Below are 57,671 nucleotides of genomic sequence, written 5' to 3'. Positions count from 1 at the left end.
CGAGGGCGTCGAAACAGAGGCGGATCGGCAAACCCTGCACAAGCTTGGCTGCCGAACCGCTCAGGGCTTCCTCTTCTCCAAGGCTGTGCCTTTGATGCAAGCACTGGAAATGGCAGTCAAACAGCACGCGAACCAGTTGTGACCGCTCCCGCCGCGCCGGCTGTCGCGGCCGTGCGCTGCCGAATTTGGCTACAGAGACTTGCCTGCTCGAAACACGTGGCAGTGGGCGTTGTGCATCAGCCGGCGAACAGTTCCTTGTAGCCGGTCGTCACCATCCAGTTCGCACGGTCGATATGGCTGCGAAGAGCTTTGCGGGCGCGGACCGGGTCAATGGACGGGTCGATGCCGAGAATGCGCTCGGCCATCTCCTTTTCGCTGGCATTGTCGGCGCAGGCATCCAGGATCCGCAGGTAGATTGTGAAATGCTCCCTGTCGTAGCTCGTGAGGTTCTCCGACCAGGGGACTTCATCGCTCAAAGTTGAGCTTCGAGTCTCATCTGTTCCCATTGGTCCATTCATGCCTGCGAACCTCGCCTGTGAGCGCACGCAGTATATCCCAAAATGGGATAATCCGAAACCGGGATTAGTCGCTGATCCGGTCTTTACCCGACCGGTTCGCCTCCATGCCCAAATCCCTTCGATCGCCCCGCCACCAGCGGTTTCTGGCCCAGCTGGTTTCGCTGCGCAAGGCCAAAGGCCTGACCCAGGAGCAGCTGGCTGACAAGCTTGGTCGTCCCCAATCCTTCGTGGCCAAGTACGAGGGCGCAGAGCGGCGTCTCGACGTCATCGAGTTTCTCGACATAACTGCGGCCATTGACGCTGATCCGTGCGAGATTCTGTCCAGCCTCCGGTCCTAGCGGGCGCGCCGCATCTATCATGATCCGGACAGGAATATTGTCTAGGACAATGCCTCAATTTGTTGAAAGGCGAGCGCTGGTTTTCGGAGGAAGCCGCGCGCACGGCGGCGGTGCCTTTGGGTTCTCGACGTAACTGCGCCGCCTGACCATGTGCGAAAAAACTTGGCGCGCGCCCGCGCGCCTGACGACGCGCACCAGGTGCTCGTGAACCGAGCCCGCTTTTCTTCGGCAAGCTCAGGCGGTCTCGGCCATTCGGCTTGGCCCCTTGGCGTGGGCAGCCCTTCGGGCTGTGACGGCCGCCGCCCTTGCGGGCGGCGCGGTTTGTCTGTTGGCCTTTCCCGGTGGCGCGGGGCGGGCGGCACTCCCTTCTAGACCCGCTGCGGCAGCCCGCAACCCTTCGCGTGCCGCTCAGGGTCCTCCTCTTCGTTCCGGTCCTTCGGATGCGGTCCGCCTACTGGGCGGGCCCTTCCGGTCGCGACTCGCCGCCCACCCCGCTTCCGGGGAAAGGCGCGGCGATTGGTGAGCGGAGGATAACACATGCGTGCAAACAGCAAGCGTACCACCAGCGGAGAGGCTGGCGCAGGCAAGGGCAGGCGCCCGGGCGCCAGCCTCTATCAGGAGATCACCGACCGCATCATTGCCGAGCTGGAGCACGGTACCGTGCCATGGGTCAAGCCATGGGGCAGCGCAAAAGCAGGCCTCGGCCTGCCGAGGAATGCGTCCACGGGGCGCAGCTATTCCGGCATCAATATCCTCATCCTGTGGGGCGCCGTCATCGAGCGCAGCTATCCCAGCCAGAATTGGCTGACCTTCCGGCAGGCGCTTGCCCTGGGCGGCAATGTCAGGAAAGGCGAGCGCGGCACGACCATCGTGCATGCCGACCGCTTTGTCCCCAAGGACGAGAAGGAGCGCGCACGCCACGAGGGCGATGCACCACAGGCCGTGCCTTTTCTGAAGCGCTTTACCGCCTTTAATGTCGCGCAGTGCGACAATCTTCCGGAACACCTCCATGCCCCCGCCGAGCCGCTGCCTCAGTGCGAGATCGTGCCGCAGGCCGAAACGCTGATTCGCGCCAGTGGTGCGGATTTCAGGGTCGGCGGCGATCGCGCTTTCTACATGCCGGGCAGCGACCACATTCAGGTGCCGCCGCAGCCGGCGTTCCATCAGCAGATCGACTATTACCGGACCTGCTTTCACGAGCTTGGCCACTGGACCGGCCACCCGACGCGGCTTGCTCGCGACCTCTCCGGCTCCTTCGGCTCCAAGGCTTACGCGCGTGAAGAATTGGTCGCCGAAATCACTGCCGCCTTCGTCTGCAGCAATCTCTGCATCGAGCCGACCGTGCGTCACGCCGATTACATCGGCTCATGGCTGAAGGTGCTGCGCGAGGACAACCGCGCCATTTTCCGTGCCGCCAGCCTCGCTTCGAAGGCCGCCGATTTCCTGCTTGGCCTTCAGGCCGATGCGGAAGGCGAGGCGCAAGAAGGGACTGCGGCATGACGATGCCCGATGCTCAACTGGCCACGACCGAGCCGACGCCGGATAGCGAGGAGATGCCCATTCACGACGGCGCCCGGGACTCACCCGCCCCGATGCAGAACTATGCCGATCTGCATCGCCAAGGTGCGCCCCGGGTCGCAGCGCGCAGCCAACGAGACGGTGACTGCCATCCTTGCCGGCTGCAAGGCTGACGCCGCATTCGGCAAATGCGGCACAAGCTATTGGCCTGCCCGGTGGTGGCCAGCGGCAATCGCGACCCCTTGCTGCCGCCGGCATGTTCGCGCGCAAGGTGGGCGCTCGGCGACGATAATCTCGTGCGCGTCGTGGGCATATGGTGGCAACCGGACGATGCCTTTCGATCGCTTGCGCGACGAGGAAATCGCCGATTCGATGCTCACCGAGATCGGCTTCAAGCATGTCGCCGACAGCAATTTCGCCTGGAAGGTCGAGTCCCAAACCGAGACTACCCTGGCGTCGAGAATGGCCGCTTCAGGTTGAGACCTGGCTGCCGCGCTGGGTGAAATTCCCGGCCGAAAGCTACACCAGCCGCGAGGCTTCCTATTCGCCGATCTGTGCGCAAGGAAGCAGTCGCTGTTCGTGCGCGAATAGTCGATCACGGCCCGAGCGGCGTTTTCTCGAGTACTGCCGCTGAGGACGCGCGCGCCGCTCCGGGCCGCGCCGGCTCCGATTGAGTCTTGCCGAGCCAGTGCCGCGTGCGATAAATTCCAACGCCAATTCGCCCCCATTTCGGCAGCCCCGCACCGCCCCGGATTGCTTGCTGAGGCGCCAGGCGCATGGCGCCAATTGTACATCCGATTGCCGAGAGAGCCCGCGCCGCCGGCCCCCCGCATATTGCCGCCTGCTCGTTGTGCCCCCGATCGCGCAACCTGTCTCCATTGTGTCTCAGGGACCATTCCCCTGCGCCTGGCTTGACGACCTATGGGCGGATCCGGCCGGCCCGAAACCCTCGCCGGCAGCTTTTTTCCCCGCCGCCTGCGGCGGCTTCCTCGCGCCGCTTCGCTTCAAAAAAACTCCCCGCTCGGGTCCTCCGCTATCGCTGCGGCCGTGCCGGTTCCGGCGGTCCGGACGCGCCCATCACGGTCCGCCATCGCAGGGGAATGGTCCCCTGCGAGCACCAAGAGGAGACTGAAAATGACCGCAATCGGATACGTCACCAAACAGGAAAACGGCGGCTACAAGGGCCAGCTCAAGACGCTCAGCGTCCGCGCCGACATCGACATCGTGCCCAATCAGGCAAAGAGCGCCGACACCCATCCGGACTACCGGGTGCTGACGCAAGGGGTCGAAGTGGGTGCGGCCTGGATCCGCACCGGCGAGACCTCCGGCAAGGACTATGTGAGCCTGTCGATTGCGGCCCCCGAGTTTGGCCCGCGCAAGCTCTACGCCAATCTGGGCCGCGCCGCCGGCCAGGATGACGACGACACTTACGCCATCATCTGGAACCCGGTCGACTGACCGGCCGACCCGCAAAGCCCTGCGCCGCCAACCGGCGCAGGGCCTCTCTCAGGACCCGTGAGGCCGCCGAAGGGGCGGCGAAAACTCGCCCCCCACTCTTCGCCCGTCCCCAAAACGATCTCGCTCGCCGATCCTCGCCTCGCTTGCCCGTAACGAACCGAGGATCATCATGGACGACGAAAACGAACGCGCAGCCCGCGCCAAGAAGGGCAGTCCGTTTCTCAACACCGCGCAGGCGGCCTTCTATATCGGGCTGTCCCAGCGCACGCTGGAGAAGATGCGCCTCAAAGGCGGTGGCCCACAATTCCGCAAGCACGGCCGCTATGTCCGCTATCACATCGACGAACTCGACGACTGGTCGAAGGGGCACGCGCAGGAGACCGCGCCCGAGGATGGCGCGCACGAATCCGGCTCGGCCGGTGAGGGAGGCCGCTCATGAGCCGGCGTCCCACCATCCGTCTGATCGGCAGCCATCTGCGGCGCATTCGAGCCCGCAAGACGATCGTCGTTGCCACAATCGGACTTGGCCTGATCGGCTTCGCCGCCTTCGGCAAACCATCGCCCTGGCTGGTCTGGAACGCCTCGGCGAGTGCGCCGGTGGGCCTCTATCGCGCCGCATCCGGATCGCCCGCTCGTGGTGATCTCGTACTCGTCCACCCGCCAAGACCGGTCGCCGATCTCGCCGCCGAACGCTTCTATCTGCCCAGCAACGTGCCGCTGATCAAGCGCCTTGCGGCGCTGCCCGGCGAGCATGTCTGCACCTTTGGCAACGCCATCATCATCGGCGGCGAGATAGCCGCGCGCCGGCTTGCAACCGACACGCAGCACCGTCCGCTGCCTTGGTGGAATGCATGCCGAAAACTCGCCGCCGACGAGGTTTTCCTGCTCGGCAGCGATAAAGATCGCTCGTTCGACAGCCGCTATTTCGGGCCGGTGCCGGCCGAAAACATCATCGGGAGGCTCGTGCCGCTATGGACCGAGTGACCCTCCTTATGCTGAGCATGGCGTGTCTCGCACCATGCTCCTGTTCCGCCGCGACCAACACGAAGCCGGTCGTCATCTCCCATAGTCCGCAGCTTGCAAGATGGCAGCCCTTCGTAGCCGAAGCAAGCCGGCGTTTCAGCATTCCACAGACCTGGATTTATGCCGTCATGGATGCCGAAAGCCGGGGGCAGACGACGCTCAAGGGGCGGCCGGTCACGTCGAGCGCCGGCGCCATTGGCCTCATGCAGGTGATGCCAGGCACCTACGAGGAGTTGCGCGCAGAGCTTGGCCTGGGAGCCGCCCCGCACGACCCTCGCGACAACATTCTGGCAGGCACTGCCTATCTGCGCGCCATGTATGACCGCTTCGGATTTCCAGGCCTGTTTGCAGCCTATAACGCCGGGCCGGAGCGCTACGAGCAGCATTTGCAGCGCGGGCGACCGCTGCCTAGCGAGACGGTTTCGTATCTGGAAGAGATCAAGGCGGCGGGCATTTCGGCCGCCGATATGGACGCGCTCACCGGCAAATCCCGTTCCAAAAGCGCGCCGGGAATCCCGTCCGGGCAGTCGCTGTTTTTTCTCCGAAACGGTGTTTCCGTGACCGGCCCGAATGGCCAACTCCTGGTGCCGCTCGGATCGGAGCGAGCAAGGTCAGGCCGGCCGGATCGCAGGTGAGGGCAGCGGCTACCGTGGTTAGGGCGGGGGCCAGGGAGGCAGGTGCGCGGAAGGCAAGATAAAGGCAGCGCCTCCTGGAGGCGGCGAAGTGTTTGTCTGCACATCCTTTTCCCAGGAGGTTGCCTCCGGGTCCAGGAGGGTCTGGCGGGCAAGCTTCTGATTTTGCTGCTGGTTCATCGGAGGCCGCATGCAGGATGACGAATTCACGCCGAAGCTCGGCAAAATTGGGTCGCGCGGCTCGAAGGCGGGCAAACGCTACGCTGGCCAGGTGCAGGCCGCGATCAACCGAGCAGGCGGCAGGAGCGGACGCGGCAGCCGCTTCATCGGAAGCCGGGTGGGGCGCGGCGGGGCCGCTGCCACAGTTCTTAGAGCGCGCGACCGCCACGCGGCGTTTCGGCAGCGGCGCGCAGTCGTCAAGGCACGCATCGTCAAGCTGGCCGGCAAGGGAGTCGACGGGGCTCGTGCGCACCTCCGCTACCTCCAGCGCGACGGCGTCACCCGAGAAGGCGAGCGTGGCGAGCTCTACGCTGCCGACAATGACCACGCGGACGGCAGGGCCTTTCTCGATCGCGCGAACGGTGACCGTCATCAGTTCCGCTTCATCGTCGCCCCTGAAGACGGTATCGAGTATGATCACCTGAAGCCGCTCACCCGGCGCCTCATGGCGCAAATGGAAGAAGACCTCGGCACCAGGCTAGACTGGGTGGCCGTCGACCATTTCAACACCGGCCATCCTCACACCCACATCATCGTGCGCGGCAGGGACAATCACGGCGAAAACCTCGTCATAGCGCGGGACTACATCTCCTCTGGCTTGCGCGAGCGCGCAGCCGAACTGGTTAGCCTCGACCTTGGCCCGCGCACCGACCGCGAGATCGAGCAGCGCTTGCGCCACGAGATGGAGCAGGAACGCTTCACCAGCATCGACCGGCAGCTGATTCGCATGCGCGACGATGAGGGGTGTGTCTCATCGGCCAGCCGAGACACCTTTCGCCAGACGCTGCACCAGGGCCGCCTGCGCAAGCTCGAGCGGATGGGCCTCGCCGAGGAGATGCCTGCGGGTCGCTGGCGCCTGGAGGATGAGCTCGAAGCCACGCTACGCCGCATCGGTGCGCGCGGCGACATCGTCAAGACCATCCATCGCGAGCTGACCGGCAAGGGGCTCGTCCGCAGTGCCGCCGACCATCTTATCCACGATCGATGCGACGGGTCGGCTCAAACCGTGGTCGGACGTGTCGTCGGGCGCGGGCTGGCCGACGAAATCACTGACCGCCATTACCTCGTCGTCGACGGCGTGGACGGCAAAAGCCACTATTTTGATATCGGCAAAGGCGAGGCCACCCAACCGACACCAGAGGGCTGCATAGTGCGGGTCAAGCCGAGGGACACCGGGCCAAGAAAAGTCGACCGCACAATTGCCGGCATCGCCACGGTCAACGACGGGCGCTACAGCATCGATATACATCTCAAGCATGACCCCTCGGCCACTGAACGCTTTGCCGAAACGCACGTGCGGCGACTGGAGGCGATCCGCCGTGCGACCGGTGGCGTCGAGCGCGAGCCGGACGGCACATGGACAGTCGCGCCCGACCATCTCAACCGCGTCGCGGATTACGAGCGTCAGCGAGCGAGGGCCCAGCCTGTTGTCGTCGACAAGCTCTCATCAATGCCGCTGGAGAGCCAAGTAGGCTTCGACGGCGCCACCTGGATCGACCAGGAGCTGGTATCAGCCCACCCTGAGTCCTTGCGCGACTCTGGCTTCGGTCGCGAAGTACGTCAGGTCCAGGCCCGCCGACAGCAGTGGCTGATCGCGCAAGGTCTTGCCCATGATGCGCAGGATCGGGTCATCTATCGCGCCAACATGCTTTCAATGCTGCGCCAACGAGAGCTGAACCGTGTTGCCAGTCAGCTCTCGGACGAACTCGGGCTCTCGTATTCTGAAGCGCAGCATGGCAATCGAATAGACGGAACGCTGCGCTGCTGCGTCGAGCTCGCCGGCGGAAAATACGGTGTCATCGAGAAATCGCGCGAGTTCACGCTGGTGCCTTGGCGGCCGGTGCTTGAGCATCATATCGGCAAGGAGGTGTCTGGCGTGGTGCGCGCCGAGGGGATTTCCTGGACGATCGGACGCCAGAGGAGCGGGCCCGGCGTTTCGTGAACTGGCTATAATTTATTTGTCCGCGTTGAAACACATACTCAGCCCAGACGGAGTTCCTCCGCCTGCTGCTTGCTCGCAGCATTCATTTGGCGGAGAGTCAGTGTTCTGCATTTTGTAGTTCGCTCTGTCAAAAAGCGCTGGGAATATGCATCATGTTCTGCGTTGACACGGAAGGCGCGCCGACAGGTGCTGCGGATCGGCTCCCGATGGGCTGCCAGCTAGAAAGGTGGGCTGACTCGTGACAGCGCAAGGGGCTCTGGCGGCCGCGGTACGGCGACGCGAGTTCTGGCATCGAGGATGAAGCCGCACTTCCCGATCTTATTCTACTCGCAGGACCGGCAGACGCGGCGGTCGCCCGTGCGAGCATGCTGTTGGCCCTGGCGTGAACTGGCAGTCCGTCCCGGGGGGACTTTGTAAGGGAGAAAACTAGGCGGAAAAGGCGCGCGGCCCGTCTCCCCAGCAACCCGCCTTGCGGATCCTCCTCTGCCCGCTTCGCGGACGGGGATACCCTCCGCCCCCTTGCTATTCGTTGCCCGCCGCTATGCAAAGGACAGGCGACCTGAATCCGTGCTCAAGCCGATCTGGCGGCAGAGAGGGGAGTGTCGGGCGGAACATGGGATCCGTGATGGACATAATTGCCACGCGAATCCTCATGCTCGCCTAACCGGCCGGAACGATTTGCAATAGCTCGTTCCGTGTCCAAGCCCAGACAAGTCTTGGTTTTCTCACGGGCGCGATACAAAAGGCACAGGCTGGACTTGGCTGCCGGGGGCGGGGCTTGTCGACCGCTCGATTGAAAGTGAGATGCGAGGCGGAGAATCACCCATGTGCAGAGCGGCAAGGCGCTCGCCTATGTCCCTGTCATTCACCGTTAGTCGATGGTTTAGACGAAGATAGTCCGTCCATGTCGGCGTGCGGAATGTCTCGGTCCAAAGCGTCGACTTCTGAAGGTCTCGCTGGAGGGTCCAGTCCCGCGCACCGGCGCGGCTCTGAACGCGCCGCCTTTCGCGCATGCAGCTCAGAAATTCATCGATACTCTCCTCGAGTATCGAGTACTCCACCTTGATCACGATCGGACCGCTCCTGGGCTTCAAAGGGAGGGCCAGTTCTGGTGGCCTGAAGTCGACGGCCGCTTGATCCGATTCCTCCCATAGCCGCACCGGCAATAGCTTTCCCACAGCCGCGACCAGCAACAGTGCCGCTGCAGCACCTTCCAAAGCCCACGTCAGCGAATAGTACTGCGCGACAGCACCCCAGATCCAGCTACCCGCTGCCATGCCGCCGTAGGTCAGGGCGTAATAAATGGACAGGGTGCGACCAACGACCCACCTTGGGCTTGCCAACTGCACACACACGTCGGTTCCGGTCCAGGTGACAACCCAACCAGCGCCACCGATTGCAAGCGCGATCGCCGCCACAGCCACCGACGATGTGAGGGCCATCAAAAGGCAGCACGTTGCGCAAGCAACGGATGCGAGCGTGATCAATCGGTTCTGGGACGTGATGCGTCTCAAGTAGCTGCTGCCAATGCCGGCGATGAAGGCGCCTGTGCCGAAGCCGGCCAATAGCACGCCGTACACAATTGGCCCTCCCGCCAGCTGGTCGCGAACCAGGAGGGGGAGCAAAGCAAGGATCGAGATGCTTGATAGCCCGAACAGGGTTGCACGCACGATCGCCACTCTGATCTCTGAGGATATCGCCGTGAATCGCATGCCATCATGAATGGCCGTAGTCATCCGCTCGCGCGGAAGAGGCGAAGAGCGAACTTGCCACTGTGAGCGCAAAACAGCGCTCAACGGGACCAGGTCACTTAGCGCAGCGAGGGCGAAAGCCGTAAGGGGGCCCAGCAAAGCTAAGATTACACCGCCCAGCGCCGGTCCTATGCTCCGAACCACGTTGTACCCCACCGACATCAGCGTCACTGCAGCGGGTATGTCGCGCTTTTCCAGGATATCGCCGACCGAGGCGTGCCAGGCTGGATCGTTCAAGGCAAAGCCGCATCCGGCCAAGAAACTCAGTCCCAGGATTAGCCATGGACTAGCAAAGCCCAGTCCCACAGAGAGTGCCAGCGCCGTGGATGCCAGTGCGATCAGGCAGTGTCCGGCAAGCATCACGCCACGGCGGCTGAAGCTGTCTGCAATGGCTCCAGCAAGGATCGACAAGAAGAACGCGGGCAGTGTCGATGCAGCCTGTACGAGCGCAACCATCAGATCGGAGGCTGAAATCGTGGCCATGAGCCAGCTTATAGCCACGCTCTGCACCAGCCAGCCAAGGCTGGATATCTGCGTGGCTGTCCAGATAGAACGAAAGACCGGGTTGTGAAGAGGGATCAGTGTGTTTGCCGCAAAGCGCGGAGGATCTTGACGCCGCATCACTTCTCACCTCCACTGAGTGTCGTTCTTCCGCTCATTTGCTTGCAGCGGTGCGCTCTGTGCACTGACTGCGTCACAACGAAGTTCCGAGATCGCGCTCGCAACAAGGACAATGTGGCATCCACGGTGCTGATGCGCGTTGAGGTACCAACCTGGCCGTTAGCTGATGGGTCCCGCAGCCCGCTTGGTGCGGTCAGTTCTGCCCTGCGACTCTTGGCTTTGGACGGTGCTAGCGCCCCGATGGCCGGCTTGTCAAACTGCCGTAGTGCCAGCACATCCATCCCATCTGTTGACCGCGATCTCCGACGAGGTTGAGCAGCAGTAGGTCAACGGCAAATCTGGGTATTTCCGCTTCCGGTCGAGCGCGTGGCCATCGTCCAGAAACCCGAAGACGTTCATCACCCATGCGACCACGCGCCCGAGACGATGCGACACGGCGATAGCGGTTCACCAGAGGACGTGCGTTCTACTCAGCAGGAACATTGTTCTGCCGATCGTCGGCTGCGCCAGCCGCCACATAAAGCGGCGCCAGAGTTCTTGCACCCGTCATTGGACTCCCGCTTTGAAGGTTTCGCCTAGGGCCTGCATCAGGTCATCGATAATGTCCTGAGGATGTTCAAGCCCTACAGAAATTCGCAGCAATCCGCCTGGCGCTTTGGACTTCGCACCTTCAACGGATGCGCGATGCTCAATCAGAGAATGCGTCCCGCCAAGGCTTGTCGCCCGGACAACAATCTTCAGGCGGCCGGCCACGGCCATTGCAGCATCGGCTCCGCCCTCGACGATAAAAGATAGCATCGCTCCGTAATGGCTCATTTGCCGCGTAGCAAGATCGTGTCCCGGATCAGTTTGCAGACCAGGAAAGAGCACTTTTTCGACGCGGGGATGAGACGCCAGGGCCTCGGCCACTTTCTGGGCGCCTTCGCAATGGGCGCGCATGCGGACCGGCAATGTCTGCAGACCCCGCAACGCCAGCCAACAGTCGAAGGGCGCTGCGACGCTGCCCTTGTGTTTCTGGACCATCCGCAATGGGCGACCGAGGGGTGACGCGTTTGGGACAATGACGACACCGGCCATCAAATCCGAGTGGCCGCCAATGTACTTTGTCGCCGAGTGCATCACCGCGTCTGCCCCGATTTCGAGTGGCAGTTGAAGCACTGGGGTGGCCCACGTATTGTCCACCACCGCCAAGGCGTTTGCCTCGTGCGCGATTGCGCAGATGGCCGCAATGTCGACAACGCGGATCATCGGGTTTGACGGCGTCTCGATCCAGACGAGGCCAGTCCGCTTCGATGTCACCGCGGCGCGCAAAGCGTCCAAATCGCGCATGTCGACTGGGGCAAAGTCGAAGCGAGACCCAATGTCGGTCTCTTCGATCAGCGAACGAATGCCGAAATACATGTCATCCGGCAGAACGATCCGACCCGCCGACGGATGGCTCTCGAAAACTGCAGCGATTGCGGCCATGCCCGAAGCGAAGGCGATGCCGTCTTCCCCTCCCTCAAGCGTCGCCATGGCCGCCTCGAACGCATTGCGTGTAGGATTTCCATCCCTTGTGTATTCGAAGCCGGACGGAAATGACCCGTTGACACCGCGTTCGAACGTCGTGCTGGTGTGCAGCGGTATGGATACGGCCCCCGTGGACGCGTCGACCCCTCGGCCGCAGTGGATCGCCTTCGTCTCAAAACGCATCGGTTATTTCCTTCCTAACGGGCAGTTGCAATTTCGCCCCGGTCATTATACTGACCGCAATAGGTGAGCCGAGGTCCTAAGTCAATATAATGACCGATGTTACGACAGCGATGGGTTCCGAGCAGGTGCTTGGCAAAGCGATAGCGGTTCGAATCCGAGACTTGAGGCGCGACCAAAATCTGACCCTGGATCGACTGGCAAAACTGAGTGGCTTGTCCAAGGGAACCGTCGTCTCGCTCGAGCAAGGCAAGGCGAACCCTAGTATCGGCATACTTTGCCGACTGGCGGCGGCGTTTTCGCTCTCCGTGGCCGATTTGCTGAATGACGATCCTTCCATAGTTCGCCTCCCTATTGAGCGGACAGAGACGAGGATGCTTTGGACAAGCGCCAAGGGAAGCTTTGCACAACTTCATTCATCGACCTCGGGGCGCACGATGTTCGAATTGTGGAGCTGGGTCATGATGCCGGGCGACGTGTTTTCCGCAGATGCTCATAGTCCGGATACGCGCGAGCTGATCTCGGTCAGTCAGGGTGCCCTGAGCGTTGTGGTAGGTACCCATGTGGTCATTTTAAGCGAAGGCGAGAGTGCGCGGCTTGTCACTGATCAACCGCACGCATACGCGGCGGCATCTGATGTGCCCGCCCATTTCTCGATGGCGGTTCTTGAGCGTGGTGGACACCGAGATCCGGGGCACTCGTCGACGGCAGCGAAGATTCAGGAGCCCGTTCCGTAAGGCTCCGCCGATTACTAGCAACCGCCATTCACGACAGGAGATAAACCGTTGTACGTTCCGCCCCATTTTGCCGTCCCCGATCAGAACGCCCTGTTCGAGGTTATCGAGAAACACCCGCTTGGTATCCTCGTCACCCAAAGCAAAGGCACACTGGACGCGAACCACCTCCCCTTCGAGCTTGACCGCTCGAAGGGAGACAAGGGCGTTCTCAATTGCCATGTCGCTCGCAAGAACCCAGTCTGGGAGGAAGTCGCCAATGGCGATGAGGTTCTCGTAATCTTCCGTGCGGCCGACGCTTACATCTCGCCGAACTGGTATCCAAGCAAGCATGAATTCCACAAGCAGGTGCCGACGTGGAACTATCTCGTCGTCCATGCCCACGGACGCATCACTGTCCGGGATGATGAGCGGTATGTGCGCCGCAACGTGGCGAAGCTCACTCACATGCAAGAAACCTCGCAGCCGGTCCCATGGAAGATGGGCGACGCGCCGAAGGACTTCATCGACACGATGGTCAAGGCAATCGTCGCCCTGGAGATCGAGATCACCGGCCTGGTTGGAAAATCAAAACTCAGCCAGAACAAAGACTTGCGCGACATTCAGAACCCTGGTGAAATGCTGCGTGCCCAAGGGGCCATTGCGATGGGAGAAGCGATGCTCGCGGCTGCGGCGGCCAAATCCCAATAGCATGTGTCTTGTCTCGACAAAGCCGCTGGTGCCGGCCTCCGACGGGTCACCTAGCCCGCCTTGACGCACGGCAATAGCTTTTGACGGCCTGAAGCGACGCTGTGGTCACCGTTGTGATACTTTTCCACGCGCCTGGTCAGGCGGCAGGATTGCTCCGTAGTGGCCACGGGTTCGTTTCAGTCGCCTGCGCCCCGTTGTATGTCGGCGACCACCCGCTACCGGTCTTGAATGAGGCGCAATCGCACGCGTTTCGAAGCCACGTACCTTGGGCGGCAAGCTCGACCATGCACTCGACGCAGCTCCCAAGTGGCGCCGTCAACGATCTCCTTGAACCTGCGGAACTTGCCTGAAGCACTTCTCTTACGGGAGATGATTGGCTATGTCGCCGAACCGACTGATGGAGAGGGTGGCGGGCGCCGCCGTAGCGATCAGACCCGCCTTGCAGCGCAATGGCTACCCGGGCCCGACCGGGAGATGCGGGCGGGACTGTGGAAATGCGGAGACGGAGCGGATCGGCATGGAGCCGTGACCGCTTGCGGTCTGGCTCTGGAAAGAGTTAACGGAGCGCGGACTTCCGATCGTGTCAAGCGCCGCCCTCTCGATGATGCCGAACAAATCGGGCCCCGACGAGCGGCGGGCCTTGCCAGATCGGACGGACCGGATGGTTTAAGCAGGTTCGCACCAAGAGCCACGGCACCTGTGTCGTGCGGGTGCTGCTGTCGGCACGCGACCTTCTCGTCAGCCTAGTAGGCAAAATCGAGAACAGATGCCTGGGCTTCTTAAGGCCTTCGGCGTCATATTCGGCAAGAAGATCGATGCCCAGGTGATCCTACACATGCTCAGGATCCAGGCGACGCAGGTCTACCATGATCCGCTGCGAGCCCTTTTCGACCCCAGCAAGCATCACGGCGCTGACGAAGGAGGAGTTTGTGGCAGCAGCTTGGGATATCGTCGGCCGCAAGGTCAGCAGGCACAGATTCTGATGGATATTTTCGAGATGGCGCGCCCATCGATCGGATTGCCGCTGCCACTTGATGCGCCTGCCATTCGCATGTTCCGGATGGTCATTGACGAAGCACGCAGCCTGATCCGGCACCGCAATGAGATCGAAGCACAGGCCGACGATCTGCTGCGGCACAGCCAGGATTATCAGCTCCTGCGACAAATCCCGGGCATCGGACCGATCAAGGCATTGACCGTCATTGCCGAAGCCGGCGATCTTCGCCGCTTAGGTCATCATCGCCAGTTTCTAAAGTTCTGCGGGCTGGACCTCTCGACACAGAAGTCCGGTCAATATCGAGGCCAGACCCTAGCATTCCTAAGCATACTGACCAGGGCGACCTCGACCCCCCTAATCACAGCGGTGAGCTCGCAGGCGGGGTCGATGAACACTATTGATTGGCCGAGCTTGAGCGGCATCTCTATCACATTGATAGCCTATTAGGCTGGTCCGGCGTTTGATCGGACCCATGATCCATCCGAGCGGCTTGTGAGGGATGCAGCCGAACCAGGCGCTGCTCCCACAGTCTTCGCAGGTCCTCCATCAGAGCTTCATGCTCAGCTTGATCCGGCGCAATTATATTGAGGTGATCGCTTAACACGGCTTCGCCCTCAATCCGCATCAGCAGATTGAACAGGTCGTTTGAAATTCGCACACTGTCAATGCTGGAGTGGTTCGGAATAATCTCGCAGACAGTCTCCTGATGATCTCGCGCTGTGTAAGCACGGGTTTGATGGAGGGAGACTGAGGGAGGCAATGAAATCGAAAGCGCAGTCCAATCCTGCAGCGTTGCAGCCCGTTTTTTTACCAGGAAGGGCCCGACCACAAGTCCATCCAGCTCTGTCGTCAAAAATGTGGCAATCGCGTCTGCAACCGTATCCACGATCGGTTCAGCATTGTTGTTAAAGGACGTATTGAGCAGAATTGGAGTGCCTGTCCGCTTCTTGAACGCATTGATGACCTCCCAGTAAGCGGGGTTGGCATCGCGCGATACTGTTTGCAGCCGAGCCGTACCGTCGACGTGCGTAATGGCACCCAACAAGGCGCGCTTTGAGTCACGCACGCGAACGACGAAATTCATGAATGGAAATTCGTGTTTACCGTCCGGGAGGTCGAAAAATTCGCTCGCATCCTCTTCCAGCACAGATGGTGCGAAAGGCCTATAGCCTTCGCGCTTCTTGACCATGGCATTGATCCGGTCCTTGTTTGCAGCGGGCCGAGGGTCGGCAAGAATGCTGCGGTTGCCCAGCGCACGTGGCCCAAACTCCGAACGACCCTGCACCCAGCCGATCACGGCGCCGTTGGTGATCCAGTGGGCTGCACTGCTCGCTACGTCATAAGAGCGTTCAACCTCGAGATGTCCGGACCATGCATTCAGTTCCTGTTCCACGGCGCGGTCGCTCCCGAGATCAGGACCCCAATAGACCTCCTGCAGTCGCTCACGCGGCGCGGGGCGGCCCATCTCGTTAGAGACTATCAGCGCAGCTCCCAATGCGCAGCCAGCGTCGTGAGACGCGGGTTGCACGAAGATGTCTTCGAAAAGCCCTGAATACAGCAGCTTGCCGTTCATCGTGCAGTTGTGGGCTACCCCTCCCGCCAGACACAACCGCTTCATGCCGGTGGCCTCACGGTGGTGCCGGAGAATGTGGAACACGATCCGCTCAAGCGCTTCCTGCAGTGACGCACTCACATCTCGATGCTGCTGGGTGAAAGGCATTCCCTTTCGCCTGATCTCGATGTTGCGGAGCAACGCCGGACCGATGCGGTCGAGGTGAACACGGTAGCCACCGTTGGCGGAGAGCTCGTAGAACTGCTCGAAGAGCTCGCGATAGGGAGCGGGGTCGCCATAGGGCGCGAGTCCCATTACCTTATACTCGTCGAACATGCCGTAGCCGAGACAGCGGATCGTCTCGAGATAAAACAGCCCAAGAGAATTGTCCTCCGGGAAAGCCTCGATTTGCGTAATTTCTGTGCCAGACCCTACCGCCACAAGGCCCGACAGGAAATCACCACAGCCATCAATCGCTAGAATGAGACTTTGTTCGAAGCCCGACATTGCAAAGGCGCTCACGGCGTGCGCCTGATGATGACCTACGAATGAAATACGCGAACTGTCCAACTTAGTGCCGAACTCACGCGCTAACAGGTTCTGCACCAACATTTTAGCATCCAACGGAGTGGAGAGAATGTCCGGTTGGGAAGCGGACATACCTTCAAGCATGGCGTTGGCATAGGGCTCGCTGGCGTAGACCGCGACACGATCAATGTCGCTGAGCTGAACCCCGGCCGTCGAGAGACAGTATTGAATCGAACCACTTGGCAGCTTGTTCGAGTGCTTGATTCGATTGAGGCGTTCCTCTTCTACGGCGGCTATCACCTTTCCGTCTCGGACGAGCACCGCGGCGCCATCGTGCATAAAGGCGTTCGGACGCTCGAATCGGTTTTCATGGACTTGGTCAAGTCCGCCGCTGATTCCTAGGCACAGCATTTCTTTCTCCAGATAGTAACGGGAAGCCAAATTGGCTTACCTCGACTGTTTCCAACTAAATAGGCCGTGTTGTCGCCTGCAGCTGCGACCGCCCGTCAGGCATCAGCGGCATCGAAGAAAGCCTCATAAACGATCAATGAGATGCTTCGACTGTGACGCCTACAGTGCCATCACGCCGAGAGCTTGGCTGGATCATCCAATCCTGAGCGGCTGCTGACATGTATCCGGCGATGTTGTTTTCATCGGCAGAACCAACTTGCGATGCCGCCTGTCTTGGGAAGGGCGGCCGTCGACGAATAACAGTACCGCCCCCGTGAACTGGCCCGATTTCATTCTCCGAAGCGACCATGGTCGCACCGCCCGACATTGTCGGCCAGTTGCAACTCACTTTCTCGGCACGACCTCCACTGCACGTCAGGGCGCATCGAAGATTTTCTCCTTTGGATTATTCCTAAGGCAGCTTTCGTCACGCGATAGAGCAGCGTGTGATTGGTGCGTGAGGCTCTTTTTTGTCCATGCACGATTCCGGAAGAGTGATGAAATCGATTGTTTTGATCAAAGTCATCCACGCTATGAATAACAGCCGCAGCACATGCGTTTTCAAAGCGCTTCAGGCTTCCCGGATGGCTACTCCGATGTGAAGCGCATGGCATTCCAAGCGCTCTGTCAACCAAACGATGAGTATCGGCGTCGACCCTCATTGCCTTCGTCTTCGCGACTCCGTGACAGCGGCTGGCATTGTGTTTGTAGGGCATCGGGCGAAGATCATGTCGATCGGCCATCTCGCCTGCCTATTGACAAACCCTTGAACAATGATCCACGCACCAGCGCGATTGTGATCACGAGCGCCTCTGAGCTCGGGAGGTTCGGTTTTCTGAGGGTTCCTGGGTCTCCGAAGCGATGGAGGTAGCTAGCCTTCCTGGTGCTATACGGTTGTGCTCTTCATGGAGTGGACGCGTTTGCGTCTCGAAAGCGGTTCTTCAGTGGAACCGGCGCCAAGGCCCGTCTGTGGTCGTTCAGAACACGGGGTGCGTCTCCAGACCGGATATTGGAGCGGGCAGCCGCCGGAATTTGACCAATGGAAATGAGCGCCTGTCAGGAGGCGTTCGAAAACGGCGCGATCTTCATCGCGGCTGTTTCATGGTGTCATTCCTGACATGTTCTTTATAATCGGCAGCTTGCGGATAGCCTTGCCCGTCGCCGCCCGTAGCGCGTTGGCGACGGCCGGGCCGATCGGCGGCACACCTGGCTCACCAACTCCCGTGGGCGGCTCCTCGGACGGCACAATGTGCACCTCGACTCGCGGCATCTGCTCGATCCTGAGCGGTGTATAGGTATCGTAGTTCTCTTGGTCTACGACACCGCCCTTCAGGGTCAGCTCCTCCTGGAGGATCGCACCTAGCCCGAATCCGATACCGCCCTCCATCTGAGCGCGAATCTGGTCAGGATTTATCGCGGTGCCGCAATCTACCGCGCAGACGACGCGGTCGACCTTGAAACCATTTTCATCGTTGAGGGTGATCTCCACCACATCGGCGACATAGGTCGAGAGGCTTTCATGCAGGGCCACGCCGCGGAAACGGCCTTCCGGCAGAGGCTTGTCCCAGCCTGCCTTCTCAGCAGCCACTTTAAGCACGGCGGCATGCCGTGGATGGTGACCGAGCATTGACAAGCGGAAGTCGACCGGATCACGGTTCGCAGCGGCGGCGAGCTCATCGATCAGGGTTTCCACCGCGTAAGCGGTGTGGGTGGAGCCTACCGAACGCCACCACAGCACCGGGATGTTCACGTCCGTGGTGGTCAGCTCGACCTTCAGGTTCGGGATCGCATAGGGCAGGTTGGTGGCGCCCTCTACGGAGGTTGGATCGATGCCGTTCTTGATCATCGCCGCAGAGGTCGAACCCCCCAAGACCGATTGGCCCACGATGTGGTCATGGAGAGCGACGACATTGCCTTTCTTGTCGAGCCCCGCCTTGACTGCGTGCACATAGGCCGGCCGGTACCGCCCACCCCGCATGTCATTCTCGCGGGTCCACTGCACCTTCACTGGCTTGCCGCGTCCCAGTGCACGCGCTGTGGAAACAGCTTCGATAATGACATCTGCATCCAAGACCGCGCGGCGGCCGAAACTGCCGCCGGTCTTCATCACGTGCAGCCTCACCTTGTCCGGCGTGGTGCCGCCTACCTGAGCGGCAGCCGCCTGATAAAGGTCGGGCATCTGGTGTCCGCCCCAGACGTCGATGGTGCCGTCTTCGTTGATTCGGGCGGCCGCGTTGAGTGGCTCGATCGAAGCATGGACAAGATAGGGGAATTCGTAGTGCCCCTCGATGATTTTCTCAGCACTGGCGAACGCTGCGGGAGTGTTACCGTCGTCGCGCGCGGTGGCCGCGCCCAGATCGTCTGCTGCCTTGTTGTATTCGGCCATGATCTCGGCCGTGCCGCGCCCTTCGGCCTTCTCCTCGTTCCAGGTCACCTCCACGAGGTCGCGGCCCTTGAGCGCCGTCCAGGTGTCCCTGCCAACCACGGCAATGCCTCGCGGCGTCTGGACGACATCGACAATGCCGTCGAGTGCCTTGGCCTTGGTTGCGTCGAAGCTCTCGATCTCGGCGCCGAACTTCGGCGGATGGATCATAACGGCCGTCTGGAGTCCCTCCATCATGAGGTCGATCGTGTAGGTCTGCGCGCCGTTGGTCTTGCCGGCGGAATCGTAGCGCTTGAGGCTGTCCGATCCGATCTGGGCCCACTTGTCGCGCGGCTTTAGCGGCACGTCGTCGGGAACCGGCATTCCCGCTGCGGCTTCAGCCAGGTCACCGTAGCGCGCCTGCATCCCTGAGGCGTGCGACACGACCCCGGAAGCGACTTTGATCTCGCCGGCTGGCACATCCCACCGCTGCGCCGCGGCCGCCACCAGCAAGGCCCGTGCGGCAGCACCCGCCTTGCGGTAGCGTTCCCACGACGAACTCATCGACGTGGAGCCACCAGTTGCCTGCGCGGCCCCGCCCCAGGCGAGATTGCCGTAGAGCGCGGTATTGCCATATCCGCCGACCACGTCCACTTGCGCCCAGTCGCCGTCGAGCTCTTCCATAACCAGGGTGGCGATGCCGAAATAGGAGCCTTGTCCCATCTCGAACTGCGAGGAGTAGATGATGATTCGGTTCTCCTTTGTGATCTCGACATAGGTCTGGAAGGGGTTCGCCTGAACCTTTGCAGTAGTCGTTTGTGCGATGTCGGACGCCGCCAGCACTAGCCGGTAGCCCACGGCGAGACCAGCGGTGGTGACGCCCGCGCCGACGAGGAACTGGCGGCGCGTGGGCCGCACGGAGTTATGCTTCGAGAGAAACTGCGACATACCTCAAGTCTCCAGCCGGTTGGCGGTCTCGTGGATGGCCGCGCGGATGCGGTGATAGGTGGCGCAGCGGCAGAGATTGCCGCTCATCGCCGAATCAATATCATCGTCCGACGGCTTAGGCGTCTCTGTAAGGAGGGCCACGGCCGACATGATCTGGCCAGACTGGCAATAGCCGCATTGAGGTACGTCGAACTCGGCCCACACGGCCTGGACCGTTTCGCCTATCTTGCCCGACACACCCTCAATGGTGATGATCGAGGCTCCTTCGATGTCGCCGACTGCGGTCTGGCACGAGCGCGTCGGCATGCCGTTAACGTGAACCGTGCAAGCGCCGCACTGGGCAAGCCCGCAACCGAATTTCGTTCCCGTGAGTCCGATGACGTCACGGACCGCCCAGAGCAGCGGCATCTCTGGATCGACGTCGAGTGTTCGCGCCTCGCCATTGAGGGTAAAAGCGACCATTGCTTGCTCTCCTTGTCCTGAGCTGGCTATCTCGTTGAGCCTCCGCCCGCCTGGCAACCGAGCTCTTGTTGCTGAGGCCTAGCGACCACACCCTAGGAACGCGCAGCTCAAGCAACAAGCCGCTAGGTTGGCGAGTTACGAGATCGTGAAGTGGGTCGTGTCGAAAGGCTGGAGGCAACTGAATGTCATTTTTTGGGGCGGACAGGCCGCTTTAGGCTGGGTTACACGAGACTGGACATTCGGGTGTCGCGAACATCGACCGCTGGTCGGCCGCGTCCGGCAGGGCCCTGATTGGCTACACGAAATGAAATGGGACGACTATCGATGGGGGCCTACCTCGACAACCTCCACGACTGGACCCTCAGCTTTCCGACTATCGTCCCGGGCGGTGGCCGAGCTCGGCGCCTCGGACGCGATAATAGACGGTGAGGCGTTCGTCGTTGACCAGAAGGCTTGTCGCGCATTCCCAGTCTTCAGCGGGCTCTTGGCCGCGGCAGGAGACGTCAGGACCATGCTTGCCGGCTTCGACCTGCTCAAGATCGACGGCGAGGGTCTTCGCGATCGGCCACTCGTCGATCGGCGCAAAGCGCTAGTTAACCTGCTGAGACGCCGCCCAAACGGCATCGTTCTGAGCGACGAGATCAGCGGCGGCAGCGACATTCTCGCGCAAGTCTGCCAGTTCGGCCTCGAGGGCATCGTCTCCAAGCTGCGTGTCAGTCCATATCGATCCGGCCGGCGCCAAGAATGGGTGAGACAAAATGCGTGCTGAGTGATGAGTTCATCGTCATCGGCTGCGAACCCGGCAACAGTTACGGCGGTCGGGAAGCGTGCTCTGGCGAATGTCGAGGACGGAAATCTGGTGTTCGCCGGCGGCATTGGCACCGGCTTCAATGCGCGCACCGGGCCGGAAGTAAAGCGCCGGCTCGATGCCATTCAAATGGGTAAACACCGATTCCTAGTTTGAAGGCGAACGGTGCGGCATGGGCGGAGTGCCCTGCGCAGTCTGTACCTCCGCAGTCGATTGTCGAGTTAGAAGGGGTGTGATTGGCGTCGAGACCGCTCCAGCCATGGCTATCAGCACGCCGAGTGCGTTGTTTTCGATCAGTTCTCGAAATGAGCGGGTAAATACATGCACTTCCTTTCACTTGCCGAACGGGGTTTGCTGTTCACCGGCTGGCATCCGATGGCAAACCTTTCAACGCGGCGGCGATCTGGCGCTTCGCTGCTGGGGGCAGAGGCAGGATGGGACGCGGGGGTTCGGCACTGCAAATGTTGAGCAATTCAGCGAGTGCATAGACGACGCGAAGGCTCGAGAACTCCTTGAAGACGCTCCAGATCGGGACCAGCGCGGCATTGATCCGTCGCGCTTCGGCCGCATCGCCCTGTTGCGCCGCTGTGACGATCGTCATGCAGACCTCGGGCAGGATGCCCGCGAGGACGCTGTACCATGTGTCGGCGCCGGCGATCATGGCCTCGGCGGCGTTCCAGTCGCCGCTGTAGCCAATCGAGAACCCTTCCGGCAGTGTGCGCCTCTGGGCGGTCAGATGGTTCTTGATCGCATCGCTTTTGTCTGTCGGATTCTTGATGGCGACAATCCCAGCCACCTTTGCCAGGCGGCTGACAAGGGGTGGACTGAAATGGAAATGCGTCGTTCCTGGATTGTCGTAGACGACGATCGGCAGGCCACTTTCGCGCGCCACAGTGGAGAAATGTTCGAACACCTCGTCATCAGTAAGCGGGGTGTAGGAGGCGGCGGCAAGCAAACCCGCAGCTGCTCCAAGGGCCTTGGCGTCTTGCGCGAGCCCCACGGCTTCATCGGTGCGCAGCGCGCCCACACCCACCACGACCGGCATTTGCCCCGCCGTTTGGTCCAAGGTCTCGGAGAGCGCCCGCCGCCGTTGCTCGCGCGACAGATAGATGTATGTGCCGGTGCTGCCGAGAAGACCGATGGAATCGACCTGAGCAATGCCAAGCCGAGCAATCAGCCTGCGCAGGGCAACGCTATCGACGCGGCCGTCACGATTGGTCGGGGTGATGGGGAACGCGGAAAGACCGCTCAGGAATGCCATGGCAAGGCTCCAGATCTATGTGTGAGCGCAGAGGTGGCCGCACGCCAGGTCATTACAAGACGTCCAAAGCCCGCCGCAGATCGGCGATCAGGTCATCAGCGTCTTCAAGCCCCACCGAGAGACGCATGAGATCCTCGCCGACTCCATCGGCCAAATGGGCATCCTTGCGGATCGGCTGCCGAGCACGGGTGAGGCTTGCTGGATGATAGATGAGGCTGTCGGCATCGCCGAGGCTGACGGCGCGAATGATCAGGTTGAGCCGGTCCATCATCCGGCGCGCTCCTTCGTATCCAGCGTGGAGGCCAAAGGCCAACATGCCCGATCCGTTGGACATCTGTTTTCGCGCCGTCACCTGATCAGGGTGCGAGTCGAGGAACGGATAACTCACAAATGCCACCGCCGGGTGCGCTTCCAGCGCCCGAGCCACCGCAAGGGCCGTGGCGCTGTGCCGTTCCATACGCAGCGTCAGCGTCTTGAGACCGCGCAGGATTAGGAAAGCTGACATGGGCGAGAGCGCTGCGCCGGTGATGTAGCGCAGGCCCGTTTCATGCAGCGTACGGAGCGTTTGGGCGTCGCCGAGAAGCGCCCCGCCAAGGGCATCGCCATGACCATTGATGTACTTGGTCAGCGAATGGAGCACGATGTCCGCCCCGTGCTCAAGCGGTCGCTGGAGCGCGGGCGAGGCGAAGGTGCTGTCGACTGCAACCCTTACACCGCGCGCGTGAGCGCGCTCGGCAATTGCCGCTATGTCGAGGATGCGGCTCAGCGGATTCACCGGCGTCTCGAAGAAAACCAGCCGCGTCCGCTCGGTGATCGCAGCATCGAGATTGTGGGGATTTGACAGATCGACCGCGACGACCTTGATGCCGAAGCGGGGGACCGCCTGTTCGACCATGGCAAGCGTGTTCGCATAAAGCGTCTTGTGGACGATGAGTTCATCGCCCTGGGACAGGAGCGACAGGATCAGAGTGCCGAAGGCCGCCATCCCCGAGGCAACAACCAGCCCCGCCTCGGCTCCTTCCAGATTCGCGAGCCGCTGCTCGAGGATCTCGGTCGTGGGATTGTATTCGCGCGCATAGAGCCGTCCACCAAGGGCGGCGGCGGCATCGTTTGCTGCCACGCTTTCGAACCCATAGGTTGACGTCAGGAACACTGGCGGCTGGACGGCATTGGAAAAGCCGGCCGGATCGTAGCCATGATGGATCGCCCGGGTGGCAAATCCGGGGCTGGTGCGGTTGAGCGACCCCGTGGGAGCATCGGTTTCGGATTGATGGGAGCTGGTCATTCGGCCTCTGCGATCTCTCTTGGGGTTCCGAAAGATTGACGGCAACCTGGCCAATGTGAAATATCCAGTTGGCGATGAAAGAGATGGTCCAGTCTTCAAGTGCCGGGTCTGCAGCGCGCTCGCACGCGATGGGTGCACGCCAGATATACGAAGCCCTTCGCGAGCAAATCCTCGGCGGCGTCTACGAAACCGGCAGTCAGTTGCCATCCTCCCGGGCCCTGGCAAATGACCTCGGCGTTTCGCGAACCACGGTGACGGTCGCCTATGAGCAACTGGCTGCGGAGGGTTTCATCGAAGTCCGTCAAGGCGCACGACCTCGCGTTGCGTCTTCGTTGATGGGTCATGGGACGGGGCGCACTCACGCGCAACGGGTCGGCCCGATCCACCTGTCCGCATATGGCGAGCGGCTGCGCGCGACGTCACCCTGGCCAGATTATCTGCCGACTGGGCTGAAGGTCGAGTTCCGCTATGGCGACCTCGCGCCGTCGGATTTCCCTTCATTGGTCTGGAAACGCGCGATGAACGAGGCGATGGGGCAGCGCCCGCTGCGTCTTGCCTATGACGATCCTCGCGGCTCGCGCCGGCTCCGCCAGGCGCTTCAGGGCTATCTCTGGCGCGCCCGGACCCTGAGCTGCGACCTCGACCAGATCATCATCGTCAGCGGTTCGCAGCAGGGCCTTGATCTGTGCGCGCGCCTGCTTCTCGATCCCGCCGACCGCTTCGTCATCGAGGATCCGTGCTACAGGATGGCGCGTCAGGTCTTTGCCAGTACGGGTGCCTCACCCATCCCGGTCATCGTCGACGAAGACGGGATGAGGACCGAGTTGCTGGCGGGGATCGGAGCACGACTGGCTTATGTGACGCCATCGCATCAGTTTCCGCTGGGCGGCGTCATGCCGATCGCGCGCCGCCATCAGCTTCTGGAATGGGCGCGGCACAACAACGCCTATGTGATCGAGGACGACTACGACAGCGAATATCGCTACGACATCAATCCGGTCCCTCCGCTGCACAGTCTCGAGGACCACGGGGCTGTCATCTATCTCGGCACGATATCCAAGACGCTCTCGCCGATGCTGCGCATCGGCTACCTCGTCGTCCCACCCGAATTGCAGGAGGTCTTCGCAACCGCCAAACAATTCGCAGACCGGCATTCGCCGGTCGCTGAACAGGAAGCGCTGGCATCGTTGATCGAGAGCGGCGGCTACGAAAGCCATGTGCGCCGTGTGCGCAGGCTGAACGGCGAGCGTCGGGAAACGTTGTTGGGCGCCTTGCAGCACAGCTTCGGGGATCGCATCACTGTCCAGGGAGCTGATGCGGGACTGCACGTCGCGGTTTGGTTCAATGACCTGCCACGATCGCGGGAAACGGCCTTGGTCGAATCCGCCCGCGACGCTGGCCTGGGGCTACACTTGATCTCGCCGCTGTACGAACGGCCATCGGACGAAGGCCGCACCGATCGCGTCGGACTTGTCATGGGCTATGCCGCCTTGAGCATTCGGCAGATCGGGAAGGGCGTTGAGGTCCTGCGAGAGGTTGTCAAGCAGGTGCAAGACGCGATGCCGGCGCGGAACAACTGAGACGGGGCGACGCCGAAAGCTGGCGCTGAAAACGGTCCGAGGGCCCCCCGTATTTCTTTCCAAACAGCCAACTGGACCGGAAAAATGCCATGCAACTGGCGCTGTTGATCAGGCCAGTTTTGCAGCAGGTTTCCACGAGACGAATTTCCGAGAGCGATGATGACCTGGCGAGGAAAGCTGCTTCACGTCCATATCGCGCCTGCCGCCTCCTATGAAATGGAGGAGCTGGCGCAGGCGCAGCTTATTGCCGGCCAAGGCATTGTCGGAGACCGCTACTACCTGGGGACGGGGACCTATTCCGCGCGTCCTGATGTTCGCGAAGTGACGCTGATCGAAGCTGAAGTCTTGGACGCCATCGCGCAGGGCGAACCCAGAATTCCGGGCTTCAAGGCCAAGCTCGCACCCGAAGATCACCGGCGCAATCTGACGACACGAGGCGTTCCGCTTAGCCATCTTGTCGGCAAACGCTTCCGGGTCGGGGAAACGATCCTCAGGGCCGCCCGGATGAATGTGCCGTGCAAGTATATCGAGGAGTTGCTCGGGCTTCCGGGTCTCTACGAGGGGCTTCTGAACCGCTCCGGCCTGAACTGCACAATCGAGGTCGGGGGCGTGATCCGGCCCGGTGATCTGATCTTGCCCATCGACGAGTGAAACGCCATGGCCTCGCCGCGCATCATCATGAAGCTGACCGTGACCGCCGCCCGCAAGGAGCCGGGCGACGTGCTGGTCATCGACCTGAAACACCCACGCAAACCTGTGCTGCCGGCGTTCGAAGCGGGTTCTCACGTCGACGTCCATCTGCCTGAAGGGAAGGTGCGTCAGTATTCACTTTGCGGCGACCCGACCGAGCTTGGCCGCTACACCATCGCGGTGAAGCGCGAGAATGACGGCCGTGGCGGCTCGGCGTGGATCCACGAAACCATTGCCGTCGGCTCCACACTGCCTGTCTCCGCGCCACGCAACCATTTTGCGCTCAAGCCAGGCGAGGGGCCGACTTTGCTGCTGGCAGGGGGAATCGGGATCACCCCGATTCTGGCCATGGCGCGCGCGCTCACCCGGCAGGCCAAGCCCTTCGAGTTGCACTATTTCACCCGCAGCCGGGCGCTCACGCCACTCTTGGCGGCGATCGGGAGCGATCTTCCTGGCGGCAATGTGCGGATCCATTTCGACGACGAGCCTCAGACCCGGCAGAACATCGCCGCGCTGCTGGCGAACCGTTCGGACGACGCGCAGACATACTACTGCGGACCGCCTGGCTTCATGGCGGTTGTGGGGCGCGCGGCTCAACACTGGCCCGAGGGTACTGTTCATTTCGAAACTTTCCAGCCTCCCGAGTTTGATGGCGCGCCACCGGAACCATTCGTCATAGAACTGGCTGAGGGCAGGGTGGTTGAGGTTTCGGCTGAGACCACGGCACTGGCCGCCTTGCGTGCGGCCGGTGTGCCGTTGATGGCCTCGTGTGAGAACGGGGTGTGCGGGACCTGCGAATGCGCAATGCTGGCGGGACAGCCGATCCATCGGGATGCCGTCCTGTCCAAGGAGGCACGCGGCCACCGCTTCATCCCCTGCGTGTCGCGCGCGACAGGTGTGTTGAAACTCGATCTTTGACCATTTGGGCGGGGGTCCTGTGAGACCGGCAGCTGATTTGCGGGAAACTGAATGACGAGGAAACTGGAATATCTGCACGAGATCGAGCGCTGCGTCTCCTGGCTCGCAGCCTGGACGATCCACCACGCCAACCACGTCCGCGAGGGCGATGAGATCAAGGTCGGGGGGCATCAGGCCTCGTCCGCGTCGCTGAGTACCATCATGACCGCGCTCTACGGTTCGGTCCTGCGCCCGCAGGATCGGGTGGCGGTCAAACCCCATGCGGCGCCGATCTTCCATGCACTTCAGTATCTGGCGGGCAACCAGACCCACGAAAAGCTCATGAACTTCCGCGGCTACAAGGGCGCGCAGAGCTACCCTTCGCGGACGAAGGATGTCGACGATGTCGACTTCTCGACCGGGTCGGTGGGTCTCGGCGTTGCTCAGACGCTGTTCTCGTCGCTGGTGCAGGACTACGTCTCGGGTCACGGCTGGATGAAGGAGCGTGCCGAGGGCCGAATGGTCAGCCTGATCGGCGACGCCGAGATGGATGAGGGCAACATCTACGAGGCCCTGATCGAAGGCTGGAAGCACGGGCTCAGGAACTGCTGGTGGGTGGTCGACTACAATCGCCAGTCGCTCGACGCCGTGATCCGGGAGGGCCTCTGGCAGCGTTTCGAGCAGATTTTTCGCAACTTCGGCTGGGACGTGATGGTCCTGCGCCACGGGGCTCTGCAAGAGGCTGCCTTTGCCGAGCCGGGGGGCGAGAAGCTGCTCGAGTGGATAGAGCGCTGTCCGAACCAGCTCTATTCGGCGCTGACCTTCCAAGGGGGTGCTGCCTGGCGCAAGCGGCTGCTCGACGAGATCGGAGACCAAGGGCCGGTCACCACTCTGATCGAACGCCGCTCCGACGACGAGTTGCAGGCGTTGATGACGAACCTTGGCGGGCATGACATGCCGAGCCTCCTCGAAGCCTTCGAGGCGGCGTCCAGGCATGACCGTCCCGTCTGCTTCATCTGTTACACCATCAAGGGCTACGGTCTGCCGCTTGCCGGACACAAGGACAACCACGCGGGGCAGATGACGCCCACGCAGATGGAAGACTACCGCCTGCAAATGGGCGTAAAGCGGGGTGAGGAGTGGGACAAATGGGCGGCCGCCACCTTACCGGAAGCGGAACTTGACGCCTTCTTCGCAAAGGCGCCGTTCTTCAGTGAGGGGCATAGGAGGCTGTCTGCGCCGTCGGTGCCGGTGCCTGAAACCCTTCCGTCACCGGGGCAGCCCGGCAAGCCGCTCTCGACCCAGATGGGGTTCGGCCAGATCCTGAACGACATCGCACGCGAGCGCAGTCTGCTTGCCGACCGCATTGTCACCACCTCGCCCGATGTGACGGTCTCGACCAATCTCGGTGGCTGGGTCAACCGGCGCGGCCTTTTCGCCCGGGAGACCATGGCGGACACCTTCAAGGCCGAACGCATTCCGTCGACCTTTACCTGGGAATTTGGGCCGAAGGGGCAGCACCTCGAGCTCGGGATCGCCGAGTCGAACCTGATGATCATGCTCGGGGCGCTCGGTCTCTCGCACTCGATCAATGGCGTGCGCCTGCTGCCGATCGGGACAGTCTATGATCCCTTCATCTACCGATCGGCCGACCAGCTAAACTACGCCTGCTATCAGGATGCGCGCTTCATGCTGGTCGCAACGCCCTCGGGCGTGACGCTAGCGCCCGAGGGCGGAGCACACCAGTCGATCGGCACCCCATTGATCGGCATGGCGCAGGATGGGCTTTGCGCCTTCGAACCGGCCTTCGTCGACGAACTGTCCGTGATCATGCGCTTTGCCTTCGATTACATGCAACGTAATGGCGAGGGGGATCCGGATGAGACGACGTGGCTGCGTGATCAGACCGGAGGATCGGTCTATCTTCGCCTGTCAACCCGGCCGCTCGAGCAGCCGCTGCGCGACATGAACCCGGCGCTCGCGCGGGACATCGTCAATGGCGCCTATTGGCTGCGTCCGCCTGGGCCCAACGCGAGTGTCGTCATTGCTTATCAAGGCGTCGTCGCGCCGGAGGCGATTGCCGCGACGGGTCTTCTGGCGGAGGACCGGCGCGATGTCGGGCTGCTCGCGATCACCTCCGCGGACCGGCTTAATGCGGGCTGGCAGGCGGCGGAACGTGCCCGGCAGCGTGGCGCGATTGGCGCCCTGAGTCATATCGAGCGGCTGCTCGCGCCGCTATCGCGTGACTGCGGCATCGTCACCGTGATCGACGGCCACCCGGCGACGCTCGCGTGGCTCGGTGGGGTTAACGGGCATCGCGTGAAGGCGCTCGGGGTCGAGCAGTTCGGCCAGACGGGGACTATTGCGGACCTATACCGTCACCACGGCCTGGACACCAACGCCATCGTACATGCGGCGCAGGCGGTCAGTGCGGGACCGGCTGTTCGCTACCGGAAGGCGCTGCCTTGACCATGAGCTACCGGATGCTCCGTGGCTGGTACGGATCGGCTGTTTCCACGGGCGTTCCGGTTCGCTTCAAAGCGGACAGGGGCCGGGACACTGTGGACGTTCTGATCGCGCTTGAGTAGCTTGTGCGACCCGGAGGGTCACCTGGAATACGCAGGGAGGCGGCTTTTATTTAGCCTTGCGTCCAATTACGAATTCGATTCAATCCAGTCCGGAGCAAAAGCTCCGCGTCCTCCCGATTTTCGGCTTCGACGTAGCACCGCATTTCCGGGGCATTGCCGGATGGTCGCAAATGCAAGACACGCTTATCCGCGAGAGTGATACGAAGTCCGTCAACATCGCTAACCTTGCTTACCACTCCAATCGACCCGACGAAGGCGGCGATGTTAGTTTCCGCTGTACGAAGGTATGTCATGAGGCGAGTGCTGCTTTCGACGGAAAAATTTTCCAAGCGATCCGCCGCCGCCGCCGGCAATTGAAAGGAACTGCCAATCTCCGACAGTGGCTGCCCACTTGTATTAACAAGGGAAAGTGCCGCCAGGATGGGGAGAAAACTGTCGCGTGTAGGTAGCGCTGGCAGTTTAGTTCCGTTCGGGTCAAAGTCCGTGCCGGTCAACAAACCACCGTTTGCTTCGAAACCAACCACGCGCTCGTGACCCGACGCAACCAAATCGAGCATGGCAGCAATAACAAATGGCGATCCAACCTTGGTACGCACGACTTTAAAAGAACCTGCGGTCTCGATACCAGAGTTTGATGTGACCGGCGTGACGACTGCCTTCGCTTGCAGGAAGTTCGCCGTAATCAGGCCTAACAAATCACCGCGAAGGGGGTCTCCATGGTCGTCAGCTACCAGTGGGCGGTCACCATCGCCATCTGCCGAGACGACCGCATCAAGCCGATGCTCTTTGGCCCAGAGCTTGAACTGTTGAGCAGTCTCGTCAGAGACCGCTTCAGTGTCGACAGGAATGAAACCTTCCGAACGTCCCAGGGTTACGACCGTCGCACAGTGATATGAGAGAATGTCAACCAAGAGATCGCGCGCGACTGTGCTGTGCTGATATACGCCCACCGTTAAGCCCTTTAGAGCATTAATCTCCATAAGCTTTCGATTGCGCGCCACGAACAAGGCCTTGCATTCGGCCTCCCGGTGCTGCCGACGTGCAACAGCACCTTCAAGGACGTATCCGCGCTTCTCCAACTGCAAGGCGATGCGCGTTATCTCCCGCTCATCACCTTTGTCGATCTCACCGTCGGGTCGATAGAATTTTATTCCATTACGGTCGGCCGGAATGTGCGAGCCTGTGATCATCAAACAACCACTCTTACGCGCCTGAGCATACAGTGCCAGGGCAGGGGTGGGGACTGCGCCGCAATCGACCACGATGAAGCCGAGCGCGGACAGCGCCGCCGCACAGACGGCGGCGATGGCCGGACTCGAGGCGCGAAAGTCGCGCCCTATGAGTATCTCGTCGCCAATTCTGGCCAGGCCGGATTCCAACAGGAATGTCGCGAATGCCGTTGCATATAGGGCAGAGGCGGCTCCTGCCAATTCTGTCGCTAGGCCCCGTAATCCACTTGTTCCGAAATTCATACCTAGTCCGACGTTGCTGACCGTGTTTTTACTCAAACCTTGGCCTGTTCGGAATTCCTACCGACAAATGCGGCGATAAAAACAGAAGTACATTTCGTTACCATTGACGGGTTCGGTTCTCGACGGCTACGCTTTTGTGAGGATTGATGCGGTCGGCGTCAGCGAGGGCAGCGCACCGTGACATTCACGGCGACGATTCGGGCGGATGGCGCTGAGGTCCGGCAGGGCCTCCTCGCCGCTGCCTCACATGAATGCTCGCCAATCGAGTTGTCTCCGTCCCAATTCATGCTCTGGGTCGCAAAAGCGCCACAGGCCTGAGATGCAGCAAATCCTCATTGTCTATCGCCGTTCGGTGTAGCTGCCGTTCAGAAATGCATGATAGGCACTCTCGATGCCTTCCATGAGACTGATCTTTGCCGCCCATCCCAAAGTGCGCAGCTTGTCGACGCTCATCAGCTTTCGCGGTGTGCCGTCGGGTTTAGAGTTATCATGCACGATCTCCCCAGTAAATCCGACTACACCGCAGATCATTCTGGTCAGCTCTAGGATCGTGATGTCCTGTCCGTAGCCGAGATTGACATGGTCATGGCCAGAGTAGTTCTTCAGAAGGAAGACTAATGCGTCGGCGCAGTCGTCCACGTGCATGAATTCCCGGCGTGGTGTGCCCGTGCCCCAGATGGTGATTTGCTTATCACTTATGAGCTTAGCTTCATGCGCTTTCCGGATCAGCGCTGGAATGACGTGGCCTGACTGCAAGTCATAATTGTCACCTGGCCCGTAGAGATTCGTCGGCATAGCCGAGATGTAGTCGCGGCCATATTGCTGACGATAGGCTTGAGCCAGTTTGATGCCGGTGATCTTGGCGACGGCGTACCATTCGTTGGTTCGCTCTAGTGGCCCGGTCAAGAGCGCGTTCTCAGGAATCGGCTGGGGTGCCATCTTCGGATAGATGCAAGACGAGCCGAGGAAGAGGACGCGGTCGACATTGTTATCGTGGGCTGCCGCGAAGATATTGGACTCGATCACCAGATTGTCGTAAAGAAAGTCGACCGGATAGGTAGAGTTCGCGAGAATACCGCCTACCTTTGCCGCCGCCATGACAATAGCGTCCGGTTTCGTCACTGCCACGAAGTTCTCGACCTCAGTCTGTCGCTTGAGATCTAGCTCTTCCCGAGGGGCGGCCACAACTTTGCAGTCTTCAGACGCGAGGCGGCGTACAACAGCGCTGCCTACCATACCTTTGTGGCCCGCGACCCACACGGTTTTTCCCTTCAGATCATACATTACGCTTCCTTCATTATTACCGATGTCTGCATGACCTTTAGGTCTTCCCGGACCATTTCCGCGGCAAGCTCGCGCACGGATGTCTCATGCACCCAACCGAGCTTCTCCTTCGCCTTGGTAGCGTCACCCAGGAGAAGATCGACTTCCGTGGGGCGGAAGTAGCGTGGGTCTACTTGGACTAGGCATCTGCCGCTCGCTACATCATAGCCCTTTTCGCCGACACCCTTGCCACGCCATTCGATCTCGACGCCGATATCTTCGAAAGCCCACTCGACGAATTGGCGGACAGGAGTCGTTTTGCCCGTAGCCAGCACGTAATCATCCGGTTGATCCTGCTGTATCATCATCCACATACCTCGCACGTACTCACGCGCATGGCCCCAATCGCGTTGAGCATCGAGATTGCCGAGATAAAGCTTGTCCTGCTTGCCCAGGTAGATAGCAGCGGCAGCGCGGCTGATCTTGCGCGTCACAAAAGTTTCGCCACGAAGGGGGCTTTCGTGATTAAAAAGAATGCCGTTGGAAGCGTGCATACCATAGCCCTCGCGATAATTGACGACCATCCAGTAGGCGTAGAGCTTGGCCGCGGCGTAAGGGCTGCGCGGATAAAAGGGCGTCGTTTCGTTCTGCGGTACGGACTGCACGAGGCCGTATAGCTCTGAAGTCGAGGCTTGATAGAAGCGGGTCTTGTCCGTCAGACCGAGGAGGCGAATCGCCTCAAGAAGTCGCAATGTACCGATACCGTCCGCGTTTGCTGTGTACTCAGGTGTTTCGAACGACACCTGGACATGGCTCTGAGCAGCCAAGTTGTAAATTTCATCTGGCTGAGATTCCTGAACCACGCGGATGAGGTTAGTCGAATCAGTGAGATCACCGTAATGCAAGACTAGGCGCGGATCGGATTCGTGCGGGTCTTGGTAGAGGTCTTCGATACGACCCGTGTTGAAGGAAGAGGAACGTCGCTTAATCCCATGAACGACGTAGCCTTTTTTGAGAAGAAGACGGGCAAGATAGGCACCATCCTGTCCAGTTATGCCCGTAATAAGAGCAACTTTCCTGCTATCACCCATTCTATTCCTGCTCTATTAAAGTTTAAAGTTTCGGCTTCGGCTCGCCACGCCGACACAATGTGCGGCCCGCCCCTTGCTCTATGGAGCACTTCGACAGATGCGGCGCGCGGCTCGTCATTGACAGTCCGCCAGCCGAGAACACCTGCTCTTGCTTGGAGTCACAGCAAAATAGAGTTGCGCCGCTAACCTGACGGATTCGTACATGCGGTCAGAGTGCCGCTCAGCTCACGCCGTGAGCGACTGTACTCCAAGCACCTTGCAGCTGATTTGCTCATCTATCAGCGAGTGAGGACGCCTTTCTTTCTTGCTTCAGCGTCTTCTAATGGGAATTGTTTGGATCAGTGAAATCGATTGTTTGGATAAAGTGCATCCACAGAATGGATGGTCTGACCGAGCAGCGAGAGCGCATCGCCGGCCCGGAGTCGGAGGCGCGAGCTTCCGTTCGGGGCGAGGACAACGTTCGTGGCCGCGAGCCCTCACCACAGCATCCGGCACAGGTCGTGCAGAACTTTGGGAGCAGACTGCAGATTCTGTCGATCAGCTGGTTCCAGGCGCGTCGAGCTGTCGACCTCATCTCGCCCGGTACCGGTTGCTGTATGCAGCCTTGCACCCTTGGCGTATGGCGTCGACGGAACGATTTGCTCCGGCAGGCAGTGTCGCAGCGTTTCCCGGCTGTTTCGGCTCTATTGGCCGGGCCCGCGTCAGCCGAGCCCCTTCATCATGGCATCCAACACATGGATGGCCGGCATCCACTCAATAGATTTTACATATGCCGCGGAGGCCCAGTAGAGAAGGCTGAACCGGAAGCGAGGGCATCGGCTTCAAGCTGTGCGAGCGTCACGGGATTAGTGGGCAGTGCTGAGTGAGCTCTTCTGCCCTATGGCCCGGCCTCTGCCAAGCGCCCGGCGTCAGGGTCTACGTGTCGACTAAGGATACCAAACCGGGCAACCTCCTCTCTGAACGAGATTTCCGAAAATGCATGTTAGTGGATTGCAAAAGCGCCGGTTCGTCGTCTCTCGGAGGCGTACGGGGTTCGGTGATTGTCTGTGGTCATTGGCGGCCGCTTGGCGCTACGCGCAGCGGTCGGGACGAACTCTAGTCATCGACTGGCGGGGGGCCTGCTACCTCGACCAACCCTTCACAAATGCGTTTCCGGTGTTCTTCCAGCCGATCAATGACATCGCTGGCGTGCCGGCTATTTCCGACGACCGGATCAACGACGTTTCCTTCCCTGGTCCATTCTTCCCGGAGTGGTGGAACAGGCCGGCGATCGAGTGCCTTTACCGGCCAGATGAGCAGATTTTCCAAGAGCGCGATGAGTTGGGCGAGCTCTTTCAGGCCGAACACGATGTCGAAGCCAACACAGTAGTGTGTGACGCTTGTCTGATGTGGCGGTGCGATGAGGATGCAGAGCGGCAGGTGTTCCAGAGTGTCCAGCCTCGGCCAGAAATTCAAGCCCGCATAGATGCCATTTATCAGGAATGTTTTGAGGGGCACAGCATCATCGGGATTCATGTTCGGCACGGTAACGGTGAAGACATCATGGAGCATGCGCCCTACTGGGCCGATCCGGAGCTCGCCGTTCGGCAAGTGTGCGCTGCAATTGACAAGGCTAAGGCGTTACCGCACCCCAGGCCTGTGCGGCTGTTCTTATGCACGGACAGCGCGCGGATACTGGATCTTCTGTCGGCCAGGTTTCCCGATCTGCTCACTGTCCCGAAGCACTTCGGATCCAATCAAGGTGGCCCCTTACACACTGCAGCACTCGGGATTGACGGCGGAATTTCCGCCCTCGTTGAGATGTATCTTCTCGGGCGCTGCGATACCGTAATTCGGTTTCCCCCGACGAGCGCCTTTACACGATATGCACGCCTTTTCGCACCACGGGTAATTGAATTCGATCTGAACGAGCCAAGTCGTTTGACTTTGATAGAAGGCAGCCAAGTCTCTGATCTCAGTTAAGACCCGCCACCTGCGCAATTCGGCAGACGCAACCAACAGGCAGAGTTGAATGCGCATTTCTCACCGACGCCAGTGGAGGCGTCGTACATTACCGATGCCGTCGTCATCTGACGCCGCCTGCAACGTGCCAGAACTTCGCTGTTACGCGGGGGCCGCAGACAAGCCAGAGCGACGGCGATCGTGACGCTGACGCTCGAAAGAACGCGGGCGATCACTCCAGAAACGAAATTGAGGTTGGTTATGAAAGTCATTCCCGTGATCATCAGCGGCGGAGCCGGATCGCGGCTATGGCCCGCCTCAAGGCAATCGCACCCCAAACCTTTCCTCAAAGTGGCGGATGGATATTCTCTCATTCAGCAGACTGTGCTGCGCGCCGCTTCGATAGAAGGTGTCGTGGAACTCGTCGCTGTGACATCCGGGGACCACCTCTTCCTGACCCAGGACGAATTTGACGAACTGGATTCCGTGGTCCTTCCACGCACCTTTCTGCTCGAGCCCGAACCTCGCGATACGGCCGCCGCCGTGGCTGCAGCCGCGATCCATGCGAGGGCAACGCAAGGCCCTGACGCGATCCTGTGCGTCTTCCCGGCCGATCACCTGATTGGCAATCTGCCTGCGTTTCTAGACGTCATGGGCCTGGCCATGAAACATGCGAAGCTCGGGCGGATCGCCACATTGGGCATCACCCCAACCAGACCGGACACAGCATTCGGCTACATCGAAGCAGATGGTGAGAACGTCGTCCGTTTCGTTGAAAAACCGGATCTGGAGACAGCCAAAGCCTATGTCGCGTCTCAACGCTTCTTCTGGAACGCCGGCATCTTCTGCTTCAGTGCGCAAACCATGCTCGACGAGATGGTTTTGCATTGTCCCGAGGTGCTCCAGGCCGTCGCCGACAGCTATGAGAACGGCCGCGCCAGTCAATGCCAAGGCTTTGCCAAAATCGAACTCGCGCCTGAGCATTTCGGTTCCGCGCCGCGAATCTCGCTCGACCACGCTGTCATGGAGAAGACTAACAGACTTGCCGTGATTCCCTGCGACATGGATTGGAACGACATCGGATCTTGGAACGCAATGGCCGATTTGATCGCCCCCGACGAAAGCGGGAACAGGATACGCGGCGATGTGCACATGGTCGACACGACCGGCACCTATGTGAGCTCCGACAAGCGCGTCATCGGCACGGTGGGCGTAAGCGATCTGGTGATCGTGGATTCCCCGGACGCTTTGCTTGTCACATCCCGCGACCGCGTTCAGGACGTTAAAAAGCTCTTCGAGGGCCTCAAGGCTTCGGGACATGAAGCTCATCTGGTCCATAGCACGGTACACCGGCCCTGGGGTACCTATACGGTTCTGGAGGAAGGCGAGCGCTTCAAGATCAAACGCATCGAGGTGAAGCCCGGTCGCCAGTTGAGCCTGCAGATGCACTATCATCGTTCGGAGCACTGGGTCGTGGTCAGCGGCTCCGCCAAAATCGTCAATGGCGAGCAGGAGTTGTTCCTGGGGACAAACGAATCTACTTACATCCCCTGCGGCCATAAGCATCGGCTCGAGAACCCAGGCAGAATTGACCTGGTTATCATTGAAGTGCAGAGCGGCGATTATCTCGCCGAGGATGATATCGTTCGCTTCGACGACCAATATGGTCGAACGTAGATAACAGTACAAAAAAACGTTAAACGGCGAGCCGTCGCTCAAGGATATCTGTCGTGGATTCTGGGCCTAACATTGACAAAGCAGCGGGCCGAGCGTGTCATAGTATCCGCCCCGCACTCTCATCAGGCACTCGATCGTGGTCGAAAACATCGGTGAGCGCTTGACAGCGCGCCGTCCGCGGTAACGAAGACTTCAGATCTTTTTAGGCGGACCCGTTGCTCAGCTGTTCAACGGCACAGCCGTATTTCAGCCTGTAGGCGGCAACGAAATCCTCATCGCTGCAGATGCAGCGGCCGCTGGAATCTTTGGCTTTCGGATCATGGAGGTGAGAACCAAGGGCGCGCAGTAGATTCACGCGAGTGCTGGTCGTCGGACTCATCGGAAAACCCGCACTATGCTTGACCAGGTCTGCGGCAAGCATGATCCCGGCAAGCGCTGATTGAAAGGCCATCGGAACCACAGTTCGAACGAGACGACTTCCATCGCTAAGCTGGAACACCAGGCCGCCGCAGATAACCTGCTGATAAAAGGAACGGAGGGGCTGGCCAACAAACGCGGCGAGCGGCTCAAACGGCACAGCCATCGCCGTAGCCACCCGAGCTACGAACTCATTGGGGACTCCGGTATTGGTCTGCAGGAGCGCTTTTACCTCCTCGTGTGCTTCCGGCATTCCGAGTTCCTCCGCGACCAGTTGGTGTTCGTCCTTGGATTTCCCGGTCGGCATGTACATGCAGCAAAGGCAAGCCTGGCCGTCATCGAAACCATGCCGCGAGATGCCTAGATCTTGCTCCTGAGTCCAGGCGTTCGCGATCCATCGGGGCAGAGCACCTTGGACAGCTAGACGGTCGGCGGCGGTGTCAAGCGCCACACCCACTCGTTCGAATACCCAGTCGCCCCGGCGCGCAACATATTCTGCCCACTTCATAGGGTGCGCCTCGACCTCAAGGGCGGTGGACCGAAGGGCGTGGGTTGCTAGGGCCGCCTTAGAGAGGCCGACCTCCGCCTGACCTGCCAACACGTAGCGCTGCAGGTTTGAGAGTTCGATAGCTTCGTGATCAACTACATGCAGGCGCCCCGACAGACCGGATTGCCTCGCCAGCGCCCAGAGCGAGCCATGGCCTATCGCGCCGAGCCCAATGAGGTGCGTTTCGCCAATCTTGTTGTAGGTGCACAAAGAGAGGTCGATGTTCTCGTCCAGCTCGAGCGCCGGTCAGCTGGGAAGCAAAGATGGTTCGAAAGACGTTGGCCGCGGCGAAGCAGCTTGCGGCGCCAGCTCCAAAGGGCAGCAAGCTCGAGCCAGAGCCCACCGGGTCCGTACGCGACAGCTTTGCCGCCCAACCCTGCGATCCCATGAAAAACGTTGGGCACCGAAGTGATGGGTGCACCGCGCCTGCAGCTACACAGACCGTCGCATACTTGCCGGAACGCCGGATGCTGAATTTTGGATTGATCGACTTTGCCAAGCGCTCGAGCGCTTGGGCTTGAGAGCTCGCGACCATATCCAGGGGGACTATGGCCAGAACCGGATACAGTCTGGCAAGCAACCTGACCGTAAGGTCACGCGTCGCCTGGCCCTCGGCACACAGGCTTGTCGAGGAGCTCGTCGGCGATGTCGAAATGCACGTCGCAGAGAAGCTGCTGCCGGCGCTACGCGCCGCAATCGGCGGACATCTCGGCGAGCCGACGAAGGGCGAATGGTCCGTTAAGATCGACGCAGGCGATCTACAGACGATCAACTTTCATTATCCGACCGCGCTAGCCGCGGAAGAGTACGAAGGCATGGCCTACATTCACTCGGCGAATTAAGCTCGAGTTCGGCGCCCGTGGCGACCCATCTACCGAACAGAAGACGACCCGTTCCTATGCGGCGGAAGATTTTCCAGATTTCTTCGAGGATCCGGATTCCACAGTGACCGTGTTGTCGGTTCGGCGGACTTTATGGGAAAGATAACCGCCCTCCATGCCGAGGCGCACAGGCCCGAGGAAACGCCGACGCCGCAATATCTCTCGCGGCATTACTACGATAGCGATGCTGCTCGACACCGAAGATGGGAAGGGTGCGGCAGCCGTTGCAGTGTCGGGCGAGCGGCCAAGGAACACAGCGAAGCGAAGCACAAGGCGGTCTTTTTCCGCTCTAGCTGGGCGAGCTACGATACGGCGCGGCCCGGGACAGGACATCCGTCGATTCCAGCTGCATCAGCATGAGAGCGGCGTCGGCCCTGCGACGATCAATGGCGCGGTCTCGGCACTGCGGTTCCTGTTCCTGGTGACGCTGAAGCGTCGGGATCTGGCACGTGTGCTGGTGATCATGCGCCATCCACGCAAGCTGCCGGATGTGCTGAGCGTGGAGGAAGCGGCGCGGCTGCTCGAAGCAGCACCAGGCATCAAGTACAAGGCTGCGCTCGGTGTCGCCTATGGCGCGGGTCTGCGCGTGTCCGAAGTCGCGCACCTCAAGGTCGATGATATCGACAGCACACGCATGCTGATCCGCGTCGAACAAGGCAAGGGACGCAAGGATCGCAACGCCATGCTCTCGCCGCAACTGCTGGAACTGCTGCGGCTGTGGTGGCGCGAAGGCAGGCGGCGCGGGGTGATGCTTCCGCATGGCTGGCTGTTCCCGGGGCGCAGTTGCACCGATCCGATCTCGTCGCGGCAACTCCATCGCGCGGTTCAGGAAGCCGCCGAAGTCGCCGGGATCCGCAAGCGCGTCAGCCCGCATACTCTGCTGCTTCGCCACCCACCTGCTCGAGCAGGATGTCGACATACGCGTCATCCAGGTGCTGCTCGACAGCGCTCTACACCAAGGTCTCGACCCGGATGATCCACGCGGTCGCAGGGCCGCTCGACCGGCTGATGGCTCTCATGGAAGGCAAAACGCCGTCCGGCTGAACCGGTGCGCGCCGACCTGGAGGTCGCCGATATCTTCAGTGCTGCCGGCCCCGGATACCGGGTCTCCCACGCCGGGCGTCTGAGCCTGCAGCAGCTCAACGTGATGTCAGCGATCGAACAGTGTCGCACCGCTGCATTGGGTGGTCACGTCGAAGTCTGTGCGGACTGCGGCAAATGGCGGATCGCCTATAACAGCTGCCGTAACCGGCACTGTCCCAGGTGCCAGGGCGCGACCGCGCGTACATGGCTCGCCGAGCGCGAAGCCGACCTGCTGCCAGTCGGATACTTCCACGTCGTGTTCACGCTGCCGGCCGAAGTCGCCGAGATCGCGTTCCACAACAAGGCGCTGTCTATGACCTGCTGTTCAAGGCGGCATCGGAGACCATGCTGACCATCGCGGCCGATCCCGGGCATCTCGGCGCGCGCATCGGCATCACCGCCGTGCTCCACACATGGGGATCGGCGATGACGCATCATCCGCACGTGCACATGATCGTGCCGGGCGGCGGCATCGCGCCGGACGGGAAGCGCTGGGTCTCGTCGCGCCCGGCCTTCCTCCTCCCGGTGCGAGTGCTTGGGGCGCTGTTCCGCCGACTGTTCCTGACCCGGCTGGTCGCGCTGCACGATGCCGGCCGTCTCACCTTTTTCGGGTCGATGGCGCACCTCACCGAGCGACGCGCCTTCCTGCGCCAGCTTGCTGCCGTCCGGAAGAAGCGCTGGGTGGTCTACGCCAAGGCGCCGTTCGCGGGGCCGAAGGCGGTGCTCGCCTACCTGTCGCGCTACACGCACCGGGTTGCCATCTCGAACCGCCGCCTGATCGCCTTCGACGAGGCTGGAGTCACCTTCCGCTACAAGGACTATCGCCGCGATGGTGTCGAGCGCCATCGCGCCAAACGCTTGCCGCCGACGAGTTCATCCGCCGCTTCCTGCTCCATGTCCTGCCGCGTGGGTTCCACCGCATCCGTCACTATGGGCTGCTCGCCAGCTCCGCCCGCAAGGCAAGCCTCGCACTCGCGCGCGAACTGCTGAACGTCGATCTGCCGTCCCAAGACGACACCTCGGAAGAACCGGCCTGACGTCCGCCGGCCTTGCCCTTGCTGCGGCGGACGCATGGTCGTCATCGAGAGGTTCGAACGGTGGTGCCAGCCTCGTGCACCGCCTGCCTCAAGGGCGCCGAACCGGGAGAACGCCCCATGACCCGGCATGGACCGTTTGTCCACACGGCCGCGCCACGCTGGCGCCGGTCAACGGGAGGCTATGTGCACGTTGCCGTGGCGCCGGTCGTAACGCATACCAATCCCGTCGGAATCAACGCTACAGGCTCTGCGACTTGGCCCGGAAGACGCTTCCACGACATGCCCCTCGCACTCTATGCGGAAGTTCGCGACAGGCGCTGGCACACCCCGAAATGCAAATCTCAACCACCCCTCGCCGGATTGGCAGCTCCTCCTATCGCCCCATTGGATGAACGTCAGCCAAATCCCTCACTTATTTGCCGGGACACTTTCGGAGCGTAAAGCTTAATGACAGACTGTTGTCTAAGCCGATGAGTCGGATCACGAGAAAACCTGAATAGCTGATTGATGTCTGACGTAAGTTTCCGCTGGCTCCATTTGTCAGATCTTCATTTCGGCATGAAAGGCCAAGCACCGCTCTGGGCCAACCTCAAGCATCATTTCTACGACGACCTTCCTCTGTTGCATCGTCAGTCGGGGCCGTGGGATCTCCTGATCTTCTCCGGTGACATAGTGCAGAAGGGCGACGCCGAAGAATTTAAGGGCGCAACGGCTGCGCTTGTGGAACTCTACGGAAAGTTGACGGACTTGGATTGCTCGCCCAAGTTCATGGCGGTTCCAGGGAACCATGACCTCGTTCGCCCAAGCGCCAGCGATATGTCCGCGATGTTGCTGCAGGACTGGTCGAAGAAGCACAATGTCCGCGATGATTTCTTGAACAACCCTACTGGTCCCTATCGAGAAACCATTAGGAGCGCCTTTGCTAACTACCAGGCCTGGTACGAAGCGCTTGGCGCGGTCGGGATATCCGTCGTTGATGCGGCCCATGGCTTCCTGCCTGGCGATCAGGTCGTCAGGTTCGCCAAGGACGAGAGGCAGCTCGGCCTGATCGGTCTAAACTCCACATGGCTTCAACTGAGCAAGGAGAACAAGGCCGGCGATCTGCACGTGGACCATCAGCAGCTTTCAGTGATACTGCCGGATGCGGAAGGCTGGTGCCGCGCAAACGACTTCAATCTTCTGGTCACCCATCAACCGGCAGAGTGGTTGACGCCAGGCAGCTTGGACACATGGAAGAAGGAGATCGCTCCGCCTGGCCGTTTCGATCTCCATTTGTTCGGTCACATGCACGAGCCTCTCTCAAGCAGCCTGTCGCAGATGGGCTCGTCCCCGGTGGCCATATTTCAGTCGCCGTCCCTTTTTGGCCTGGAGCATTTCGGCGACGGTAGGACCCAACGCATCCACGGCTATAGTGCCGGCGCGCTTGTCATAAACGAGAAGGGGCGGCAGCTCAGGATCTGGCCCCGGACGTACCAAGCCACGAGATCAGGCCAGGGTCGGGTCACTCCCAATTTCGAGTTCATCTTGCCCGATAATGAGAGCACGGTGACGCAACTACCTGACAAGCAAGTGATCAAGTCCGCAGCCGCTGGGGTGGTGAGTTCCGTCTCGCCTGTCGCGCAGGCAGCAAGAGAGGAAGCATTCGTCGCAACGGCGTGGACAGAAAAGACGAACCTCCTTTCAAGATTCGGGCATCACCTTCTGCCACCCGGGCCCCACGCCTTCGTCAGGAAGGAGGAGCAAGACATTGCTGCCAACGCGCTGACAAAGCGCGCATTGTGGATCATTGCCGATTGGGGGCTGGGTTCGGACGAGTTTGTGTCTTCCGTCCTGCAAATGCATGAGATGTCGGACTGGCCTGTGTTCCGGTTCGACTTAAGCGAAATGTCCGCCGGCAGCGATCTTGCCCAGGAAGTCGAGGTCAGGCTAGGCTTCAAGATCCAGCAGATATCGGACGAGCTTGCGACTGGCGAAGCGGCCGTCCTGCTCCTGGACGATTTAGTCCTGGGAGAACGAGTGCAGGGCACGATGCCTAGAGAGGCAGAGCTAGAGGCGCTTTCCCAAGCCATCCTCGACTATTGCCCCGGCATAGCAATCCTGTTGCGCACCAGTTCTGATCCGGCGAATAGCCAGTTCGGGAAGGTCAAGATCGGAGCCCTAGACGAGCCCGATCTCAAAGCCTACATCGCCAATAGTCCAGAAGGCGGCATCGAGCTGGCGGCTCAGGATGCAGTTGCCAAATTGCTGCTCATCACCGGCGGCGTTCCTGATCAGGTGGACCAAGCGCTAAAGGCACTACAAGTCGTAACTTTGTCCGAGCTGGTCGCGAGCCATCAGGAGACTGGCGAGAACGAACCTTCAAGCGGTTCCCAAGGTCTCCGGCGAGCGATCGAGGACTTGGGCGCCGCCACTCAGCCAATGCTGCAGCGCGCTCTGCAGATGTTGCAAGCGCTGGCAACATTTCCTCATGGAGCTCAATTCGAGCACATCAAGCGTTTCAACGGGGTCAACGGATTCTATCCCACCAATGCAACCGAGCTTCGCCATCGCGCGCTTATAGTCACTTCTACTCTTCCGGGACTGGAGCAGCAGAGTCAGGCTGAAATCCGCAGGATATTGACCGTTCCCCGCACGGTGCGCGACGTCGTGCGTGGGCAGATGTCCGAAGAGCTTCTCAATCAGCACAACAGGCGCGCGGCGGAATTATATTTTGGCTCAAATTGGCGAGCTGGGTCCACTAGTTGGCCCCCTGACCGAAAGTATTCCAGTCCGAAGTGTTCGCACCATGAGATCGCGAATGCTTCGGCTATTCTATTGCGCCTACTAAAAACGGCGTTGCGGGCCGGCGACATGGAGGAGATTATCGCGCTGATGCACCTGAGCGCAGCCTTTGCCGACGCTCTCAACTCAGGATCACACTACTACGGTGCTTCCGAATTCTCCTCGTCGTTCTTGCACACGGCACCGGCCGATGTCGCCGACGATATGGTCGCTCGCGTTCGGCTCAACTATGGCCAGGCGCTGCGGCTGACTGGAGAGCGGTCCAGAGCGATCCATATATTGGAAGAGCTGGACCCCTCACAGTTCGATAGATCAGATCGCGAATCCCTCTGGCTTTCGCTGGCATTGGCTCACGGCGGAGATCCGAAGGCTAAGGAATACGCCGAGAAGCTTCTCAAGGCCACTAAGGACAACTCTTACAAGCTGCAGGCGAGATCGATCATCATCCAGAGCGAGCCGGCAAGCCCGGAGCGCACGGCCAAACTCGTGAGGCTGCAGCTAGAGGCGCGCAAGAAAAAATCGCATATCGTCGCGAACAATCTGGCACTTCAGTTGGCAAGCGAGAGCGACGACAAGGGGGTTGCGGACAGGTATTTGAATGAGGTGCTGAGCCCAAAGAAGGATTCGGACGACATATACAACCTGGCGAGGGCCGCGGTCAGTTTGGCCGAGCAAGTCCTCGAGGGCGGCGAAGCGCTTTCGAATGCAGACCATTCCCGGCTCATCGCGGCCTACCAGTACCTGTTCATCCAACGGATACCCTCGCTTTTCGACAGGTGCCACCGGGCACTCTGGAAGAGCTTTGCCAGACGCCGCGAGATGAATAACCTCTTCGCGTTGTTCCGTAACAGCTCATTCATCTGGAGGATTAGGGGCGTGGGAGAAAAGGAGGAGCAGTACATCTCTTCGCTGGCGTCGATAGCCAAGGAAGATAATAGTGCAATTCCGGAGAATCGTGACGGAAGCTATTTCAAGGCGCGCTTACATTCCACTGCCAGCGCTCCACTTGCGATCGAAGGCTGACTGGCGGTCGCGGCCGGCGACAGGCTATGCCAAGGCTGCAGCGGCGATCTGGACGAACCGTCCACTGTCTCCGGTGGGCCGCAAACCTCCTTAACCTGGCCGTTCACCGCAAAAACGGATGTTCTGAAGACGGACATTCTCCACCCTCAGATTGCCGAGCGTCGGATTGTCCAATTGTTACCTTGGAAACTTCCGGAGGCTTCCAGGATTACAGCATTCACCGTCCCGACGTAGGACATCTGCTCATCGAGGGCCTCCCCGAATGCGCTACATGAACGCATCATTATCGCAGCGTGGAAAGGCTGCTCCCTACCATAACGTCTTCATCCTGTGCACGACTAAAGCTGGTTAATGAAAGCTTCCCAGCCGAGCTTCCCCAGTGCCTTGTCGATGGCGGCCGTCAGCTCCGCGTTCTTTGCCTTGAACATTGAATTTGTGGCAGAAAAGCCATCATAGCCGAATTTGGCAGCCCCGAGCGCTGCGAGTAGCCCGCACCACTCGCGGATGCTATCGACCTTTGCGAGTAGCTGCTCTCTCGAATAGCCTTGCCCGGTTTGCTGGCCGTGGAAAATCTTATCGCGGGCTTTCCAAGCGTGATCGAGCGCGGCGTTGAGCGGCCCATAGCGATCGCCGAATTCGTCCTTGAAGCGAAGGCCGGTCAGCCGCTGTATCCGACCGCGAAAGCCTGTGTGGGCTATGCCCTTGTTGGCGAGCGCTTGGCGCACAGACGAGGCCTAATCCGGTCCGATCGCCGAGGCTTGGAATACCAGAAAAGAGCAGATCTTCCGTTGTTGCCGCTCGTATTTGATCCACGCGAGGCAAAACGCATCGACACCGCGAGTCTCCCAGCACGTATTCGATGATATTGAATTCGTCTTCTAAAGTTCGACGCATAATATCCTCCTGCCCGATGTCTACCCTAGATTACTCGGGGTTCGGGCGCATCCACCGGCGGAGCTGGCTCTGGAGCATTGCCCCGAGGCGTGAACCCGTCACGACCATTCGGTCATAATTCCTTGCGCAGTAAGGAGCGCGTGTGCGCGAGATGCTAAGAGGTGCCTTCCGTGTGGGCGAGGCATTCCGCGTCGCGCTCCGCGACGTCACGGCGTGTCCCAAAACCGGGACGAGGGATCGGGTATGGTCAATTCTCGGAACTCTTTCGTCTCAAAGACAGCTGGAGCGCCCGTCGACCTATGCGTCGTCCGAAGCGCCGTTGAAATCTGCGATATGGACGCAAGGGCGCTCTAAGAATTCTTCAGGGTTCAGCGCATCGAACCGTCAAGCTCTGGAGCTTTCCGGTCAGCGCGACGTTACCTTTAAGACCATACACCGCCTAGCATGACGGTCCGCAACAAGGTCGTAAGCCAATCGGCAGCTATGTGCACAACTGCAGCCTAGACCTGACGGTCCGGAAACGGCCCCAAAGCTGCCAGGCGGGAACGCGCCTGATTCCAGCCGCTTAGCTAGCCTCGCTCGCTCCCAAAAGCGGACGTCCACCGCCGCAGCGGTTCGTATCAGCCTGTTCGGTTAACCGGCACCACGCTGGCGACCCTGGCAGCGCTGCAGAGGACTGGACCCTTTTTGGCATCTCGCCACGCTGCGCGTCGTCCTCTTGGTCGAGGTCGGCGGTTAGGGACGTCGAGGTTGTCTGACATCGCCAACTGGACGATCGACAAGATACTATGCGACGTAGAAGCAGCTGAAGAACAAGAACGCGCGGAACTTAAGGGTTTAGTATCGCAAGATCACACGGGAGCAGCATGACCGGTGCATATTCACCGTTGGTGACCATCACATTAAACGCGAGGGGCGTTGGGGTCCCTGCGCAAATGGCGGCCAAAGAGGTTTATGGCATCTTCGCCCTGGCATACCCTGCGATCCAGACTGCAGACCTGTCCAACATTCGAGCATGCATCATCAGATGGACGTGCTCGGCCGAACGGCGCGGGAGGATCTAGCATCCATCAATCGCCGGCTGATCGCCATGTGCATCGCCGACCTTGCGCGCGGCGTCCGCCAATCGCTCGAAGGTGCAGCGACGCATCTAGACCTTATCAACGAGCTATCGCCGGACGCTATCCGCGACGAAATAGGGGATGATATCGAAGACGCCGTGGTGGCCGCGATCCAGTCGGCAGCCGGTCAACAGCAGGAAACATTGCGACAGCGTGCCCAGGCATGCGGCACCCTCAGCTTGTGGCGAAAGTAGCCAAAGGAACTTCGGGCATCCTTGTCATGGACGCCCGAACTGTCTTCCTTCCAGAAACTGCGCAATTGTCTCGAGCACCGGTGCGGCATTGTCGGCCCCCAAGATGTCGATGAAACGAACACGATGATCCTCCGACTGCCCTACCTGAAGGTCGATGTCATCGACGCCAGCGGCGCGGTCAGGCCGTTCGAGATCGGCATGGCGGTTCGGGAGACTTCGACCGTGAAAGTCGAAGTCGCAGTGCGGAAGACGACGTTTTATTTGGGCCAGACCGTGAAGGTCGAGCCGGAGCGGATCGGGGAGATAGCATTTGCCTGTTGGGTGTTCGCCACCGACATAGTTGACAAGCTCGGCCCGGTGGCGGCGTCCGGCCAACACAAGATACACATCTAGTAGGGTCGGTCAGTTTAACCTATGCCGATTGATCAGGCTCTTGGTCCAAATCATGGCAAACTCGATGGCCCAATCCTCCTGGGCGGGCGAGAGCTTGGGCATGGGCTCGCCCCCGGGACCATGGCCTAGCGGGTTTCGCACCGAGGTGAAAAACGACTTCAACTGCGCGCCTTCCCATGCTTCGATGAACCGTCCGCTACGCTCACTAATGAGATTGTCTATATAGGCGTGGGCGCCATTCTCCTTACCCGTGCTGGCACCGAGGTTGCTGCACAGGATTTTGATGACGCTCTCCAATGCCTTAGCGGCGTACAGGGACGGGTCGCGGCCACCGTTGTCCCGCAGGTCCATGGCCTGCTTGATGTCAGTGTCGACGTTCGTCCACCTCGGGTCGGCGACAAGTTGCCAGAACGGCTGCTCGACGACCTTCTGGATCACCTCATCGGAGGATATCTGTACGAAGCCGTTGTGGTAGTTGAGCGGCTTGCGCGCAGCGGCGAAACGCGCATTGATCTCGTTGATCGCACCCTGGAGTTCGTCGTCCCTAGCCTTGATCCTTGCCCGACGTGCGTCCTCGGGGTCGCCGGGAATTCTGACTCCTCCGGATCGACCGAACGAAAGCAGACCCTCCAGTTTGTCGTATGCCTCGGAGGATTTGTAGGCGTTATCGGCGGCTTTCTCTCGCAGTGCCAGCTCAACGAAGCTGACCCTCTGCTTCATGAATTCGTCGGCTTCGTCGACATTAGGATTGAACGGTGAGCACATGAAATTCTCGCATATCTGGGCAGGCGAAAGCATGAAGGTGCTGTTGCCCGAACCCGCCCACGTCTGGGAGAGGTTCTTCCGGCCGAGCTCCATGCTGAGCTTGCTGTCCAGGTTCTTCCAGTGCTGTAGGTTGGCGGCGATAGAGGCACCTTGCCAATCGAATGGCGGAAACAGACGCTCCGCGATGACCCGATAGAGCTTCACATTGAGGCGGTCGTCTCCTGCGGTGTGGTCGGTCCAGATCGCACGGTTGAAGTATCGTTCGTGGAAAGTATCGGTCAGCATGTTGCGTCCTAATCAGGCGAGGCCTTCCAATATCTTCCAGGCCTTCTGATAGGTCGGCCCGGCGGCACCCACCGCAGTATGCCAATCGGCATCGCTCAGGCCTTCGAGGGCCGCGCGCATCGACTTGATGCCGGTGCCGACGTTCTGCCTCGAGAGATGGTCGGAAAGAGGTTGGGCGGCGTTGCGCGGTACACCCATCAGGCGCAGGTCGATGGCCATGTCGGAATTAACGCCGTAGTAGATTCGGGAAGGCAGGTTGCGGAAGGTGCGCCGCTCCTCTTCTGTCATCCTGTCGAGCCCGTCGCGAATGGTCAGGCTCTGGATAGCCGAAAGTCCCCAGGAGGCTGTGGAGGTCATCTTGCCATATACGAGCCGGCACGCCTTCGACATGGCATCGGTCGGACTGTCGTTGGGCCCCCGGAAATGCTCGTTGGCCATTTCGGCCAACGAAGCACCGTTGACCCAATCCTTGACGATGCGGGCGAGAAGGTCGCCATTGCCGCGTCCGCCGCCAGTGACCTCGGCCAACTCCGCTTTCAGTTCCGGGATCTGAAGAAGGACGCCGAAGGCGTTCTGCAGCGTGCGATCGTTCGCGGTGAACAGGGTCGACGCATCCCAGGAATTGGAATCGATGCCTGCAGCGCGCGCGCCGGCCAAGGCACGGCTGACGCTTTCCCAGGAGAAACCGGTGGTGTCCACCAGAGAAAGTGGCTGGTTTCGGATGATCGCCGCATAGTCGGTCACCGCAGCGACCAGCCTGTTCGCCACGGTCTGATCCTCGCGACGCAGCTTCTGAAAGCCGAAGCTGCCGCGCAGCACCTGCTCGATCTGGCTGGCGAACGTGGCATGGTCGTCTATTTGGCGGTACGAGTGGGCCAGGTACTGCAGGAACGCGGACCACTCCTTCATGTAGTAGAGCGTGTGGAGTTCGAGCTGGGATCCGGCGGCCAGGGCGGAGCGCACCATGTCGATCAGTGTCGAGTTCAGGTGGGACACGTTTCGTCCGACATAGTCGGACAGCAGCGCCACCCTATCGTCGGTTGTCGCGGCCAATGCCACCACGCCGGTGCCCGATTGGTCGGCACGGCCAGCGCGTCCAGCCAAGTTCCAGAAGTCCTCGGGCGGCATGTCGAGGCCATAGGGATATTGGTGGGATGCCATCACCACTGCGGTGACCGGGAAGTTCAGACCCTGCGCGATGGTGGTGGTGGCGACCATGGTGTCGAGCTCGCCCAGCTCCATCAGCCATTCCATCAGGACGCGCGTGTCGTCAGACAGTCCGGTGTGATGCAGGCCGACGCGCTTCTTCAGCAGCCCGATGAGTTCGAAATCCCTACCGAATTCCTCTGCCACGAAATCTGCGACGAAATCGATATTGGACATGTCCTTGGATCCAGGCCGCTGCTCCAGCTTTTCGGCCAGTTTCGGATCTTTGGCCATCGTGCGGGCCAGGCCCCAGGTGTCCTTGACCTTTCCGGCGACAACGATGACCGGTCCACGACGATTGAGGCAGCTGGCGGTGACGGCGGCGACGTTGGAAAGGGAAGGACGCACTTGCGACCAAGTCAGGCCCAGCTCTCGCCCCGAGCAGAGCGGAACGAGGTGGTCGATCTTTATCGTGGACTTGGATGTGTGGATGGTCTGCAGGGATATCTCGTAGTCGCCAGCGCGCTCCGCTTTGGAGGGCTGTGCGATGACGATTGCCCTGTCGTTCGGGCGCCAGTTGAACTCGACCGTCATGTCCGCGAAGCTGTCCGGCGACAACCATCTGGCGACTTCGCCGCGGTTCTCGATGAAAGGCGTCATCAGCAGGAACTGGGAGTTTCTGCATTCGCGGTTGATCGTGGCCAGCATTAGCTCGAGCCGCAGACCGCGGCCCTTGTTCGATAGATTGTGCGCCTCGTCGACCACAACCAGCGTCAACGGACGGCCGATCTTGGCCTCCCAGCCGCCGCGCAGCAGGAGGTCGATCTTCTCGGGCGTTCCGACCAGCACGCGGAAAGCCGTCCGTGGGTCCTTGTCGGCCAGCAGCTCGGCCTCGACGCCGTCGATGTCGAGGGCAGGGCTGACGCGCTCCACGACTATCCCGAGCGGCGAGAAATCGCGGCGAAGCTTCGCGCACACCTGATTCACCAAGGCGCGTGTGGGCGCGATATAGGCGACCCAGCCCCTTTCGGCCTCGAACTGGTTGAGGGCCTGGAGGATACGGAACTGGGCGATGAAGGTCTTCCCGCTCGACGTCGGCAGACTGAGGACCACCGAACGCGCGCCCGAATTCATCAGTCCCTGATCCCGAAGAGCGATGCGCTGGGGCGGCAGCATCTCGAAGACGGGTTTGTCCCTGGTCCTCGCAGCCATGCTCTCGACGAAACGAGCGATGCGAGCGCTGGCGCCTCTGGTGACTGACCAGATGCTGTTGGCAACCATCCGTTCCGCGGTCTCGGACAGGAGCCGGACGGTGGCGTGCAAGCCGATCAGTTCGCCTCGTTCGCAGGCGATCTGGCTGCGATCGAATTGCGCCTGCAGCTGCTCACGGATGTTGAACCCGCCAGCCACCGAACCTTGGGCCGAATAGGTGGCGAGCAGCTCTGCGGCCTTGGACAGGTGATAGGAGGCCATGAGCTGCCATGCATCCGAGCGGGGTGTATCGGAGGTCTCCAAGAACTGTGCCTCTCCGGATTTCTGCGCCTCGCGCAGGCCGACGATCTCAGCCAGAACCGCGTCCAGATCCGCCCACCCGTCCTTGCGCAGCACCAGCAGCCAAAGTCGATAGACGCTCTGGCGCACCCTAGCACCCCAGTTCGCAGCTTCATCCGGTTCGGGAGGAAGCGCATGGGTGCGCAGATACCGCGACACGTCGGGCGTGCGATCGCCGAGCACGCCGTAGCAGGCGGCTTGTAGCAGATGCAGTGCCCGTGCTTCGGTGTTCTTTGGAACGTCCGATGCTCTCGATGCCTCGAATGCCATCTCGGCGGTTTCGCGCAATTCGCCAGCGGCTTCTACATCGCCCAGCAGGGCATGGACGGCCAGGCCGTAGCCGTTCGCGGTAAACCTGTAGTCCTCCGGCTGGTCATTGGGCTCGAAGCCGACATCGGCCAACAGGTGTTCGCCAACAGCGACATCGACCCTCCGACGTCGTTCGTCGCCCAGTGCCTGGATCATCCATGATGTCATGCTGGCGACACCTTGGCGATGGAGAGCCAATCGGCGATAGGACGTGGCGTGTACCAGGCATCGAGGCGCATGCGTGGGCTGCCGGTGCCGTCTTCCAGAGCTGTGCCCCGGGTACGCAGATCGTCGCGATGTGCAGGAGTGTCGCGTAGTAACACGCCCACGACGGCGAAGTCTTTGCCTCCCGAGCTAAGGTATTTCGCCGCTGCGACCTTGAACATCGCCATCAGCTCGGCGGTTGTGCAACGGGCGTACAACCACTTCAGAAGCGTGTTCTGCGCATCCTTGTGATTGGCAAGTGCATCGATCTGGTGGGCAAGACCGCCTCTGCCGGCCATGACGCCGGGCGGATTGTCCTTGTCCGACGAAGTCTTCACCTCGCCGAATAGGAAAACCCTGTCCGGTCCACTGCCGAGGAAACCGACGATATCGGCGCCGGGCAGCGACGCCTTCGGCGTCTTTCGATCGCGGTTCTCGTTCCAGGGCCACACGGCACCGTGCTCGTCCATTAATAGACATTCGGCCATCGCCTCGCCGATTTCCCAATCCAGCGGCTCGACGGTCGCATCCAGCAGAGCGCTTAGGGTGTCACTGGCCATGCCTGTCGTGGCTAAGGCATCCAAATCAGCGGAGAATTCTTTTTCGAAGGCGGCATCGGTAACGCGCTCCCAGACCGGGCCGCGCAGATATAAGTCGAACTCGGCATGGTCGTCTATCACCAGACCACGCCAGCAGTCGGTGGCCAAATCGTTCGGATAGGCCTTGGTGATCTTCAGTTCGAGCGGCATCGATTCCCCTGTCGATCGCTGATTATCTCTTTATGATCGCAAATCGCAACCAAAGGATTGAGCGCAACGGATGGCGAAGGCGATACCATTGCAATTGGCCGGGAGGGATTTCGCCAAGAAGGGCGATGCGCTGCTCCATGTCAGGGCGAGGCTGCAGAGGTATCCTCCCGGGCAGCGCGTCGCGGATGAAGATGAGGCGCTTCTGCGCGCCTTGCTGGCTAGGCACCCCGATTCCGCCTCCAAGACAGGTTCAGGCGTGGACCACTTCATGGTGCGCAGCGCCGATTACGGCACCAAGTGCTTCTGGGTGGTGAGAACGGACGGATCGACCGAGCGTTTCTCGTACAAAGAGTGTCTTTGACTGTCGAGCTTATCGTCCTGCCCGTCATGATACAGTGCTGGCTTCGGTCCATTCGGGTCGACCTGCACACCACGACATTCGTGCCACATTCCTCCGGCGAACAAGGCAGCAAGCCAGCCGGCCCATCCTTTCAGCTTGTTGCCGGATATCCGTCAATTGGTAGCAGCAAGTAGGAAAACTAAGGTTGCCCGAATGGGAAAAAATATTGGGAAGAATGGGAAAACTATGCTTAATTTTTCGAGAGCAGAGCAGAGCAGAGCAGAGCAGAGCAGAGCAGAGCAGAGCAGAGCAGAGCAGAGCAGAGCAGAGCGGTACTTCGCGGAGCTTTCCAAAAACGACCGAGTGGAGCGCGAAGCTTTCTAGCACCCATTATAGGTTCAACGGCAGCTTTCCATATTAGCGTGCCGAAAGCCTGCCGGTCTGCTGACGGCCCAATACAAGTCATTCGCTCGTGCCTTCGCGATGACAATTTCTTGGCGCCCCCAATCTTCCAAGCCTGCAACGTTCACTGCATCGCACGGGCGCGTATATTGGGTATCTTCAATATTCTGAAACGTCACGCCATCCTGCTTCCGTTTAACAAAACTCGGAGGCTGCGCCCATGACACCGACGAAGCTCCTTGTCGGTCAGATAGTCATTGTGTTCGCCATCGTCATTCTCGGCGTATGGACAGCGACTCAATGGTGCGCCCAAACTTTAGATTATCAGCCGCAACTCGGACCCCCATGGTTTGTCGCAGCCGGATGGCCGATCTACAAGCCGTGGCAACTGTTCGAGTGGTGGTTCCATTTCGACGCATACGCGCCCGAGGTCTTCGACACGGCCGGGATGCTTGCGGCCACCACAGGCTTCATGGGCTGCGCGGCCGCCATCGCTGGCTCCCTCTGGCGTGCGCGGCAGCGCGGCCTAGTCACCACTTATGGCTCGTCGCGATGGGCCGCGTCTTGGGAGATCGAGAAGGCAGGGCTGTTTCGACCAGCCGGTGTTTTCCTTGGCAAGCTGAAGGACCGCTATCTTCGCCATGACGGGCCGGAGCACGTAATGGCCTTTGCTCCCACGCGCTCGGGCAAGGGTGTTGGACTGGTTGTTCCGACGCTTCTTTCCTGGACCGGCTCGGCCGTCATTCACGACATCAAAGGCGAGAACTGGCAGCTGACCGCCGGCTGGCGGTCGAAGTTCTCGTACTGTTTTTTGTTCAATCCGACCGATCCGAGGTCAGCACGCTACAATCCGCTACTTGAGGTGCGCAAAGAAGTGAACGAGGTCCGCGATGTCCAGAACATCGCTGATGTCTTGGTGGATCCGGAAGGTGCGCTCGAGCGGCGCAATCATTGGGAGAAGACCAGTCACTCACTCTTGGTCGGCGCCATCTTGCACGTGCTCTATGCCGAAGAGGAAAAGACGCTCGCCCGGGTCGCCACCTTCCTGTCGGATCCGCAACGCTCCTTTGCCGCGACGCTGCAGCGGATGATGACGACCAATCACCTCGGCACGACGGACAAGCCCCAGGTCCATCCGGTCGTGGCCTCCGCAGCGCGCGAGGTGCTGAACAAGTCGGAAAATGAGCGTTCTGGCGTGCTCTCGACCGCGATGTCGTTTCTCGGGCTCTATCGTGATCCGACAGTGGCCGCGGCAACATCGACCTGCGACTGGCGCATTGCGGACCTGATGGATGCCGAGCGGCCGATGTCGCTCTATCTGGTCGTGCCGCCGTCGGACATCTCGCGCACCAAGCCGCTGGTGAGACTGGTGCTCAATCAAATCGGCCGCAGGCTGACTGAGCGCCTGGAGGGTGACCCGAAGAAGAGCCGCAGGCATCAACTCCTCATGATGCTCGACGAATTCCCGGCGCTCGGACGCCTCGATTTCTTCGAGACCGCGCTTGCCTTCATGGCAGGCTACGGCATCCGCGCCTATCTGATCGCTCAATCCTTGAACCAGATCTCCAAGGCCTATGGCGAGAACAACGCCATTCTAGACAATTGCCATGTGCGGATTTCCTTTTCTTCCAATGACGAGCGCACGGCCAAACGCATCTCGGACGCGCTCGGTACAGCGACGGAACTCAGATCCATGCGCAACTATGCCGGCCATCGGCTGGCACCCTGGCTTTCGCACGTCATGGTGAGCCGCCAGGAAACTGCGCGACCGCTTTTGACACCAGGCGAGGTGATGCAATTGCCGCCTTCGGACGAGCTGGTGCTGATATCAGGATTGCCGCCGATCCGTGCGAACAAGCTCCGCTACTACGAGGACCAGAATTTCACCGAACGGGTGCTGCCGGCGCCGGTGTTGCGCGACGGTCTGTACGCGGACTGTCCTGCGTCGCGCCCCGACGATTGGAGCGGACTAGTCCGCAGTGTTGACCGCCGTCTCGCTGCAGATGACGAAAACGCCGGCGCGGCAATCGAAGAAGACGGCGGCGTGCAACAGCAGCGTCATCCCGGCCTGCCTGAAGACCACGTCGTCGTCTGTCAGGAGCCTGATCAAGACGACCTCTTCAATCTGGCGGACGATGACGCCGAGGCACTCGCAGACAAGCGCGTCATGGACCGGGTTTCCACCGCAGCCAGCGCCTACGGTATCAACGAGGGAAGGGGCGACGACAAGGACATCATCCCCGGCTTCTAAAAGCGCTTTCGCAGCTCAGGCGTATCTCAGCGTAGATAACGCCCATAAGCGATTTTTCAGATATCGGCGATGTTCGTTCCCGCCGCCGGCGCATCAGCGCCGGCCAGTCGGAACGAGCCCCATGAAGCCCCATCGCATTCGCCACCAGTTTCTGCTCGAACCCGCGTTAAGCGAGAAGCTGGAAACGCTCAGCCGCAACCCGTCGACCACAAAATCGGCGATCGTTGCGAAAGCGGTCGAGGCCTTCATCGAGCGGCGTGGCGAGAACGAACTCGACAATCGTTATGGCAGGCGTCTCGACCGTCTTTCCCGCGACCTCGACCATATCCGAACCGATGTCGAGGTGATCCTGGAGAGCCTCGCACTCTTCATACGCTTTTCGATCACGCTTCATTCCCACACGCCGGTCCCGGATCGGGCGACACAGGCGATTGCCCAAGAGCGCTTTGACAAATTCGTCGAGCAGGTCGGTCGCCAGATCGCCTCCGGGACGCGCTCGCTTGGCAATGGCAATGGCAATGGAGGCGAAGGATGAGCTCTCATCCCGCAGCCGACCACCGCCGCCGCGCCATGCTGCGCACAGCCATGGGCCCCGCGATCACCGAGGCCCTTGCCGATCCGACCGTCATCGAGGTGATGGTCAACCCCGACGGCGCGCTGCGGCTCGACCGGTTGGGAGAAGGCCGGGTCGATACCGGCGTGCATATGCATCCTTCCGAGGCCGAACGCATCGTCCGCCTCGTTGCCTCTCACGTGCGCGCCGAGGCGCATGCGGACAACCCAATCGTCAGTGCCGAACTACCCTCAGGCGAGCGTTTCGAGGGCCTGTTGCCGCCAATCGTCTTGGCGCCATGCTTTGCCATCCGCAAGCCGGCAGCAAAACTCTACACGCTGGCCAACTATGTCGCCGATCGCATCATGCTCCCGCTGCAGGCTGATGTCCTGAGGAAGGCGGTACGCGAGCGGCGCAACATCCTGGTCGCCGGCGGCACATCATCGGGCAAAACGACCCTTGCCAATGCTCTTCTGGCAGAAGTCGCCGAATGCGATGAGCGGGTGATCCTCATTGAGGACACCCGCGAGCTGCAATGCGCGGCCAAGGACTGTGTTGCGCTGAGGACGAGGCGGGGCTCCGTCACACTTGCCGATCTCGTACGCTCGACCCTACGGCTGAGGCCCGACCGCATCATCGTCGGCGAAGTCAGAGGCGCGGAAGCGCTCGACATGCTGAAGGCGTGGAACACCGGTCACCCCGGCGGCATCACCACGGTCCACGCCAGTTCGGCGCGCTCGGCCCTCTACCGGATCGAGCAGCTCGCCCAGGAAGCGGTCGTCACCGTTCCCCGCCGGCTGATCGCCGATGCTGTCCACCTGATTGTCTTCATCGCCGGACGCGGATCGTCGCGCCGCATAGACGCGATTGCCGAGGTCACAGGCCTCGACGGCAGTGGCGACTACGCCGTTGGCCAGCTCACTCTTCCGCAACTCCAGCAGCTTTGAAAGGTCATCTCATGCGCAAGAAAATTTGCTTTCTTTCGTCCGCCGCCGTCGCGCTTCTTCTCACGGCCCAGGCTCACGCTGCCGGCTCCGGCATGCCCTGGGAACAGCCGCTTCAGCAGATCCTGGAATCGGTGCAGGGGCCGGTGGCCAAGATCGTTGCCGTGATCATCATCATAACCACTGGCCTTACCCTTGCGTTCGGCGACACGGCCGGCGGTTTCCGCCGGCTGATCCAGATCGTCTTTGGCCTGTCGATTGCCTTCGCGGCCTCGAGCTTCTTTCTCTCCTTCTTCTCCTTTGGTGGCGGGGCGCTCGTCTGATGGCCATGGGAGAGAAGCATATCCAAGGCTTCGAGGTGCCCGTCCACCGGGCGCTGACTGAGCCGATCCTGCTCGGTGGCGCGCCGCGGGCGGTGGCGATCCTTAACGGCACCGCGGCCGCCGCAATCGGCCTTGGCCTGCAGCAGTGGATTGGCGGTCTAGTGCTCTGGATCGCCGGCCACACGCTCGCGGTCTTTGCCGCACGGCGCGACCCGGACTTTGCCAGCGTACTTGTCCGTCATCTTCGTCAGAAGGGCTGGCTTGCATGCTGAAGCTTTCCGAATACCGCGGCAAAGCCGACCGGCTTGCCGACCATCTGCCCTGGGCAGCACTCGTCGCGCCCGGCATCGTGCTCAACAAGGATGGCAGCTTCCAACGGACATTGCGGTTTCGTGGCCCCGACCTTGAAAGCGCCACGGAGGCCGAACTTATCGGCATATGCGCGCGGGCAAACAATGCGCTGAGAAGGCTCGGCTCTGGCTGGGCGCTGTTC

49 protein-coding genes and 2 pseudogenes (2 of these 51 cut by a window edge) are annotated in these 57,671 nt (G+C 60.7%); 34 read left to right on the top strand and 17 right to left on the bottom strand.

Annotated elements, in window-relative coordinates; genetic code table 11:
• Positions 1 to 142, top strand: partial view of a putative bifunctional diguanylate cyclase/phosphodiesterase gene (locus NKG99_RS10525; RefSeq protein WP_352752676.1) — the 3' portion only. Its footprint begins 1,769 nt before the window's first position; only the last 142 of its 1,911 coding nucleotides appear in the window; the start codon falls outside the window, past its left edge; the stop codon is at positions 140 to 142.
• A 94-nt stretch (positions 143 to 236) separates the two neighbouring features.
• Here the strand turns inward: NKG99_RS10525 and NKG99_RS10520 are convergent, their stop codons facing one another.
• Positions 237 to 518 carry a DNA -binding domain-containing protein gene (locus tag NKG99_RS10520; protein WP_081731037.1) on the bottom strand — a complete coding sequence of 94 codons (282 nt, stop codon included), beginning with the start codon at positions 516 to 518 and terminating at the stop codon, positions 237 to 239.
• 104 nt (positions 519 to 622) lie between these two features.
• Here NKG99_RS10520 and NKG99_RS10515 point away from each other — a divergent pair, with 104 nt between their 5' ends.
• From NKG99_RS10515 to rlxS, 9 genes are all read left to right on the top strand, one after another.
• Positions 623 to 856, top strand: coding sequence for a helix-turn-helix domain-containing protein (locus NKG99_RS10515; protein WP_023735803.1), 234 nt, complete (start codon positions 623 to 625; stop codon positions 854 to 856).
• Between the two features lie 537 nt (positions 857 to 1,393).
• Positions 1,394 to 2,356: an ArdC family protein gene (locus NKG99_RS10510; RefSeq protein WP_352867020.1), complete on the top strand. Its 963-nt coding sequence runs from the start codon at positions 1,394 to 1,396 to the stop codon at positions 2,354 to 2,356.
• Positions 2,353 to 2,547 carry a hypothetical protein gene (locus NKG99_RS10505; RefSeq protein ID WP_352867018.1) on the top strand — a complete coding sequence of 65 codons (195 nt, stop codon included), beginning with the start codon at positions 2,353 to 2,355 and terminating at the stop codon, positions 2,545 to 2,547. The genes NKG99_RS10510 and NKG99_RS10505 overlap by 4 nt, the downstream gene beginning before the upstream one ends.
• Before the next feature lie 157 nt (positions 2,548 to 2,704).
• Positions 2,705 to 2,854, top strand: coding sequence for a hypothetical protein (locus NKG99_RS10500; RefSeq protein WP_352799344.1), 150 nt, complete (start codon positions 2,705 to 2,707; stop codon positions 2,852 to 2,854).
• A 654-nt stretch (positions 2,855 to 3,508) separates the two neighbouring features.
• On the top strand, positions 3,509 to 3,832 hold the full coding sequence (locus NKG99_RS10495; RefSeq protein WP_023735798.1) for a DUF736 domain-containing protein: 324 nt from the start codon (positions 3,509 to 3,511) through the stop codon (positions 3,830 to 3,832).
• A 169-nt stretch (positions 3,833 to 4,001) separates the two neighbouring features.
• The gene (locus NKG99_RS10490; RefSeq protein ID WP_023735797.1) at positions 4,002 to 4,271 is read left to right on the top strand and encodes a helix-turn-helix transcriptional regulator; all 270 of its coding nucleotides are present in this window, start codon (positions 4,002 to 4,004) and stop codon (positions 4,269 to 4,271) included.
• Positions 4,268 to 4,816 (top strand): signal peptidase I, encoded by a 549-nt coding sequence (gene lepB / locus NKG99_RS10485; RefSeq protein ID WP_352867015.1) that lies wholly within the window; start codon positions 4,268 to 4,270, stop codon positions 4,814 to 4,816. Before NKG99_RS10490 ends, lepB begins: the two co-directional genes overlap by 4 nt.
• Positions 4,804 to 5,490: a lytic transglycosylase domain-containing protein gene (locus NKG99_RS10480; RefSeq protein WP_352867012.1), complete on the top strand. Its 687-nt coding sequence runs from the start codon at positions 4,804 to 4,806 to the stop codon at positions 5,488 to 5,490. The genes lepB and NKG99_RS10480 overlap by 13 nt, the downstream gene beginning before the upstream one ends.
• Positions 5,491 to 5,677: 187 nt before the next feature.
• Positions 5,678 to 7,648: a relaxase/mobilization nuclease RlxS gene (gene rlxS / locus NKG99_RS10475; RefSeq protein WP_352867009.1), complete on the top strand. Its 1,971-nt coding sequence runs from the start codon at positions 5,678 to 5,680 to the stop codon at positions 7,646 to 7,648.
• 725 nt (positions 7,649 to 8,373) lie between these two features.
• On the opposite strand, the gene NKG99_RS10470 is transcribed toward rlxS, so the two are convergent.
• Together NKG99_RS10470 and NKG99_RS10465 are read right to left on the bottom strand one after the other, a co-directional pair.
• The gene (locus NKG99_RS10470; protein ID WP_031203413.1) at positions 8,374 to 10,020 is read right to left on the bottom strand and encodes an MFS transporter; all 1,647 of its coding nucleotides are present in this window, start codon (positions 10,018 to 10,020) and stop codon (positions 8,374 to 8,376) included.
• 546 nt (positions 10,021 to 10,566) lie between these two features.
• A complete protein-coding gene (locus NKG99_RS10465) occupies positions 10,567 to 11,712 on the bottom strand; it encodes a trans-sulfuration enzyme family protein (protein ID WP_352867006.1) in 1,146 nt (381 codons plus the stop codon).
• A gap of 89 nt (positions 11,713 to 11,801) precedes the next feature.
• Here NKG99_RS10465 and NKG99_RS10460 point away from each other — a divergent pair, with 89 nt between their 5' ends.
• The 3 genes and pseudogenes from NKG99_RS10460 to NKG99_RS10450 form a co-directional block, all read left to right on the top strand.
• Positions 11,802 to 12,446, top strand: coding sequence for a helix-turn-helix domain-containing protein (locus tag NKG99_RS10460; RefSeq protein WP_352867003.1), 645 nt, complete (start codon positions 11,802 to 11,804; stop codon positions 12,444 to 12,446).
• A 48-nt stretch (positions 12,447 to 12,494) separates the two neighbouring features.
• The gene (locus tag NKG99_RS10455; protein ID WP_352867000.1) at positions 12,495 to 13,133 is read left to right on the top strand and encodes an FMN-binding negative transcriptional regulator; all 639 of its coding nucleotides are present in this window, start codon (positions 12,495 to 12,497) and stop codon (positions 13,131 to 13,133) included.
• An 814-nt stretch (positions 13,134 to 13,947) separates the two neighbouring features.
• Positions 13,948 to 14,442, top strand: a pseudogene (locus tag NKG99_RS10450) (transposase); the annotation flags it as partial.
• Between the two features lie 115 nt (positions 14,443 to 14,557).
• On the opposite strand, the gene NKG99_RS10445 reads toward NKG99_RS10450, so the two are convergent.
• The 3 genes from NKG99_RS10445 to NKG99_RS10435 form a co-directional block, all read right to left on the bottom strand.
• Complete coding sequence (locus NKG99_RS10445; RefSeq protein WP_352590846.1) at positions 14,558 to 16,621, bottom strand: carbamoyltransferase family protein; 2,064 nt, start codon at positions 16,619 to 16,621, stop codon at positions 14,558 to 14,560.
• A 1,138-nt stretch (positions 16,622 to 17,759) separates the two neighbouring features.
• Positions 17,760 to 19,970 carry a xanthine dehydrogenase family protein molybdopterin-binding subunit gene (locus tag NKG99_RS10440; protein WP_352866997.1) on the bottom strand — a complete coding sequence of 737 codons (2,211 nt, stop codon included), beginning with the start codon at positions 19,968 to 19,970 and terminating at the stop codon, positions 17,760 to 17,762.
• A 3-nt stretch (positions 19,971 to 19,973) separates the two neighbouring features.
• Positions 19,974 to 20,432, bottom strand: coding sequence for a (2Fe-2S)-binding protein (locus NKG99_RS10435; protein WP_352866994.1), 459 nt, complete (start codon positions 20,430 to 20,432; stop codon positions 19,974 to 19,976).
• A 304-nt stretch (positions 20,433 to 20,736) separates the two neighbouring features.
• Here NKG99_RS10435 and NKG99_RS10430 point away from each other — a divergent pair, with 304 nt between their 5' ends.
• Both NKG99_RS10430 and NKG99_RS10425 read left to right on the top strand, forming a co-directional pair.
• Positions 20,737 to 21,201, top strand: a complete 465-nt coding sequence (locus tag NKG99_RS10430) for an ATP-dependent DNA ligase (protein WP_352867081.1) — start codon at positions 20,737 to 20,739, stop codon at positions 21,199 to 21,201.
• A 3-nt stretch (positions 21,202 to 21,204) separates the two neighbouring features.
• Positions 21,205 to 21,396 (top strand): hypothetical protein, encoded by a 192-nt coding sequence (locus NKG99_RS10425; RefSeq protein WP_352582421.1) that lies wholly within the window; start codon positions 21,205 to 21,207, stop codon positions 21,394 to 21,396.
• A 202-nt stretch (positions 21,397 to 21,598) separates the two neighbouring features.
• Here NKG99_RS10425 and NKG99_RS10420 read toward each other — a convergent pair whose 3' ends face one another.
• Both NKG99_RS10420 and NKG99_RS10415 read right to left on the bottom strand, forming a co-directional pair.
• Positions 21,599 to 22,501, bottom strand: a complete 903-nt coding sequence (locus NKG99_RS10420) for a dihydrodipicolinate synthase family protein (RefSeq protein ID WP_352866992.1) — start codon at positions 22,499 to 22,501, stop codon at positions 21,599 to 21,601.
• A gap of 52 nt (positions 22,502 to 22,553) precedes the next feature.
• Positions 22,554 to 23,786: a trans-sulfuration enzyme family protein gene (locus NKG99_RS10415; protein WP_352546075.1), complete on the bottom strand. Its 1,233-nt coding sequence runs from the start codon at positions 23,784 to 23,786 to the stop codon at positions 22,554 to 22,556.
• Between the two features lie 74 nt (positions 23,787 to 23,860).
• On the opposite strand from NKG99_RS10415, the gene pdxR reads away from it, so the two are divergent.
• The 4 genes from pdxR (at position 23,861) to NKG99_RS10395 (ending at position 29,422) form a co-directional block, all read left to right on the top strand.
• A complete protein-coding gene (gene pdxR, locus NKG99_RS10410; protein WP_352582456.1) occupies positions 23,861 to 25,366 on the top strand; it encodes a MocR-like pyridoxine biosynthesis transcription factor PdxR in 1,506 nt (501 codons plus the stop codon).
• Between the two features lie 159 nt (positions 25,367 to 25,525).
• The gene (locus tag NKG99_RS10405) at positions 25,526 to 26,017 is read left to right on the top strand and encodes an MOSC domain-containing protein (RefSeq protein ID WP_023758446.1); all 492 of its coding nucleotides are present in this window, start codon (positions 25,526 to 25,528) and stop codon (positions 26,015 to 26,017) included.
• Between the two features lie 6 nt (positions 26,018 to 26,023).
• Positions 26,024 to 26,974: a PDR/VanB family oxidoreductase gene (locus NKG99_RS10400; protein ID WP_023697831.1), complete on the top strand. Its 951-nt coding sequence runs from the start codon at positions 26,024 to 26,026 to the stop codon at positions 26,972 to 26,974.
• 51 nt (positions 26,975 to 27,025) lie between these two features.
• Positions 27,026 to 29,422, top strand: a complete 2,397-nt coding sequence (locus NKG99_RS10395) for a transketolase (protein ID WP_023766632.1) — start codon at positions 27,026 to 27,028, stop codon at positions 29,420 to 29,422.
• A 169-nt stretch (positions 29,423 to 29,591) separates the two neighbouring features.
• Here NKG99_RS10395 and NKG99_RS10390 read toward each other — a convergent pair whose 3' ends face one another.
• The 3 genes from NKG99_RS10390 to gmd form a co-directional block, all read right to left on the bottom strand.
• Entirely contained in the window at positions 29,592 to 31,013 is a 1,422-nt protein-coding gene (locus NKG99_RS10390; protein WP_352866990.1) for a phosphomannomutase, read from the bottom strand.
• A gap of 339 nt (positions 31,014 to 31,352) precedes the next feature.
• On the bottom strand, positions 31,353 to 32,297 hold the full coding sequence (gene fcl, locus NKG99_RS10385) for a GDP-L-fucose synthase (RefSeq protein WP_352562560.1): 945 nt from the start codon (positions 32,295 to 32,297) through the stop codon (positions 31,353 to 31,355).
• Complete coding sequence (gene gmd, locus NKG99_RS10380) at positions 32,297 to 33,367, bottom strand: GDP-mannose 4,6-dehydratase (protein WP_352866989.1); 1,071 nt, start codon at positions 33,365 to 33,367, stop codon at positions 32,297 to 32,299. Before gmd ends, fcl begins: the two co-directional genes overlap by 1 nt.
• A gap of 975 nt (positions 33,368 to 34,342) precedes the next feature.
• Here gmd and NKG99_RS10375 point away from each other — a divergent pair.
• Both NKG99_RS10375 and NKG99_RS10370 read left to right on the top strand, forming a co-directional pair.
• Positions 34,343 to 35,329, top strand: a complete 987-nt coding sequence (locus tag NKG99_RS10375) for a nodulation protein NodZ (RefSeq protein ID WP_352866987.1) — start codon at positions 34,343 to 34,345, stop codon at positions 35,327 to 35,329.
• 240 nt (positions 35,330 to 35,569) lie between these two features.
• A complete protein-coding gene (locus NKG99_RS10370; protein ID WP_352867078.1) occupies positions 35,570 to 36,985 on the top strand; it encodes a mannose-1-phosphate guanylyltransferase/mannose-6-phosphate isomerase in 1,416 nt (471 codons plus the stop codon).
• Between the two features lie 202 nt (positions 36,986 to 37,187).
• On the opposite strand, the gene NKG99_RS10365 is transcribed toward NKG99_RS10370, so the two are convergent.
• Both NKG99_RS10365 and NKG99_RS10360 read right to left on the bottom strand, forming a co-directional pair.
• Positions 37,188 to 38,159, bottom strand: a complete 972-nt coding sequence (locus tag NKG99_RS10365) for a ThiF family adenylyltransferase (RefSeq protein WP_352866986.1) — start codon at positions 38,157 to 38,159, stop codon at positions 37,188 to 37,190.
• Positions 38,041 to 38,529: an E2 ligase fold family C protein gene (locus NKG99_RS10360; RefSeq protein WP_352866984.1), complete on the bottom strand. Its 489-nt coding sequence runs from the start codon at positions 38,527 to 38,529 to the stop codon at positions 38,041 to 38,043. The genes NKG99_RS10365 and NKG99_RS10360 overlap by 119 nt, the downstream gene beginning before the upstream one ends.
• Between NKG99_RS10360 and NKG99_RS10355 the strand changes: the two genes are divergently transcribed.
• The 4 genes and pseudogenes from NKG99_RS10355 (at position 38,498) to NKG99_RS10340 (ending at position 44,754) form a co-directional block, all read left to right on the top strand.
• Positions 38,498 to 38,791: a hypothetical protein gene (locus NKG99_RS10355; RefSeq protein WP_245260242.1), complete on the top strand. Its 294-nt coding sequence runs from the start codon at positions 38,498 to 38,500 to the stop codon at positions 38,789 to 38,791. The two genes, NKG99_RS10360 and NKG99_RS10355, sit on opposite strands and share 32 nt — an antisense overlap.
• 223 nt (positions 38,792 to 39,014) lie before the next feature.
• Entirely contained in the window at positions 39,015 to 39,806 is a 792-nt protein-coding gene (locus NKG99_RS10350; protein WP_502913075.1) for a tyrosine-type recombinase/integrase, read from the top strand.
• A 72-nt stretch (positions 39,807 to 39,878) separates the two neighbouring features.
• A pseudogene (locus NKG99_RS10345) lies at positions 39,879 to 41,035 on the top strand (IS91 family transposase); the annotation flags it as partial.
• Between the two features lie 422 nt (positions 41,036 to 41,457).
• On the top strand, positions 41,458 to 44,754 hold the full coding sequence (locus NKG99_RS10340) for a metallophosphoesterase (protein ID WP_352866983.1): 3,297 nt from the start codon (positions 41,458 to 41,460) through the stop codon (positions 44,752 to 44,754).
• Between the two features lie 338 nt (positions 44,755 to 45,092).
• Here the strand turns inward: NKG99_RS10340 and NKG99_RS10335 are convergent, their stop codons facing one another.
• The gene (locus NKG99_RS10335; RefSeq protein WP_023735773.1) at positions 45,093 to 45,479 is read right to left on the bottom strand and encodes a hypothetical protein; all 387 of its coding nucleotides are present in this window, start codon (positions 45,477 to 45,479) and stop codon (positions 45,093 to 45,095) included.
• Between the two features lie 1,196 nt (positions 45,480 to 46,675).
• Between NKG99_RS10335 and NKG99_RS10330 the strand changes: the two genes are divergently transcribed.
• Positions 46,676 to 46,963, top strand: coding sequence for a hypothetical protein (locus NKG99_RS10330; RefSeq protein ID WP_352866982.1), 288 nt, complete (start codon positions 46,676 to 46,678; stop codon positions 46,961 to 46,963).
• Positions 46,964 to 47,086: 123 nt separating this feature from the next.
• The gene (locus NKG99_RS10325) at positions 47,087 to 47,356 is read left to right on the top strand and encodes a hypothetical protein (protein ID WP_023735771.1); all 270 of its coding nucleotides are present in this window, start codon (positions 47,087 to 47,089) and stop codon (positions 47,354 to 47,356) included.
• Positions 47,357 to 47,365: 9 nt separating this feature from the next.
• Here the strand turns inward: NKG99_RS10325 and NKG99_RS10320 are convergent, their stop codons facing one another.
• Genes NKG99_RS10320 through NKG99_RS10310 form a run of 3 tightly spaced genes read right to left on the bottom strand, consistent with a single transcriptional unit; the run spans position 47,366 to position 52,365 of the window.
• Entirely contained in the window at positions 47,366 to 48,406 is a 1,041-nt protein-coding gene (locus tag NKG99_RS10320; RefSeq protein ID WP_352866981.1) for an AbiJ-NTD4 domain-containing protein, read from the bottom strand.
• A gap of 12 nt (positions 48,407 to 48,418) precedes the next feature.
• Positions 48,419 to 51,580 carry a DEAD/DEAH box helicase gene (locus tag NKG99_RS10315; protein WP_352866979.1) on the bottom strand — a complete coding sequence of 1,054 codons (3,162 nt, stop codon included), beginning with the start codon at positions 51,578 to 51,580 and terminating at the stop codon, positions 48,419 to 48,421.
• Positions 51,577 to 52,365 (bottom strand): hypothetical protein, encoded by a 789-nt coding sequence (locus NKG99_RS10310; protein WP_050591500.1) that lies wholly within the window; start codon positions 52,363 to 52,365, stop codon positions 51,577 to 51,579. Before NKG99_RS10310 ends, NKG99_RS10315 begins: the two co-directional genes overlap by 4 nt.
• Before the next feature lie 70 nt (positions 52,366 to 52,435).
• Between NKG99_RS10310 and NKG99_RS10305 the strand changes: the two genes are divergently transcribed.
• The 7 genes from NKG99_RS10305 to trbE all read left to right on the top strand — a co-directional run.
• Positions 52,436 to 52,726, top strand: coding sequence for a DCL family protein (locus NKG99_RS10305; protein WP_023735767.1), 291 nt, complete (start codon positions 52,436 to 52,438; stop codon positions 52,724 to 52,726).
• Between the two features lie 601 nt (positions 52,727 to 53,327).
• Complete coding sequence (locus NKG99_RS10300; protein WP_352866977.1) at positions 53,328 to 55,358, top strand: conjugal transfer protein TraG; 2,031 nt, start codon at positions 53,328 to 53,330, stop codon at positions 55,356 to 55,358.
• 121 nt (positions 55,359 to 55,479) lie between these two features.
• A complete protein-coding gene (locus NKG99_RS10295; RefSeq protein WP_023735764.1) occupies positions 55,480 to 55,893 on the top strand; it encodes a hypothetical protein in 414 nt (137 codons plus the stop codon).
• Complete coding sequence (gene trbB / locus NKG99_RS10290; protein WP_023735763.1) at positions 55,890 to 56,858, top strand: P-type conjugative transfer ATPase TrbB; 969 nt, start codon at positions 55,890 to 55,892, stop codon at positions 56,856 to 56,858. Before NKG99_RS10295 ends, trbB begins: the two co-directional genes overlap by 4 nt.
• 11 nt (positions 56,859 to 56,869) lie before the next feature.
• Complete coding sequence (locus NKG99_RS10285) at positions 56,870 to 57,178, top strand: TrbC/VirB2 family type IV secretion system protein (RefSeq protein WP_023735762.1); 309 nt, start codon at positions 56,870 to 56,872, stop codon at positions 57,176 to 57,178.
• On the top strand, positions 57,178 to 57,450 hold the full coding sequence (locus NKG99_RS10280; protein WP_023735761.1) for a VirB3 family type IV secretion system protein: 273 nt from the start codon (positions 57,178 to 57,180) through the stop codon (positions 57,448 to 57,450). Before NKG99_RS10285 ends, NKG99_RS10280 begins: the two co-directional genes overlap by 1 nt.
• Positions 57,444 to 57,671, top strand: partial view of a conjugal transfer protein TrbE gene (gene trbE, locus NKG99_RS10275; protein WP_352866975.1) — the 5' portion only. The gene runs 2,223 nt beyond the window's last position; only the first 228 of its 2,451 coding nucleotides appear in the window; it begins with the start codon at positions 57,444 to 57,446; its stop codon lies beyond the right edge, outside the window. The genes NKG99_RS10280 and trbE overlap by 7 nt, the downstream gene beginning before the upstream one ends.

Origin of the sequence: Mesorhizobium sp. M1409 (assembly GCF_040317535.1) — a bacterium.
Lineage (GTDB): Bacteria > Pseudomonadota > Alphaproteobacteria > Rhizobiales > Rhizobiaceae > Mesorhizobium.
The sequence above is the reverse complement of the archived record's forward strand: the minus strand, read 5'-3'. Positions and strand labels throughout refer to the sequence as shown.

Coding starts and splice junctions, on each gene's coding strand:
- NKG99_RS10520 (WP_081731037.1), bottom strand. CDS start 518: ATGAATGGACCAATGGGAACAGATGAGACTCGAAGCTCAACTTTGAGC.
- NKG99_RS10515 (WP_023735803.1), top strand. CDS start 623: ATGCCCAAATCCCTTCGATCGCCCCGCCACCAGCGGTTTCTGGCCCAG.
- NKG99_RS10510 (WP_352867020.1), top strand. CDS start 1,394: ATGCGTGCAAACAGCAAGCGTACCACCAGCGGAGAGGCTGGCGCAGGC.
- NKG99_RS10505 (WP_352867018.1), top strand. CDS start 2,353: ATGACGATGCCCGATGCTCAACTGGCCACGACCGAGCCGACGCCGGAT.
- NKG99_RS10500 (WP_352799344.1), top strand. CDS start 2,705: ATGCCTTTCGATCGCTTGCGCGACGAGGAAATCGCCGATTCGATGCTC.
- NKG99_RS10495 (WP_023735798.1), top strand. CDS start 3,509: ATGACCGCAATCGGATACGTCACCAAACAGGAAAACGGCGGCTACAAG.
- NKG99_RS10490 (WP_023735797.1), top strand. CDS start 4,002: ATGGACGACGAAAACGAACGCGCAGCCCGCGCCAAGAAGGGCAGTCCG.
- lepB (WP_352867015.1), top strand. CDS start 4,268: ATGAGCCGGCGTCCCACCATCCGTCTGATCGGCAGCCATCTGCGGCGC.
- NKG99_RS10480 (WP_352867012.1), top strand. CDS start 4,804: ATGGACCGAGTGACCCTCCTTATGCTGAGCATGGCGTGTCTCGCACCA.
- rlxS (WP_352867009.1), top strand. CDS start 5,678: ATGCAGGATGACGAATTCACGCCGAAGCTCGGCAAAATTGGGTCGCGC.
- NKG99_RS10470 (WP_031203413.1), bottom strand. CDS start 10,020: ATGCGGCGTCAAGATCCTCCGCGCTTTGCGGCAAACACACTGATCCCT.
- NKG99_RS10465 (WP_352867006.1), bottom strand. CDS start 11,712: ATGCGTTTTGAGACGAAGGCGATCCACTGCGGCCGAGGGGTCGACGCG.
- NKG99_RS10460 (WP_352867003.1), top strand. CDS start 11,802: ATGACCGATGTTACGACAGCGATGGGTTCCGAGCAGGTGCTTGGCAAA.
- NKG99_RS10445 (WP_352590846.1), bottom strand. CDS start 16,621: ATGCTGTGCCTAGGAATCAGCGGCGGACTTGACCAAGTCCATGAAAAC.
- NKG99_RS10440 (WP_352866997.1), bottom strand. CDS start 19,970: ATGTCGCAGTTTCTCTCGAAGCATAACTCCGTGCGGCCCACGCGCCGC.
- NKG99_RS10435 (WP_352866994.1), bottom strand. CDS start 20,432: ATGGTCGCTTTTACCCTCAATGGCGAGGCGCGAACACTCGACGTCGAT.
- NKG99_RS10430 (WP_352867081.1), top strand. CDS start 20,737: ATGAAATGGGACGACTATCGATGGGGGCCTACCTCGACAACCTCCACG.
- NKG99_RS10425 (WP_352582421.1), top strand. CDS start 21,205: ATGAGTTCATCGTCATCGGCTGCGAACCCGGCAACAGTTACGGCGGTC.
- NKG99_RS10420 (WP_352866992.1), bottom strand. CDS start 22,501: ATGGCATTCCTGAGCGGTCTTTCCGCGTTCCCCATCACCCCGACCAAT.
- NKG99_RS10415 (WP_352546075.1), bottom strand. CDS start 23,786: ATGACCAGCTCCCATCAATCCGAAACCGATGCTCCCACGGGGTCGCTC.
- pdxR (WP_352582456.1), top strand. CDS start 23,861: ATGAAAGAGATGGTCCAGTCTTCAAGTGCCGGGTCTGCAGCGCGCTCG.
- NKG99_RS10405 (WP_023758446.1), top strand. CDS start 25,526: ATGACCTGGCGAGGAAAGCTGCTTCACGTCCATATCGCGCCTGCCGCC.
- NKG99_RS10400 (WP_023697831.1), top strand. CDS start 26,024: ATGGCCTCGCCGCGCATCATCATGAAGCTGACCGTGACCGCCGCCCGC.
- NKG99_RS10395 (WP_023766632.1), top strand. CDS start 27,026: ATGACGAGGAAACTGGAATATCTGCACGAGATCGAGCGCTGCGTCTCC.
- NKG99_RS10390 (WP_352866990.1), bottom strand. CDS start 31,013: ATGAATTTCGGAACAAGTGGATTACGGGGCCTAGCGACAGAATTGGCA.
- fcl (WP_352562560.1), bottom strand. CDS start 32,297: ATGTATGATCTGAAGGGAAAAACCGTGTGGGTCGCGGGCCACAAAGGT.
- gmd (WP_352866989.1), bottom strand. CDS start 33,367: ATGGGTGATAGCAGGAAAGTTGCTCTTATTACGGGCATAACTGGACAG.
- NKG99_RS10375 (WP_352866987.1), top strand. CDS start 34,343: ATGCATGTTAGTGGATTGCAAAAGCGCCGGTTCGTCGTCTCTCGGAGG.
- NKG99_RS10370 (WP_352867078.1), top strand. CDS start 35,570: ATGAAAGTCATTCCCGTGATCATCAGCGGCGGAGCCGGATCGCGGCTA.
- NKG99_RS10355 (WP_245260242.1), top strand. CDS start 38,498: ATGGCCAGAACCGGATACAGTCTGGCAAGCAACCTGACCGTAAGGTCA.
- NKG99_RS10350 (WP_502913075.1), top strand. CDS start 39,015: ATGCTGCTCGACACCGAAGATGGGAAGGGTGCGGCAGCCGTTGCAGTG.
- NKG99_RS10340 (WP_352866983.1), top strand. CDS start 41,458: ATGTCTGACGTAAGTTTCCGCTGGCTCCATTTGTCAGATCTTCATTTC.
- NKG99_RS10330 (WP_352866982.1), top strand. CDS start 46,676: ATGGACGTGCTCGGCCGAACGGCGCGGGAGGATCTAGCATCCATCAAT.
- NKG99_RS10325 (WP_023735771.1), top strand. CDS start 47,087: ATGATCCTCCGACTGCCCTACCTGAAGGTCGATGTCATCGACGCCAGC.
- NKG99_RS10320 (WP_352866981.1), bottom strand. CDS start 48,406: ATGCTGACCGATACTTTCCACGAACGATACTTCAACCGTGCGATCTGG.
- NKG99_RS10315 (WP_352866979.1), bottom strand. CDS start 51,580: ATGACATCATGGATGATCCAGGCACTGGGCGACGAACGACGTCGGAGG.
- NKG99_RS10310 (WP_050591500.1), bottom strand. CDS start 52,365: ATGCCGCTCGAACTGAAGATCACCAAGGCCTATCCGAACGATTTGGCC.
- NKG99_RS10305 (WP_023735767.1), top strand. CDS start 52,436: ATGGCGAAGGCGATACCATTGCAATTGGCCGGGAGGGATTTCGCCAAG.
- NKG99_RS10300 (WP_352866977.1), top strand. CDS start 53,328: ATGACACCGACGAAGCTCCTTGTCGGTCAGATAGTCATTGTGTTCGCC.
- NKG99_RS10295 (WP_023735764.1), top strand. CDS start 55,480: ATGAAGCCCCATCGCATTCGCCACCAGTTTCTGCTCGAACCCGCGTTA.
- trbB (WP_023735763.1), top strand. CDS start 55,890: ATGAGCTCTCATCCCGCAGCCGACCACCGCCGCCGCGCCATGCTGCGC.
- NKG99_RS10285 (WP_023735762.1), top strand. CDS start 56,870: ATGCGCAAGAAAATTTGCTTTCTTTCGTCCGCCGCCGTCGCGCTTCTT.
- NKG99_RS10280 (WP_023735761.1), top strand. CDS start 57,178: ATGGCCATGGGAGAGAAGCATATCCAAGGCTTCGAGGTGCCCGTCCAC.